The 57,671-nt window shown below is 36.9% G+C and carries 58 protein-coding genes and 3 tRNA genes (2 of these 61 cut by a window edge); 42 read left to right on the top strand and 19 right to left on the bottom strand.

Features of this window, described 5'->3' with window-relative positions; genetic code table 11:
* The 11 genes from ABDJ41_RS15905 to ABDJ41_RS15855 all read left to right on the top strand — a co-directional run.
* A protein-coding gene (locus tag ABDJ41_RS15905; RefSeq protein ID WP_349787059.1) for a phosphoadenylyl-sulfate reductase crosses the window boundary here: on the top strand, positions 1-360 show its 3' portion. Its footprint begins 345 nt before the window's first position; the window shows 360 of its 705 coding nt (coding positions 346-705); its start codon lies off the left edge, out of view; it ends in the stop codon at positions 358-360.
* Positions 361-372: 12 nt separating this feature from the next.
* Positions 373-1,278, top strand: a complete 906-nt coding sequence (gene cysD, locus ABDJ41_RS15900; protein WP_349787058.1) for a sulfate adenylyltransferase subunit CysD — start codon at positions 373-375, stop codon at positions 1,276-1,278.
* Complete coding sequence (locus ABDJ41_RS15895) at positions 1,278-2,528, top strand: sulfate adenylyltransferase subunit 1 (protein WP_349787057.1); 1,251 nt, start codon at positions 1,278-1,280, stop codon at positions 2,526-2,528. The genes cysD and ABDJ41_RS15895 overlap by 1 nt, the downstream gene beginning before the upstream one ends.
* Before the next feature lie 162 nt (positions 2,529-2,690).
* Complete coding sequence (locus ABDJ41_RS15890) at positions 2,691-4,097, top strand: glycogen synthase (RefSeq protein ID WP_349787056.1); 1,407 nt, start codon at positions 2,691-2,693, stop codon at positions 4,095-4,097.
* 11 nt (positions 4,098-4,108) lie between these two features.
* Positions 4,109-5,383 carry a glucose-1-phosphate adenylyltransferase gene (locus ABDJ41_RS15885; RefSeq protein ID WP_349787055.1) on the top strand — a complete coding sequence of 425 codons (1,275 nt, stop codon included), beginning with the start codon at positions 4,109-4,111 and terminating at the stop codon, positions 5,381-5,383.
* A gap of 30 nt (positions 5,384-5,413) precedes the next feature.
* Positions 5,414-6,211 carry an ABC transporter substrate-binding protein gene (locus ABDJ41_RS15880; protein WP_349787054.1) on the top strand — a complete coding sequence of 266 codons (798 nt, stop codon included), beginning with the start codon at positions 5,414-5,416 and terminating at the stop codon, positions 6,209-6,211.
* A 487-nt stretch (positions 6,212-6,698) separates the two neighbouring features.
* Positions 6,699-6,783 (top strand) — tRNA-Leu (locus tag ABDJ41_RS15875).
* Positions 6,784-7,064: 281 nt separating this feature from the next.
* A complete protein-coding gene (gene tig / locus ABDJ41_RS15870; RefSeq protein ID WP_349787053.1) occupies positions 7,065-8,411 on the top strand; it encodes a trigger factor in 1,347 nt (448 codons plus the stop codon).
* Positions 8,412-8,585: 174 nt separating this feature from the next.
* On the top strand, positions 8,586-9,278 hold the full coding sequence (gene clpP, locus ABDJ41_RS15865) for an ATP-dependent Clp endopeptidase proteolytic subunit ClpP (RefSeq protein WP_349787052.1): 693 nt from the start codon (positions 8,586-8,588) through the stop codon (positions 9,276-9,278).
* A 3-nt stretch (positions 9,279-9,281) separates the two neighbouring features.
* On the top strand, positions 9,282-10,523 hold the full coding sequence (gene clpX / locus ABDJ41_RS15860; RefSeq protein WP_349787051.1) for an ATP-dependent Clp protease ATP-binding subunit ClpX: 1,242 nt from the start codon (positions 9,282-9,284) through the stop codon (positions 10,521-10,523).
* A gap of 61 nt (positions 10,524-10,584) precedes the next feature.
* The gene (locus ABDJ41_RS15855; protein ID WP_349787050.1) at positions 10,585-11,448 is read left to right on the top strand and encodes an AMP nucleosidase; all 864 of its coding nucleotides are present in this window, start codon (positions 10,585-10,587) and stop codon (positions 11,446-11,448) included.
* Here the strand turns inward: ABDJ41_RS15855 and ABDJ41_RS15850 are convergent.
* Genes ABDJ41_RS15850 through sppA form a run of 7 tightly spaced genes read right to left on the bottom strand, consistent with a single transcriptional unit; the run spans position 11,445 to position 18,515 of the window.
* Positions 11,445-11,945 (bottom strand): SixA phosphatase family protein, encoded by a 501-nt coding sequence (locus ABDJ41_RS15850; protein WP_349787049.1) that lies wholly within the window; start codon positions 11,943-11,945, stop codon positions 11,445-11,447. The two genes, ABDJ41_RS15855 and ABDJ41_RS15850, sit on opposite strands and share 4 nt — an antisense overlap.
* 13 nt (positions 11,946-11,958) lie before the next feature.
* A complete protein-coding gene (locus ABDJ41_RS15845; RefSeq protein WP_349787048.1) occupies positions 11,959-12,897 on the bottom strand; it encodes a glycosyltransferase family 9 protein in 939 nt (312 codons plus the stop codon).
* 56 nt (positions 12,898-12,953) lie between these two features.
* On the bottom strand, positions 12,954-13,451 hold the full coding sequence (rfaE2, locus tag ABDJ41_RS15840; RefSeq protein ID WP_349787047.1) for a D-glycero-beta-D-manno-heptose 1-phosphate adenylyltransferase: 498 nt from the start codon (positions 13,449-13,451) through the stop codon (positions 12,954-12,956).
* Between the two features lie 2 nt (positions 13,452-13,453).
* Positions 13,454-14,008 carry a D-sedoheptulose 7-phosphate isomerase gene (gmhA, locus tag ABDJ41_RS15835; RefSeq protein ID WP_349787046.1) on the bottom strand — a complete coding sequence of 185 codons (555 nt, stop codon included), beginning with the start codon at positions 14,006-14,008 and terminating at the stop codon, positions 13,454-13,456.
* A gap of 6 nt (positions 14,009-14,014) precedes the next feature.
* Positions 14,015-14,995, bottom strand: coding sequence for a D-glycero-beta-D-manno-heptose-7-phosphate kinase (rfaE1, locus tag ABDJ41_RS15830; RefSeq protein ID WP_349787045.1), 981 nt, complete (start codon positions 14,993-14,995; stop codon positions 14,015-14,017).
* A gap of 46 nt (positions 14,996-15,041) precedes the next feature.
* Entirely contained in the window at positions 15,042-16,727 is a 1,686-nt protein-coding gene (locus ABDJ41_RS15825) for a helix-hairpin-helix domain-containing protein (RefSeq protein ID WP_349787044.1), read from the bottom strand.
* 15 nt (positions 16,728-16,742) lie between these two features.
* On the bottom strand, positions 16,743-18,515 hold the full coding sequence (gene sppA / locus ABDJ41_RS15820; protein WP_349787043.1) for a signal peptide peptidase SppA: 1,773 nt from the start codon (positions 18,513-18,515) through the stop codon (positions 16,743-16,745).
* Between the two features lie 70 nt (positions 18,516-18,585).
* Here sppA and folK point away from each other — a divergent pair, with 70 nt between their 5' ends.
* Together folK and ABDJ41_RS15810 are read left to right on the top strand one after the other, a co-directional pair.
* Positions 18,586-19,080 (top strand): 2-amino-4-hydroxy-6-hydroxymethyldihydropteridine diphosphokinase, encoded by a 495-nt coding sequence (gene folK, locus ABDJ41_RS15815; protein WP_349787042.1) that lies wholly within the window; start codon positions 18,586-18,588, stop codon positions 19,078-19,080.
* A 17-nt stretch (positions 19,081-19,097) separates the two neighbouring features.
* On the top strand, positions 19,098-19,478 hold the full coding sequence (locus ABDJ41_RS15810; protein WP_349787041.1) for an Hpt domain-containing protein: 381 nt from the start codon (positions 19,098-19,100) through the stop codon (positions 19,476-19,478).
* Between the two features lies 1 nt (position 19,479).
* Here ABDJ41_RS15810 and pssA read toward each other — a convergent pair whose 3' ends face one another.
* Together pssA and rho are read right to left on the bottom strand one after the other, a co-directional pair.
* Positions 19,480-20,160, bottom strand: a complete 681-nt coding sequence (pssA, locus tag ABDJ41_RS15805; RefSeq protein WP_349787040.1) for a CDP-diacylglycerol--serine O-phosphatidyltransferase — start codon at positions 20,158-20,160, stop codon at positions 19,480-19,482.
* A 142-nt stretch (positions 20,161-20,302) separates the two neighbouring features.
* The gene (gene rho / locus ABDJ41_RS15800) at positions 20,303-22,156 is read right to left on the bottom strand and encodes a transcription termination factor Rho (RefSeq protein WP_349787039.1); all 1,854 of its coding nucleotides are present in this window, start codon (positions 22,154-22,156) and stop codon (positions 20,303-20,305) included.
* Positions 22,157-22,502: 346 nt separating this feature from the next.
* On the opposite strand from rho, the gene pyrF reads away from it, so the two are divergent.
* The 4 genes from pyrF to ABDJ41_RS15780 are packed head-to-tail and all read left to right on the top strand — an operon-like array spanning position 22,503 to position 25,776.
* Positions 22,503-23,333 (top strand): orotidine-5'-phosphate decarboxylase, encoded by an 831-nt coding sequence (gene pyrF, locus ABDJ41_RS15795; protein ID WP_349787038.1) that lies wholly within the window; start codon positions 22,503-22,505, stop codon positions 23,331-23,333.
* Positions 23,330-24,232 carry a DMT family transporter gene (locus tag ABDJ41_RS15790; protein WP_349787037.1) on the top strand — a complete coding sequence of 301 codons (903 nt, stop codon included), beginning with the start codon at positions 23,330-23,332 and terminating at the stop codon, positions 24,230-24,232. The genes pyrF and ABDJ41_RS15790 overlap by 4 nt, the downstream gene beginning before the upstream one ends.
* Before the next feature lie 40 nt (positions 24,233-24,272).
* Positions 24,273-25,553: a DUF2851 family protein gene (locus ABDJ41_RS15785; RefSeq protein WP_349787036.1), complete on the top strand. Its 1,281-nt coding sequence runs from the start codon at positions 24,273-24,275 to the stop codon at positions 25,551-25,553.
* 1 nt (position 25,554) lies between these two features.
* Positions 25,555-25,776, top strand: a complete 222-nt coding sequence (locus ABDJ41_RS15780; protein WP_349787035.1) for a PspC domain-containing protein — start codon at positions 25,555-25,557, stop codon at positions 25,774-25,776.
* On the opposite strand, the gene ABDJ41_RS15775 is transcribed toward ABDJ41_RS15780, so the two are convergent.
* A complete protein-coding gene (locus ABDJ41_RS15775) occupies positions 25,777-26,421 on the bottom strand; it encodes an ankyrin repeat domain-containing protein (protein WP_349787034.1) in 645 nt (214 codons plus the stop codon).
* A gap of 134 nt (positions 26,422-26,555) precedes the next feature.
* Here ABDJ41_RS15775 and ABDJ41_RS15770 point away from each other — a divergent pair, with 134 nt between their 5' ends.
* The 4 genes from ABDJ41_RS15770 to ABDJ41_RS15755 all read left to right on the top strand — a co-directional run bounded on the left by ABDJ41_RS15770 (position 26,556) and on the right by ABDJ41_RS15755 (position 30,696).
* Complete coding sequence (locus ABDJ41_RS15770; protein ID WP_349787033.1) at positions 26,556-29,114, top strand: FtsK/SpoIIIE family DNA translocase; 2,559 nt, start codon at positions 26,556-26,558, stop codon at positions 29,112-29,114.
* A gap of 14 nt (positions 29,115-29,128) precedes the next feature.
* Complete coding sequence (lolA1, locus tag ABDJ41_RS15765) at positions 29,129-29,782, top strand: outer membrane lipoprotein periplasmic chaperone LolA1 (RefSeq protein WP_349787032.1); 654 nt, start codon at positions 29,129-29,131, stop codon at positions 29,780-29,782.
* 40 nt (positions 29,783-29,822) lie between these two features.
* Positions 29,823-30,587: an MBL fold metallo-hydrolase gene (locus tag ABDJ41_RS15760; protein WP_349787031.1), complete on the top strand. Its 765-nt coding sequence runs from the start codon at positions 29,823-29,825 to the stop codon at positions 30,585-30,587.
* A gap of 25 nt (positions 30,588-30,612) precedes the next feature.
* Positions 30,613-30,696 (top strand) — tRNA-Leu (locus ABDJ41_RS15755).
* Positions 30,697-30,768: 72 nt separating this feature from the next.
* Here the strand turns inward: ABDJ41_RS15755 and pdxR are convergent.
* Positions 30,769-32,190 (bottom strand): MocR-like pyridoxine biosynthesis transcription factor PdxR, encoded by a 1,422-nt coding sequence (gene pdxR / locus ABDJ41_RS15750; RefSeq protein WP_349787030.1) that lies wholly within the window; start codon positions 32,188-32,190, stop codon positions 30,769-30,771.
* A gap of 100 nt (positions 32,191-32,290) precedes the next feature.
* Here pdxR and ABDJ41_RS15745 point away from each other — a divergent pair, with 100 nt between their 5' ends.
* The 6 genes from ABDJ41_RS15745 to ABDJ41_RS15720 all read left to right on the top strand — a co-directional run bounded on the left by ABDJ41_RS15745 (position 32,291) and on the right by ABDJ41_RS15720 (position 36,388).
* Positions 32,291-32,791, top strand: coding sequence for a cupin domain-containing protein (locus ABDJ41_RS15745; RefSeq protein ID WP_349787029.1), 501 nt, complete (start codon positions 32,291-32,293; stop codon positions 32,789-32,791).
* 2 nt (positions 32,792-32,793) lie between these two features.
* A complete protein-coding gene (locus tag ABDJ41_RS15740; RefSeq protein WP_349787028.1) occupies positions 32,794-33,690 on the top strand; it encodes a dihydrodipicolinate synthase family protein in 897 nt (298 codons plus the stop codon).
* A gap of 46 nt (positions 33,691-33,736) precedes the next feature.
* The gene (locus ABDJ41_RS15735) at positions 33,737-33,967 is read left to right on the top strand and encodes a thioredoxin domain-containing protein (RefSeq protein ID WP_349787027.1); all 231 of its coding nucleotides are present in this window, start codon (positions 33,737-33,739) and stop codon (positions 33,965-33,967) included.
* A gap of 75 nt (positions 33,968-34,042) precedes the next feature.
* Positions 34,043-34,372 (top strand): 2Fe-2S iron-sulfur cluster-binding protein, encoded by a 330-nt coding sequence (locus ABDJ41_RS15730; protein ID WP_349787026.1) that lies wholly within the window; start codon positions 34,043-34,045, stop codon positions 34,370-34,372.
* A gap of 136 nt (positions 34,373-34,508) precedes the next feature.
* Positions 34,509-35,246 (top strand): YggS family pyridoxal phosphate-dependent enzyme, encoded by a 738-nt coding sequence (locus tag ABDJ41_RS15725; protein WP_349787025.1) that lies wholly within the window; start codon positions 34,509-34,511, stop codon positions 35,244-35,246.
* 155 nt (positions 35,247-35,401) lie between these two features.
* Positions 35,402-36,388, top strand: a complete 987-nt coding sequence (locus tag ABDJ41_RS15720) for a hypothetical protein (RefSeq protein ID WP_349787024.1) — start codon at positions 35,402-35,404, stop codon at positions 36,386-36,388.
* An 8-nt stretch (positions 36,389-36,396) separates the two neighbouring features.
* Here ABDJ41_RS15720 and ABDJ41_RS15715 read toward each other — a convergent pair whose 3' ends face one another.
* Entirely contained in the window at positions 36,397-36,756 is a 360-nt protein-coding gene (locus ABDJ41_RS15715; RefSeq protein ID WP_349787023.1) for a winged helix-turn-helix transcriptional regulator, read from the bottom strand.
* A gap of 81 nt (positions 36,757-36,837) precedes the next feature.
* Between ABDJ41_RS15715 and ABDJ41_RS15710 the strand changes: the two genes are divergently transcribed.
* Complete coding sequence (locus tag ABDJ41_RS15710; protein WP_349787022.1) at positions 36,838-37,722, top strand: NAD(P)H-binding protein; 885 nt, start codon at positions 36,838-36,840, stop codon at positions 37,720-37,722.
* 19 nt (positions 37,723-37,741) lie between these two features.
* On the opposite strand, the gene ABDJ41_RS15705 is transcribed toward ABDJ41_RS15710, so the two are convergent.
* From ABDJ41_RS15705 to ABDJ41_RS15685, 5 genes are all read right to left on the bottom strand, one after another.
* Positions 37,742-38,449, bottom strand: coding sequence for a Crp/Fnr family transcriptional regulator (locus tag ABDJ41_RS15705; RefSeq protein WP_349787021.1), 708 nt, complete (start codon positions 38,447-38,449; stop codon positions 37,742-37,744).
* Positions 38,450-38,467: 18 nt separating this feature from the next.
* Positions 38,468-38,725, bottom strand: a complete 258-nt coding sequence (locus tag ABDJ41_RS15700) for a hypothetical protein (RefSeq protein ID WP_349787020.1) — start codon at positions 38,723-38,725, stop codon at positions 38,468-38,470.
* Between the two features lie 23 nt (positions 38,726-38,748).
* Positions 38,749-39,345 carry a methyltransferase domain-containing protein gene (locus ABDJ41_RS15695; protein WP_349787019.1) on the bottom strand — a complete coding sequence of 199 codons (597 nt, stop codon included), beginning with the start codon at positions 39,343-39,345 and terminating at the stop codon, positions 38,749-38,751.
* Positions 39,346-39,546: 201 nt separating this feature from the next.
* A complete protein-coding gene (locus tag ABDJ41_RS15690) occupies positions 39,547-40,161 on the bottom strand; it encodes a hypothetical protein (RefSeq protein WP_349787018.1) in 615 nt (204 codons plus the stop codon).
* Between the two features lie 229 nt (positions 40,162-40,390).
* Positions 40,391-41,554, bottom strand: a complete 1,164-nt coding sequence (locus ABDJ41_RS15685; RefSeq protein WP_349787017.1) for an MFS transporter — start codon at positions 41,552-41,554, stop codon at positions 40,391-40,393.
* Between the two features lie 176 nt (positions 41,555-41,730).
* Here ABDJ41_RS15685 and ABDJ41_RS15680 point away from each other — a divergent pair, with 176 nt between their 5' ends.
* The 11 genes from ABDJ41_RS15680 to ABDJ41_RS15630 all read left to right on the top strand — a co-directional run bounded on the left by ABDJ41_RS15680 (position 41,731) and on the right by ABDJ41_RS15630 (position 53,303).
* The gene (locus tag ABDJ41_RS15680) at positions 41,731-43,959 is read left to right on the top strand and encodes a heavy metal translocating P-type ATPase (protein ID WP_349787016.1); all 2,229 of its coding nucleotides are present in this window, start codon (positions 41,731-41,733) and stop codon (positions 43,957-43,959) included.
* 42 nt (positions 43,960-44,001) lie between these two features.
* A complete protein-coding gene (locus tag ABDJ41_RS15675; protein WP_349787015.1) occupies positions 44,002-44,214 on the top strand; it encodes a heavy-metal-associated domain-containing protein in 213 nt (70 codons plus the stop codon).
* A gap of 107 nt (positions 44,215-44,321) precedes the next feature.
* Positions 44,322-44,720, top strand: a complete 399-nt coding sequence (locus ABDJ41_RS15670) for an HYC_CC_PP family protein (RefSeq protein ID WP_349787014.1) — start codon at positions 44,322-44,324, stop codon at positions 44,718-44,720.
* A 117-nt stretch (positions 44,721-44,837) separates the two neighbouring features.
* Positions 44,838-45,188, top strand: coding sequence for a heavy-metal-associated domain-containing protein (locus tag ABDJ41_RS15665; protein ID WP_349787013.1), 351 nt, complete (start codon positions 44,838-44,840; stop codon positions 45,186-45,188).
* 35 nt (positions 45,189-45,223) lie between these two features.
* A complete protein-coding gene (locus tag ABDJ41_RS15660) occupies positions 45,224-46,522 on the top strand; it encodes an efflux RND transporter permease subunit (protein WP_349787012.1) in 1,299 nt (432 codons plus the stop codon).
* Positions 46,523-46,603: 81 nt separating this feature from the next.
* On the top strand, positions 46,604-48,541 hold the full coding sequence (locus ABDJ41_RS15655; protein WP_349787011.1) for an efflux RND transporter permease subunit: 1,938 nt from the start codon (positions 46,604-46,606) through the stop codon (positions 48,539-48,541).
* Complete coding sequence (locus tag ABDJ41_RS15650; RefSeq protein ID WP_349787010.1) at positions 48,525-49,778, top strand: TolC family protein; 1,254 nt, start codon at positions 48,525-48,527, stop codon at positions 49,776-49,778. The genes ABDJ41_RS15655 and ABDJ41_RS15650 overlap by 17 nt, the downstream gene beginning before the upstream one ends.
* Positions 49,756-50,997, top strand: coding sequence for an efflux RND transporter periplasmic adaptor subunit (locus ABDJ41_RS15645; RefSeq protein WP_349787009.1), 1,242 nt, complete (start codon positions 49,756-49,758; stop codon positions 50,995-50,997). Before ABDJ41_RS15650 ends, ABDJ41_RS15645 begins: the two co-directional genes overlap by 23 nt.
* A gap of 4 nt (positions 50,998-51,001) precedes the next feature.
* A complete protein-coding gene (locus tag ABDJ41_RS15640) occupies positions 51,002-52,231 on the top strand; it encodes an efflux RND transporter periplasmic adaptor subunit (protein ID WP_349787008.1) in 1,230 nt (409 codons plus the stop codon).
* Positions 52,232-52,252: 21 nt separating this feature from the next.
* On the top strand, positions 52,253-52,816 hold the full coding sequence (locus ABDJ41_RS15635; protein ID WP_349787007.1) for a DUF3347 domain-containing protein: 564 nt from the start codon (positions 52,253-52,255) through the stop codon (positions 52,814-52,816).
* Between the two features lie 55 nt (positions 52,817-52,871).
* On the top strand, positions 52,872-53,303 hold the full coding sequence (locus tag ABDJ41_RS15630; protein ID WP_349787006.1) for a DUF2147 domain-containing protein: 432 nt from the start codon (positions 52,872-52,874) through the stop codon (positions 53,301-53,303).
* Positions 53,304-53,360: 57 nt separating this feature from the next.
* Here the strand turns inward: ABDJ41_RS15630 and ABDJ41_RS15625 are convergent, their stop codons facing one another.
* A complete protein-coding gene (locus ABDJ41_RS15625) occupies positions 53,361-53,753 on the bottom strand; it encodes a VOC family protein (protein WP_349787005.1) in 393 nt (130 codons plus the stop codon).
* Positions 53,754-53,880: 127 nt separating this feature from the next.
* On the opposite strand from ABDJ41_RS15625, the gene gloA2 reads away from it, so the two are divergent.
* Positions 53,881-54,264: an SMU1112c/YaeR family gloxylase I-like metalloprotein gene (gene gloA2, locus ABDJ41_RS15620; protein ID WP_349787004.1), complete on the top strand. Its 384-nt coding sequence runs from the start codon at positions 53,881-53,883 to the stop codon at positions 54,262-54,264.
* A 222-nt stretch (positions 54,265-54,486) separates the two neighbouring features.
* On the opposite strand, the gene ABDJ41_RS15615 is transcribed toward gloA2, so the two are convergent.
* Positions 54,487-54,560, bottom strand: a tRNA-Cys gene (locus ABDJ41_RS15615).
* A gap of 275 nt (positions 54,561-54,835) precedes the next feature.
* Between ABDJ41_RS15615 and ABDJ41_RS15610 the strand changes: the two genes are divergently transcribed.
* Both ABDJ41_RS15610 and ABDJ41_RS15605 read left to right on the top strand, forming a co-directional pair.
* Complete coding sequence (locus ABDJ41_RS15610) at positions 54,836-55,330, top strand: DinB family protein (protein ID WP_349787003.1); 495 nt, start codon at positions 54,836-54,838, stop codon at positions 55,328-55,330.
* A 49-nt stretch (positions 55,331-55,379) separates the two neighbouring features.
* Positions 55,380-57,671, top strand: the 5' portion of a protein-coding gene (locus ABDJ41_RS15605; RefSeq protein ID WP_349787002.1) for an AsmA family protein. 789 nt of this gene lie beyond the right edge of the window; 2,292 of the gene's 3,081 nt are visible here — the first part of the coding sequence; it begins with the start codon at positions 55,380-55,382; its stop codon lies off the right edge, out of view.

The following is a 57,671-nucleotide window of genomic DNA, read 5'->3' as shown; positions in this document are numbered from 1 at the left end:
GAGTGTTGTGGAATTCGTAAGTTGGAGCCATTAAAGAGAGCATTAAAAGGAAATGATTTATGGGTTACAGGTATCAGGTCTGAACAATCAACAAACAGGCACGATATGGCAAATCTGGAATGGGATGAGCAAAATCAGATGATAAAATTTCATCCTATCTTTTTCTGGTCGTTGGATAAAGTAAAAGAGTACATTAAAATAAATAACATTGTTTACAATACACTGCATGATAAAGGCTTCCCAAGTATAGGCTGTGCACCTTGTACCAGGGCGGTTAGAGAAGGTGAAGACTTCAGAGCTGGTCGCTGGTGGTGGGAAGATCAATCAAAAAAGGAATGTGGTTTACATACCACAACGTAATTGCAACAGAACATGAGTAAGTATAATTTAGATTATTTAGACGAATTAGAGGCCGAGGCGATTCACATATTACGTGAGGTGGCAGGGCAATTTGAAAAACCAGCCTTATTGTTTTCGGGCGGTAAGGATTCTATCACCTTGGTAAGATTGGCAGAAAAAGCATTCAGGCCAGGTAAATTTCCTTTTCCGCTTGTACACATTGATACTGGTCATAATTTTGAAGAGACCATCACTTATCGTGATGAAATGGTAGAAAGGTTAGGTGAAAAACTGATTATTGGAAGTGTACAGGAATCTATAGATCAGGGAAAAGTGGTGGAGCAGACTGGTAAAAATGCGAGTAGAAATGCCTTGCAGACTGTTACCTTGCTCGATACTATCGCTTTGCATGGTTTTGATGCATGTATTGGTGGTGCCAGAAGAGATGAAGAAAAGGCAAGAGCTAAAGAGCGTATCTTCTCTGTAAGAGACGAGTTCGGACAATGGGATCCTAAACGTCAACGTCCGGAGTTATGGAATATCTATAATGGTAAAATTCATAAAGGAGAGAACGTAAGGGTGTTTCCAATCAGCAACTGGACAGAGCTTGATGTTTGGAACTATATCAAAAGAGAAAACATGAGTCTGCCTTCTATTTATTTTGCGCATAACAGAGATGTAATTACACGTAATGGCCAGCTTATGGCAGCTTCTCCATTTTTAAATATGGATGAAGATGATATCGTGGAAAATAAGAGAGTAAGGTTCCGCACAGTGGGAGACATGAGTTGTACTGCAGCTGTTGAATCAGACGCAGATGAATTGGATAATATTATTGCTGAAATCAGCGCGTCAAAAATTAGTGAAAGAGGTGCCCGCATGGACGACAAAGTTTCGGAAGCTGCAATGGAAGACCGTAAGAAAGGAGGATACTTTTAATGAATATACTTAAGTTTTTTACAGCCGGTAGTGTTGATGATGGTAAAAGCACACTGATAGGTAGGTTGTTATATGATACGGATTCTATTCTGGCTGATCAGCTGGAAGCTCTGCAAGCTTCTAACCGCAAAAATGATGATGGAACAATTGATTTAGCTATTTTAACTGATGGTTTAAGAGCGGAACGTGAACAGGGAATAACTATAGATGTGGCTTACAAGTATTTCCAGACAGAAAAACGTAAGTTCATTATTGCAGACACCCCTGGACATATTCAGTATACCCGTAACATGGTTACAGGAGCATCGACAGCTAAATTAGCTATCATTTTAATTGATTCAAGAAACGGTGTGGTTGAACAAACGATTCGTCATTCATATCTGGTATCGTTATTAGGTATTGAGCATGTGGTTGTTTGTTTAAACAAAATGGATATGGTGGGGTATAGTGAAACAGTATTTACTGCTATTACAGATAAGTATAAAACACTTGCAGCTGAATTGAATTTAAAGGATGTAAACTTTATTCCTGTAAGTGCATTGAAAGGCGATAATGTGGTAAATGAGTCTGAAAATATGTCATGGTATAAGGGCCGTAGTTTGTTGCATTTCCTTGAGACTGTAGACGTAGAAACCGGAGCTGAATCTGATTTAGCTCGTATGCCAGTTCAATGTGTGATAAGGCCACAGACAGACGAACTGCATGATTACAGAGGTTATGCTGGTCGTATTTTAAGTGGAGAATTTAATGTAAATGACAAGATAACTGTTTTGCCATCTGGCCATAGCTCAGTTATTGATAGCATAGAAATTTTTGATAAAAAACCTGAAGTAGCTTATGCCGGGCAATCTGTAACAATTCACCTGAAAGATGATATTGATATCAGCAGAGGAGACGTAATCGTCAATTCAGATCACCTTCCTCAAAAATCTCAGTTGATAGAGGCTGATGTTTGCTGGATGGATGCACGTCCTTTAGATGATAGTATTACTTATTTGTTGCAACATAATAGTAAGGTCACCAAATGTAAGGTGAGAGATATCATTTACAAAGTTGATATCAATACTTTAGAAAAGCAGGATGCTTATGAATTTAAGCTAAATGATATTGGTAGAATAATTCTGAAAACTGCTGATGAGCTTGCTTTTGATCTTTATGCAGATAATAAGGCTAATGGTGCAGCAATATTAATTGATAGCAGAACTAATCTGACGGCTGCGGCATTGATGTTCAGAGCTGTAGCAGATTAATATATTAATTTAAGCCTGTTTAAATAAAGGTTTATGATAAAAAACGGATAGACTGTTCTTTGGAATAGGATATCCGTTTTTTTATTTAATATTATTTTTATCTAAATATTTGCTTTACGTTAGTTAATCGCTATTTTGAGATGATTTTTAAACCATCAGATTATGGAGATTATACACCTTAGTGCGGAATGTTATCCTATTGCTAAAGTTGGTGGTTTGGGCGATGTAGTGGGTGCTTTACCTAAGTATCAAAATAAGCTTGGACATGTAGCTAAGGTAGTCATGCCTGCATACCAAACTAAATTTTTACAGGAGAATGAGTTTGAGGTGGTATATGATGGCTGGGCTAAACTTGGATTTCGAACTTTTTCTGTAAGAATATTTCGAGAAAAGACCAATAAATTGGGATTTGATTTATTTCTTGTGCATATACAGGGTTTGCTAGACAGGCCTTTAGTTTATGGTTATGAAGATGATACCGAACGTTTCCTGGCTTATCAGATTGCAGTATTGGATTGGATTGCACAATGGGAGCATTCACCAGATGTAATTCATTGTCATGATCACCATACAGGTCTAGTGCCTTTTATGGCAGCCTATTGTGAGCAATTTAGAAAACTAAACCAGGTTCCAACTATTTTGACAATTCATAATGCCCAGTACCAGGGACAATTTGGTTGGGATAAATTGCATTATATTCCTGCATTTGACTTATGGAAGACCGGTCAATTAGATTGGCGTGGTGCTATTAATCCACTGGCTGCAGCAATTAAATGTGTGTGGCGGGTTACAACAGTTTCACCAAGCTATCTGGACGAGATCAGTCATAGGGCAAATGGACTTGAAGACTTATTGGCACAAGAACGTAGCAAATCGTTCGGTATTTTAAATGGAATAGATAATGAGGTTTGGAATCCTCAGACCGATCCTATGCTTACCAAAAATTATAATGCACGTACTGTGGAATCAGGTAAGAAAGCCAATAAGCAAGCGCTATGTACGATCTTTAACCTTGATCCGGAGAAACCATTATTTACATTTATAGGTCGGTTAGTAGGTGAAAAAGGTGCAGACTTGCTTCCCGAGATATTTTATAATGCTTTAACAACTTATTCTGATCAAATTAATATATTGGTATTGGGGTCCGGAGATCCACAGGTTGAGGGGCGTTTATCTCAATTAAAAGATGTATTCCCAGGGAATTATAATGCTTATATTGGTTATAATGAAGAATTGTCGCATCAGATTTATGCTGCTGCAGATTTTTTACTCATGCCAAGCAGGGTAGAACCTTGCGGCTTAAATCAAATGTATGCTTTAAGATATGGAACTATTCCCATTGTAAGGAGAATAGGAGGGTTAAAAGATACAGTATTGGATATAGGTGATGGAGGTTTTGGGGTTTGTCATGACCAAACCAGTTCCTGGGATGTAGGACATGCAATTGGGCGTGCATTTGATCTGTATACAGATGCAAAGCATGTTAAAGAAATACGTAAGTTAATAATGCAGCTGGATCATTCATGGGATAAAGCAGCGCAAGAATATATAGATCTATACCACATTTAAAATGTAAAACTATGACTGATAATGTATTGGGGGTGATTCTTGGCGGTGGCCAAGGTTCAAGGCTAGCGCCATTAACAGAGACACGCTCTAAACCAGCGGTACCAATTGGTGGGAAATATCGATTGGTAGATATTCCAATTTCTAATTGCCTGAATTCGGGGATACACAGAATGTTTGTTTTAACACAATTTAACTCTGCATCACTAAATAAGCATATTAAAAATACTTATCATTTTAGTCATTTTAGTTCGGCTTTTGTAGATATTCTTGCCGCAGAGCAGACCCCTGATAATCCCACATGGTTTCAGGGAACAGCTGATGCAGTTAGACAAACTATGCATCACTTATTGAATCATGAATTTGAATATGCATTAATCTTATCTGGTGATCAGTTATATCAAATGGATTTCAATAAAATGGTTCAGGAGCATGTGAGTAAAGGTGCGGAAGTAAGTATTGCAACCATTCCTGTAACGGCTAAAGATGCGACGGATTTTGGGATTTTAAAGGTTAATGAAGATAGCTTTATTACCTCTTTTATAGAAAAACCGGCGGCGAAATTACTTCCGGACTGGTCATCAGATACAGGGGCAGAAATGCATGCCGAAGGAAGGGATTATCTGGCCTCGATGGGAATCTATATATTTAACAGGGACTTACTGGTTAGGATTTTACTGGATAATCCTGATGAGAAGGATTTCGGTAAAGAAATTATTCCAAGAGCAATGGCTCATAATAAAGTGTTGAGCTTTCAATATGAGGGCTATTGGACTGATATTGGTAATATATCATCATTTTTTGAAGCAAATTTGGGGCTTACTGATGATATTCCTAAGTTTAATCTATTTGATAGTCGCCAAAGTATATATACAAGGGCAAGGATGTTACCGCCATCAAAAATATTGGGAACAACTTTAAATAAAGCTGTAATAGCTGAGGGATGTATTTTACATGCTAAGGAGATCTCACATGCTGTGGTTGGTATTAGGGCCAGAATTGGAGTGGACACCGTTATCGAGAATGTCTACATTATGGGAAGTGACAGGTATCAGACATTAATTGAGATTGAAGAAGAGGTTGCGAAAGGTAGACCTTTGATTGGAATTGGCGACAGATGTAAAATTGTTAATGCACTGGTAGATAAGAATAGCCGGATTGGTAATGATGTACAGATTATAGGTGGAGATCATTTGCCGGATGGTGATCATCTGTTATATACTGTGAAAGATGGTATTGTTGTGGTAAAAAAAGGAGCTGTTATACCTGACGGAACAGTTATCCGATAGCCTGCGTTAAATTGTGTTTATATTTGTAAAATGAAACGCAGTTTTAAGGATCAGCTTAATAGGGATATTGAAGTCAATTTTCCTCCAAAACGAATAATTTCACTGGTCCCCTCGCAAACAGAGTTGTTATTTGACCTGGGATTGGATACAGAGGTCATTGGTTTAACAAAGTTTTGTATTCATCCCATTAAAAAGTTTGCTGAGCGTACGAAGATAGGGGGGACTAAGAAATTAAACATTGATCAGATCAGAAGCTTAGAGCCTGATCTGATTATTGGGAATAAAGAGGAGAATGAGCAAGCGCAGATCGAGGAATTAATGACAGAGTTTCCGGTTTGGATGAGCGATATTTATACACTTGCTGATGCTAAACAGACCATTACTCAGATAGGAGAGTTGGTAGACAGACAACCTGAAGCTTCATATTTAAATTTTTTGATAAATGCAGGTTTTACAGATCTTCAAGCATTAGCCTTGCAACAGGGAATTGATAAGAGAGTTGCTTATTTAATATGGAGGGAGCCGTATATGTTAGCGGGTAAGGATACTTTTATCGATGATATTTTAACCATTAATGGATTGAGAAATGTGATCACTCAAAGCCGTTATCCTGAAATTGATCTTAGTAAATTAAACGAATTAAAGCCTGACTTTATTTTTCTTTCTTCCGAGCCTTATCCTTTTAAGGAAAAGCATACGGAAGAAATAAAAAAAGCAGTACCAGGAGCTAAGGTAATGTTGGTTGACGGTGAGATGTTCTCCTGGTATGGAAGCAGATTAGTAAAGGCTGTACAGTATTTGTTTCAGTTGCAAAAAGAATTGGTGTAGGGGCTATGTGTTTGTGGGAGAGCAATATTCCAGTAAAAGATTTTTAACTTCATCGTAGAACAATAGCATATCTATTTGCTTATCGCTATCTATTTCTGTGGCGCTGTGTAAAAACCATCCTTTATACATATCCCACAATAATGAATCAATTTCATTCTTATTATAGTTCTTGAATAATTCTCGGTGGTGAGTTAATTTAGTTGTAGGGTTCATGCTGACAAAGGTAAAAAATTAACAAAAAATAAAAGACAAGTATTGTTGAGATTAATTTTTGTAATTGAATATTTGTGCTTGCCATTTGTTGGTTTGTTAATTTATAACAATGTATCTGATGAATTATATAGTTTATTTAGGGAATGTGAAATTAAATAAAAATATTTTTGCTGAAAACCAGTATGTTAACTGAGGGGTGTTAAAATAATTCAAAAACTCTTTTGACTTTTCAGAACAATATCTATCTTTGCAGTCCTCAATACAACCAACATATGCGGAAGTGGCGTAATTGGTAGCCGCACCAGACTTAGGATCTGGCGCTTCACGGCGTGGGGGTTCGAGTCCCTTCTTCCGCACCAAAATCAAAAGCAGCCCAAAAGGCTGCTTTTTTGGTTTAAATCTAAAAAGACATAGGGCTTGTCAACCATGGTATTAAGGACTTTTAGGTGCTTAAATTCAGACATTTTAACGACATAATATTTTAATTTAGAGGCTTTGAAATCAACAAAAAACCATATATTTGCGGCCTCGAATTGGGAAATTTGAGCGGTGGGTTGGATTCAATTCTTCCGCAGTAAACTTCCTCCGCAACACGGGGGATTTTTTATATAAAGAAATTAATAATTATTGATTCAGAAAGATGAACATTACACAGGAAAAAATTAACGATTTAAACGCGATTGTAAAAATTAAGATTGCGCCTGAAGATTATACTGAAAAGGTTGATAAATCTATAAAAGAACAAGCTAAAAAAGCTACCCTTCCGGGCTTCCGTAAAGGAATGGTTCCTGCAGCTCACATTAAAAAGATGTATGGCAGAAGTATCCTGGTTGAAGAGATCAATAATTTGTTAAGTGAAACATTAAATAAACATCTTACAGATAATAAAGTAGAAATCCTTGGTCAGCCACTTCCTGTAATGGATGACTCAAAAGAATTTAAATGGGATTATACTGATGAGTTTGAGTTTGATTACGAATTAGGTCTTGCTCCAGCTATTGATGTAAGTATCACTGCAAAAGATAAATTCACAAAATATATCGTTAAAGCTGATGCAGAAACGCTTGCTGCACGTATCAAAAATATTCGTAGAAGCTACGGAAAAATGACAAACCCTGAAGTTTCTGCTGAAGAGGATGTACTTTATGCAGAGTTGGTACAGCTTGCTGCAGATGGTTCGGTATTTGAAGGCGGAATTACTCAAACTGGTTCTATCCGTTTGGATCAGGTAACTGATAAAAAGATTTTAAAATCTTTAATAGGTCTTAAAAAAGATGATGTTGTAGAGCTTGATGTACAAAAAGCTTTTGATAAAAATGAGGTGATCATCGCCAAATTATTAAACATCAGCGAAGAAGATGCTAAAGATTTACAGTCTAAATTCCAGGTAACGGTTAAAAATGTAAATCGTTTAGAGGAGTCTGATTTAAACCAAGAATTTTTTGATAAATTATTTGGTGCAGGTGTTGTAACTGACGAAGCTGGTTTTACTGCTAAAATCACCGAGGAAGTAGAAAGCATGTTCCAACAGGATGGAGATCGTAAATTACAAAACGATATCTATACTAAACTTATTGAGAGTGTAAAGATTGAATTGCCGGATGAGTTTTTACGTAAATGGTTAAAAGCTACAAACGAGAAACTAACTGACGCTGAGCTGGCTGAAGGTTATGATGATTTTGCTAAAAATCTGAAATGGACTTTGATCGAGAACAAATTGATTAAAGACAATAACATCGAAATTAAATATGAAGATGTTTTCCAGACAGCAAAACAACGTTTAGATGCTCAATTCAGAATGTATAGCCCAAGCCCGATGCCAGAAGATCAATTGGCACAGTATACAGCTACTTTCTTAAAAGAAAAGGACAACGCTAACCGTATTTTTGACGAAGTAAAAGCGATAAAAGTATTTGATTACATTCAATCAGTAGCTACTTTGGATGAAAAAGAGATCGCATACAACAAGTTTATTGAGTTAAAATAATCCTTGTTTTATTACAGCAATAAATTACTTTTATATAAAATAAGAATAAGGCGGCTTTTTTAGAAGGCCGCCTTATTTATATAAAAGGGAAACTAGAATTTTACATTTCCACAATAAATTACCAATTTAGTTTTATTACTATTGATGTAGTACAAAAGATAACAATTAGAAATCATGAAGATAGATAAAGACGAGTTTAGAAAATACGCAGTTAAACATCACCGCATTAATGGTTTAAATGTTGACCGTTTTATAGGAGCTACAAACAATTCTCCAAAGAGCATGACTCCGTACATTATTGAGGAACGTCAGCTTAATGTTGCACAAATGGATGTATTCTCCCGTTTGATGATGGATCGCATTATCTTTTTAGGAGATGCAATTTATGATGGAAATGCTAACATTATCCAGGCCCAGTTGTTGTTCTTACAATCAACGGATAACAATAGAGATATTCAGATATATATAAATTCACCAGGTGGCTCTGTTTATGCAGGTTTAGGTATTTATGATACCATGCAATATATAAGCCCGGATGTAGCGACAATTTGTACTGGTATGGCAGCTTCTATGGGCGCGGTATTATTATGTGCAGGTGCAAAAGGTAAGCGTGCTGCTTTACCACACTCTCGAGTTATGATTCACCAGCCTTCGGGTGGTGCACAAGGTGTAGCTTCAGATATGGAAATCAATTTAAGAGAGATGCTTAAATTAAAAAAGGAATTGTATGATATTATTTCAAACCATTCCGGACAAAGTTATGAGTGGGTAGAGAAAGCTTCAGACCGTGATTACTGGATGAAAGCTGAAGAAGCGAAAAGCTTTGGAATGATTGATGAAGTGCTAGGTGCTAGCAAGAAAGACTAAAAGATGGCAAAGCAAAGTAAAGAATCCCGTTGCTCATTTTGTGGCTCAGGTAAGCAGGATACATTAATGCTTATTGAAGGACTGGATGCATTTATCTGTGATAAATGTGTGGCTCAGGCTAATCAGCTACTTGTGCAGGAATTGGGAACTAAAAAATCGAAACCTTTAGATACTTCGATTACCTTATTAAAACCGCAGGAAATTAAAGCACATATTGATCAGTACGTTATTGGTCAGGATGATGCAAAAAAAGTACTTTCTGTTGCAGTTTACAATCACTATAAGCGATTAAGTCAGAAGGTGGATAAAGGAGATGAAGTTGAGATTGAAAAATCGAACATCATGCTTGTAGGTGAAACCGGTACAGGAAAAACATTATTGGCAAAAACAATAGCGAAAATATTGCATGTTCCTTTTTGTATTTGCGATGCAACAGTATTAACTGAGGCGGGTTACGTAGGGGAGGATGTAGAAAGTATTCTTACGCGGTTGTTACAGGCAGCTGATTATGATGTGACTTCTGCTGAACGCGGGATTGTATATATTGATGAGGTAGATAAAGTTGCGCGTAAAAGTGATAATCCTTCTATCACCCGTGATGTTTCAGGAGAAGGTGTACAACAGGCTTTATTAAAAATTTTAGAAGGAACGGTTGTGAATGTTCCACCTCAGGGCGGACGTAAGCATCCTGACCAAAAAATGATCCCTGTTAATACCAATAATATCCTATTTATTTGCGGGGGAGCCTTTGATGGTATTGAACGTAAAATAGCGAATAGATTACGTACCCAGGCTGTTGGTTATAAAGTGAAAAAGGATGAAGAAGAGCTTGATCTTAAAAACTTATACAAATACATCACTCCTCAGGATCTCAAGTCATTTGGTTTAATCCCAGAGCTGATTGGACGTATACCTGTTTTAACACATCTTAATCCATTAGATAAACAAGCTTTACGTAATATATTGACAGAACCAAAGAACTCTTTGGTACGTCAGTATCAAAAGTTATTTGAATTGGAAAATGTTCAGCTTACATTTGATGATGAGGTTTTGGATTTTATAGTTGATAAAGCTATGGAGTATAAACTGGGGGCAAGGGGACTACGTTCTATTTGTGAAGCTATTATGCTGGATGCGATGTTTGAAATTCCATCTGACATAAGTGTTAAGGATTTGAATGTCACACTCGACTATGCTGTACAGAAATTCGAAAAGGCAGATTTTAAAAAGTTAAAAGCTGCTTAAAATATAAAATCCCCGGTTTACCGGGGATTTTTTTTTATATTGTTATTTAGAAAGGATGAATATGAACGAAGAAAAAGACGTAAAAAAAGAGGAGCAAACTTCTGAAAAAGCAAAAAAGGTAAAGGAGGTAGAAACTCCGATAAAAAAAGGTCTGAAATCGAAAGAAGAAATAGTAAAGAACTGGTTGCCTAGATATACAGGAAGACCTCTTGAGGAATTTGGACAATATATATTGCTTACGAACTTTAGTAAGTATGTACAGATGTTTTCGGAACTGCATGATAATGTACCAATTATGGGAATCGATAAGCCTATGCAAAGTGCAACGGCTAATGGTATTACGATCATCAATTTTGGAATGGGAAGTCCACTGGCTGCAACAATGATGGATTTACTTTCAGCAATCCAACCGAAGGCAGTACTGTTTTTAGGTAAATGCGGAGGTTTAAAAAAGAAAAATCAATTGGGGGACCTTATACTGCCTATAGCAGCAATACGGGGGGAAGGGACGTCTAATGACTATTTGCCAGCAGAAGTGCCTGCTTTACCTGCTTTCGCCTTACAGAAAGCTATTTCAACAACTATACGCGATCATTCAAGAGATTATTGGACAGGGACATGCTATACGACTAACCGCAGGGTATGGGAACATGACAAAAACTTTAAAAAGTACCTTAAAACTCTAAGAGCAATGGCCGTAGATATGGAAACAGCAACTATCTTTACTACTGGATTCGCTAATAAAATTCCAACAGGGGCCTTGTTATTGGTATCAGACCAACCAATGATTCCAGAAGGAGTTAAAACTACAGAGAGTGATAGCAATATAACTTCTAAATATGTAGAAACGCATCTTAAAATAGGAATTGATTCATTGAAACAGTTGATCAATAACGGACTTACTGTTAAACACCTACATTTTTAATCGTCATTCAGACTTTTAGGATAATCAAACTGGATAAGTCTGCCAGTATGGTGACTTACCAGCCCCCAATCATCAATGTCAAATTCTATCAATACTGTCCCGCAGGTAGGAATATTATATATATCTGCATCACTTAGGTAATTCGCCAGATCCGTAAAACCAGGGTTATGTCCAAACATGGCGATATAATTGAAATCGTTGTCAAAGTTGTTGATCACTTTCAATAGTGCAGTTACATTGGCTTCATAAATTGAAGCTTCCTGTTTTATTTGTCCGGCCGATTTTTTCCATGCTTGTACAAAGTGCTGAGCAGTTGTAATAGCTCTTAATGCAGGACTGCTAACAACCAGCTGCGGAACCAGATCTTTTTGAAGTAATCTTGCTGCCATTTCTGGCGCATTTCTATGTCCTCTGGGATTTAATGGCCTGTCAAAGTCTTTAAGATGAGCATTTCCCCATTCCGATTTACCGTGTCTAACCAATAATAGCTGCTTCATATGAGCGAATAGATTAAGAGTTTATAAAACTAACAACGATTTCAGGTTTAATGTTTTTCATACAATTAAAATGACCTAAAGGACATTTTTCCAGGCCAAATTTTGAGCATGGTCTGCATGAAAGATCTTCCCCAACAATTAATGACTCAGAGATTTTATAGGGATGTACACCTAGCAGATCAGGAGTTGTTCCGCCCCAGATAGAGGCTAAAGGTCTGTCAAATGCTTCAGAAATATGTGTGAGACCAGTATCAAAGCCAATCACCTTATGTGCCTTAGACACCAGGAAAACAGATTGATCAAGGTTTGTAGTACCACATGTATTAAATACTTTGTTGCCTATCGCTTGTTGAATAATCAGGGCATTTTCTTTTACGTCATTTCCACCAAGTAAAACAATTGGAAGTTCTATTCCTTTACATATTTCAATAATCTTATCATTTGGTAGTCTCTTGGTAAAATGAGTCGCACCTATAACAAATGCAACAAATTTTTGCTGATGTGTTTCCGGTAAAAAAGCTGATAATTCGTAAGATTTGGATATATAATAATCAATAGGCTTGTTGTCATTTTTTACACCTAGAAACTTTACGGTTTCCAGATATCTGTCTACAAGATGCTTTTTCGAAATAAAATGATTCCATTTGAATTTTAAAGCCAGCCATTTGCTAACCCTATCTTTTTTGTAAGTGGAAGAAGGTATTCTTGTTGCCAGTTTAATAATGGTAGTACGAAGGTTATTATGGAGGTCAATAATTAAATCGAATTTTTCAGATTTGATATCAGCAATAGTCTCTGATAATGTAGGCTTAAGTGTATGTAAAGCTGTTAAATAAGGATTATTCTGATAAATGTATTTAAAGGCAGGTTTAGTAAGAAAATGGATTTCGCTATCCGGTAGTTGTTCTTTCAGGCATCTCACTACAGGAGTAGTGTAAATGATATCGCCCATAGAGCTAAATCTTATAACCAGGATTTTTTTAGGTGTTTCCAAAAGCTCAATCTTCCTTAACTATTTTTAATTTTATCTATAATGCTGGTCGACGAATATCCTGGTAAAAACGTAAGGACTTTAACTTCACCCCCTTTAGCCAGTGTCTCTTTTGCGCCAACAATGTTATCTAAGTTATAATCGCCGCCTTTAACCAAAACATCTGGCTCAATAGCAGTGATCAGATTAAGAGGGGTATCCTCGCTGAAAAGTACGACAGCATCCACAAAGAACATAGATGCGATGAGTTGTGTGCGACTAAATTCATTGTTTATAGGCCTATTTTCACCTTTTAGTTTGCACACAGATTGATCTGTATTTAAGCCGATAATTAGAATGTCTCCTAAATCGGCTGCATCGCCAAGATAAGCGATATGACCTGGGTGAACAATATCAAAACAACCATTAGTAAAAACAATCTTTTTTCCTTCGGCTTTCCAGATTTTGGTTTGAGCTGTAAGATCATCTATAGTAAAGATTTTTTGAGTTAAAGCTTGTTTTATATTTCTGTTCATGATTAATACAGATTATCTACTGAAGTGCAAAGGATGTGACCAATAAGAATATGCATTTCCTGTATTCTTGCCGTATTGTCCTCCGGGATTACAATATTTAAATCACAAAGCTCGTTCATGAGTCCGCCATCACGGCCAGACAAACCAAGAGTTTTGCAGCCCATTTCCTTTGCAGTCTTTAATGCACTTATGATATTGGCGCTGTTTCCACTGGTTGATATAGCGATGAATAAATCAGAAGGACGGGCGTAAGCCTCAATTTGACGTTGAAATACTCTTTCATAACCATAATCATTACTAATTGCAGTTAATGCAGAAGTGTCAACCGTAAGTGCAATTGCAGGCAGTGCTTTACGTTCTTTTACAAATCTCCCGGTTAATTCTGCAGCAATATGTTGCGCATCAGCTGCACTTCCTCCATTTCCAGCTATTAAAACCTTTGCGCCTGATAATATTGTTTCCGTAATCATGGCACAACCTTGTTCAATTTGAGGTACAAGGCTTGAAATGACTTTTTCAATGGTTAGTCTATGGTGATTTAATTCGTCTAATACCATGAATATTTAATCGTTTTTTAAAGATGCAATGATTTCGTCTATGTTTGTAGTTGCACTACCAATATGTTTAATAACAATTGATGCTGCATGATTTGCAATTGTTGCCGACTCTTCCATATTAAAGCCTAAAGCCAGGCAATAAGCAAGTGTTGCAATTACCGTATCTCCGGCACCCGTTACATCATAAACTTCAGTAGCAGCAACAGGTAAAATCGTATAATCGTCTTTTGTGATAATGGCAATTCCGGCTTCTGAAAGTGTTACAATTAAATAGGTAGCTTTGGTTGCCTCTAAAATTACACGAGCTGCCTTAACTAAATCTTCATTGGTACTGATATTTTCCGATTTGGCTGCTTCCGCTAATTCTTTACGATTAGGTTTAATCAGAAAAGCTCCCTCATACTTGCTGTAATCCAGCCCTTTGGGATCCACCAGCGTTTTCTTTCCAATGCTATTGCAATACGTAATGATTTTTAAAGATAGGCTGGGAGTGATTAACCCTTTGTTATAATCAGAAAGGACAACTATATCAGCTTTTTGAATGTAAGGACTCAAAAAGGCAAATAGAGACGATTCCAGATCAGCAGATATGTTGTGTGAATCTTCTTTGTCAATCCTAACGATCTGATGATTTCCTACAATAACACGGGTTTTTACCGTAGTGATTCTACTTTCATCATTTATAATGAGCTGGCTATTTATACCCTTAGCTTCTAAAAGCTTCTTTACATCATCTGCAAACTCATCATTACCAACAACACCTCCTAGATATACCTTTGCCCCCAAATCAATCAGGTTGCTTGCAACATTAGCTGCACCTCCAATAATTTTAGATTCTTTGTTTGCTTTTACAATTGGAACTGGAGCTTCAGGAGATAGTCTTGTTGCAGAACCAAATAGATAATGGTCCAGCATCAGATCGCCTATAACTAATATATTTGGAGTAGGGTTATTATGATGGGCTTGATATAGTTTTTCTGTTAACATGCTCAATTATTAAAGACAAAGGTAAGCATAATGGCTTTTATAACGATTAAATATTCTTGATTCTGCTTTCAAAGAGGGCAGTAATCTCACTTAAGGAATAACTATTTAAACATTGTTTTGGGGTTAAACCGCCCTTTCTTCCAATCAGCACTCCGTAATGCATATCATGGAATCCTTCCTTTCTGTGTGCATCAGGATTTATAGATAGTAAGACTCCCTTTTCTAATGCATAACGATGCCAGCGCCAGTCAAGATCAAGCCTCAACGGGTTTGCATTAATTTCTATAACCACATTATTGGCAGCACAAGCGTCAATAACTTTTTTGTAATCAATAGGGTAACCTTTTCTGCTCAATAATAGTCGACCAGTAGGGTGTCCAAGAATGGTTGTATAAGGGTTTTCAATTGCTGTAATGATTCTGGAAGTAGCTTTCTCTTCATCCATTCTCAAAATGCTATGGACCGAAGCAACTACAAAGTCGAACGTTTTAAGAATGTCATCACTATAATCTAATGATCCATCATATAAAATATCACTTTCAATGCCTTTGAAGATCCGGAAAGGGGAAAGCTTAGCATTTAAAGCATCTATTTCCTGATGTTGAGCATAAATACGTTGTTCATTTAATCCATTTGCATAAAAGGCAGATTTAGAGTGGTCGCACATACCCAGGTATTCTAACTGTAGGTTCTCTTTACAGAAAACAGCCATTTCTTCAAGCGTATGGACACCATCACTCCAGGTAGAGTGGTTGTGTAAAGAACCCTTTAAGTCACCATAGGTAATTAATTGAGGTAGCTTGTTTTCTTTTGCCAGATCGATCTCATTTAATCCTTCCCTTAATTCAGGCTCAATAAAGGCTAATCCTGCTTTTTGATAGATTTCATGTTCAGAGTTGAAAGGACCAGAACCCGCTAGTGCCAAAACCTCATTAACATGCTTTTCATTTCCAGTAAGTTTAAACCAGCTGAGGTAAAAATCACTTTTAGCTACAACTTGAAGTTTTATCTTTAAACCAGACTCACTATGGGCAAGGTAGCTGTTTTCAGTTTGAGGTTCAAAAGTTATCGATTTAAAATCAATAATTTTGGTTTGCAGTTCTTCAAGGCTGTCTACACCAATAATTAGTTCAATTTCTTCAATAATTTCTAAGCAACGACGGTAATCTCCTCCAATGCTTAATAATGGGTTACCGCTAATCGTATTTAGCCAGACAGCAAGATCTGCGTAGAGTTTGTTTACAGGACCTTCCGTTTGAGCATACAGGAATTTACCCTGTGCAGCCATTTTAAACTCAATGATTTTCTTGATTTCCTCCTGAGTTTTTAGCCCAAATCCTTTAGCTTCAATCAACCTGTTCTCATTACAGGCATAATAAAGTTCCCCTAGATTTTCTATACCAAGATCTTTCCATATTACAACAATCTTTTTTGGCCCGATTCCTTTTATGTTAAGCATTTCAACAATACCTTCAGGAGTCTGAGCAAGGATGGTATCCAGTTCAACCATAGATCCTGTTTCTAGAAGCTCCCATACTTTTGCAGAAATACTTTTGCCTAAACCATCAATCTTGCCTATTTCATCAAGACTTTTATCTTTAATTGCAAAAGGTAATTTATCAACCTTAAAAGCGGCATTAGCTACTGATTTAATTTTAAAAGGGTTCTCATTGTGGAGTTCCATCAACTGAGAAAGTAAACGTAAAGTACGGGCGATCGTCTTATTTTCCATTAAGAAAATGTTTTATTATTGTATTTTAATTTCAAATGGCATTCTGGTCTGAATTCCAGATCTAGATATTGCCGATTTTATTTGTTGATAAATGGTATAATTAGCACCAAGTTCCTGTTTAGCATAGTACATCTTAATTTTATCTGTAGTACTTTCCATTAATGACTTAAATGGATCAAGCATTTCAGGGTATTCTACCACACTGTAATCTTTTATCTTTGCTTTTTTAGCAGCGGCGACTATAGCTTGGTTAAAGTTGCCGGTTCTGTCGGCCAGACCAATTTTAACTGCATCAGTACCAACCCATACTCTTCCACCTCCAACGCTGTCAACATAAGCTTTTGTTTTTTTACGTCCATCAGCCACACGTTTAATGAAGCTATCATACACACGGTTTACATCATTTTGAATAATCAAACGTTCGCCAGCAGTCATAGGGCGATCTGTACTCATGATATCTGCATATTTTCCGGTTTTAACACCATCGAAAGTAATACCTAGCTTTTCGTTATATAATTTCTGTAGGTTAGGAATTACACCAAATACACCAATAGATCCTGTTATAGTATTGGGCTGTACAAAAATTGAATCAGCTGCACAAGCGATATAATAACCACCAGAAGCAGCTACATCACCAAATGAAGCAATTACAGGCTTAACCTTTTTGGTTAGCACAATCTCTCTCCAGATTACATCAGAAGCTAATGCACTACCACCTGGAGAATTTACTCTTAGCACAATGGCTTTTACAGTACTGTCTAAACGTGCTTTTCTAACAGCTCTGGAAATCCGTTCAGAACCAATCTGTTCATCAGAACCTTCACCTCCAATGATGTCACCATTTGCATAAATTACTGCGACTTTGTTTTTTGCCGAATTATCCTGCTCATTCGAAAGATTTCTGGCATACTCATTAATGGTGACAGCAGATATGTTTCTTTTTTTATCTTTTCCACTTAAGGTTTTAAGCTCATCAATAATCTCGTCTTTATATCTCAACCCATCTACCATTTTATAAGCAATAGCATCTTCCGGCTGCTGGATCTTATAGTCATCTGCAATCTGATGCAGGATAGAAGCACCGATGTTTCTGCTTTTTGAAATTCCATCAAGATAAGTTTCATATAAACCATTAAGATAAGCTGTTACCTGCTCACGGTTTTTATCACTCATTTTATCTGTAAAGAATGGTTCAACAGCACTTTTATAGTTCCCAACCCTGATGATTTGAGCTTCAATACCCAGTTTGTCCAACGCACCTTTAAAAAACATGGTTTGAGACTTCAGACCTTTAAATTCTAAGGCACCTTCCGGGTTTAGATAGACTTTATCCGCAACCGAAGCCAGGTAATAAGCACCTTGAGTGTACACCTCGCTATATGCTATTATTTTCTTTTTACTGGTTTTAAAGTCTATTAAAGCATCTCTTATTTCACGCATAGTAGCAAAGCCTGCTTGTGGCGAGCTAACACTGAGGTAAATACATTTGATGTTGTCATCAGTTTTAGCCTCACGTAATGAGCGTATTACATCGTTAAAGCCTATGTTTTTGTTTCCTTCAGAGCCAACTACAGGAAGTTTTGAAAACGGATCTTCTGTGGTTCGTTCCGTTATAGTCTGATCCAGATTAAGGAAAAGAACAGAATTGCTGCTAACGTTAACTTTGGTTTCCTTAAGTGAGGATTTTACAATGCCAACAATAAGTACAATGAAAAATACTAAAAACAGAGCGAGTGAAATGACTACTCCAACAACTGTTGCAAAAACATACTTGAAAAATTCTCTCATGTGCCAGGTAAATATTTATTTTGTAAAGATAAGTAAACGATATGAGTTTACTTTTTAAATCGGGCTTTATATGGAATTGGATAATGAAAATGTTTATTTGTTACTGGGTAGTAATTTAGGAGATCGAAAAGAATTGATAGATGCTGGTTTAAAACAGATAGAACTACGTATTGGTCGTCCTTTTGGTATATCTTCTTTTTATGAAACAGCAGCTTGGGGTAAGGAAGATCAACCTTCATTTTTAAATGTTGCAGTAGGAGTAACAACTAGATTAAGCCCTATTGAAGTATTAGACATAGCTTTGGCAATCGAATCAGAATTAGGAAGAGTAAGACATGAGAAATGGGCTGAACGCTTAATTGATATTGATGTGATATTTTATGGCAATGAGATAGTTGATATGGGAGATCGTTTGCAGATACCACATCCACAGATGCAATATCGAAAGTTTGTATTGAAACCCCTTGCAGAAATTGCCTCAAATTATGTGCATCCCGTGCTTCAGCTTAAGGTATCAGAAATATTAGAAAGATTAAATGATAATTTGTCGGTATCAAAAGTATAAAATCAGTATTTTTGTTTATGATGATAAACGTAGAAAAAAATAACGAACCATTAGATCTGTCTTATTTAAGGGATATGTCTGGGGATAGCGCTGAATTTATCATAGAGATGATAGATATGTTTAAAATCCAGACTCCATTATACATCTCTGATCTGGGCAAGGCGATAGAGGACCAGGATTGGCCAAGAGTATCAAATTGTGCCCATAAAATAAAGCCAACATTTGCTTATGTAGGCAGAGAAGATGCAAAAGATCATATGCAAATGATGGAAAACAATGCCAGAGATCTTAAAAACATAGAGGGATTACCAGCAGCATTTCAGGAAATTAGTTCTTTCGTTGAAATTTTATATGCACAGCTTGATGAGGCAAAATCAGATCTGGAAAAACAGCTTTAAACTATGCTTTAAGTTGTCGGAAATGAAGAACTGACAGACCAATATACATTACCAGAATTAAGGGAACAGCTGCAAATTTTAATACCGCAACAAGCAATACAGATAAAATAAGGAAAATGTACTTTATTTTGTTCTGTGCCCAGCTTGTAGAGCTGAATTTAAGAGAGAAGATTTTTATCTCACTTACCAATAGCCAACTCACCAATACAATTAGTCCGACCAGCAAAGGTGCAGAACCGATTATTTCAGGATAATCTTTCTGAATAAAAGGCAATGACACAATGAACAATGTATTCATAGGGGTATTTAGTCCAATGAAATCTTCAGTTTGTCTGGTGTCTATATTGAATTTTGCTAACCTTAAAGCAGAAAATGCAGTAATAACAAAGCCAAAATAAGGTAGGTATGGTGAAGAGAAATCACTTTGACTTAACAATTGAAACATCACTACTCCGGGCAAAAAACCAAAGCTAATTACATCAGCCAAGGAATCCAACTCTTTGCCAATATCAGATTTTACGTGTAGCAATCTTGCAGCAAACCCATCAAAGAAATCGAATATTCCAGAAAGCAAAACAAAATAAGCAGCGGTTTCAAGGGCGCCATTAAAAGCATAAACAATACCGATACAGCCTGAAAATAAGTTTGCGCAGGTAATAGCATTTGGAATGTGTCTTTTCATATGGATTCAGGGGCAAAGATTAAGGAACAAAGATAAAGGAATAAGGAGTAAAGAGAAAGGAATAAAGAAAAAGGAGCAAAGAACAAAGACTATCTTTCTAGTCCTGGTTCCTTGCTCCTTAATCATTTAGTTATTATAACCCTTAGCTATTCATTGAAATCAAGAATTCTTCATTGGATTTAGTGCCTTTTATTTGTGCTTGAACAAACTCCATAGCTTCCTGTGCATTCATATCAGCCAGGTGATTACGTAAAATCCATACACGTTGTAATGTATCTCTGTCATGTAACAGGTCATCTCTACGCGTACTTGAAGCGGTAATGTCGATAGCTGGGAAGATACGTTTGTTTGATAACTTACGATCTAACTGAAGCTCCATATTACCAGTACCTTTAAATTCTTCGAAGATTACCTCATCCATTTTAGAACCTGTATCAGTTAATGCAGTTGCAAGTATGGTTAATGAACCACCTTTTTCAATGTTACGAGCTGCACCAAAGAAACGTTTAGGCTTATGTAAAGCATTTGCATCAACACCACCCGATAGGATTTTTCCTGAAGCAGGGGCTGTAGTATTGTAAGCTCTTGCCAATCTGGTGATCGAATCCAGTAGGATTACTACATCATGACCACATTCAACAAGGCGTTTTGCTTTCTCAAGAACGATGTTTGCAATTTTAACATGGCGTTCAGCCGGTTCGTCAAAAGTAGAAGCGATTACTTCAGCTCTAACACTTCTGGCCATATCTGTTACCTCTTCCGGACGCTCATCGATCAATAAAATAATCAGATAAACCTCAGGGTGGTTTTTAGCAATAGCATTTGCAACTTCTTTCAGTAAGTTGGTTTTACCAGTCTTAGGTTGTGCAACAATTAAACCACGCTGACCTTTACCTATAGGAGTAAATAAGTCGATGATACGTGTAGAGTAGTTATTTGTTTCTGTAAAAAGATTTAATCTTTCAGTAGGAAACAAAGGTGTAAGGTAATCGAATGGTACGCGGTCCCTAACATCGGCAGGTATACGGCCATTGATTGTTTCTACTCTAACCAATGGGAAATATTTCTCTCCCTCTTTTGGCGGGCGGATACTACCTTTAACTGTATCACCTGTTTTTAATCCAAATAGTTTAATCTGCGACTGAGATACATAAATATCATCTGGTGATGAAAGATAGTTGTAGTCTGCAGATCTTAAGAAACCATATCCGTCAGGCATAATTTCAAGTACACCTTCATTTGTGATGGTGTTGTCGAAATCAAGATTAGAATAACTGTTCTCATTTTGTTTATGTGGACCGTTGTTATTCTGATTTTGGTTTTTAGGCCTGTTATCTGGTTGTCTTTGTTTTTTATTATGATCATTATTACCAGGAGCAGCAGTCTTACCTTCTGGTGAAGAAACAACGGCCGTTTCCTTTACAGGAGTTGCAACAGCTTCTTTTTCCTCAACTTCAGCTGGCGATTCAGATAATGCTTCCTGCTTGTTTGCAAAACCTGTAGGTTGTGGATCAAATAGCGAAGCCCTATTGAATGGCCTTTGCATTTTTTCTTCCGTTTCTTTCGGAGCAATGCGTGTTCTTTTTCTTGCAGGTTTATCTCCTTGTGCATCTTTCTCACCGTCATCAGTCGGTAAGGTTGGAGCAACTTGTGTTTTTACATGACGTTCCTTTGCAGTTTGCACTGGTTCTGTTACTTCTTGTACTACTTCTACGTCAGTTCCAGCCTCAACTTCAGCAACAGCCACTTTTTTTGCCGGGCTTACTTTAGCAGGTGTAATTTTTGGAGTAGTTTCTTTCACCGCTTTAGTTTTTGTAGCTTTTACGGGAGGCGCTATAGGAGCTGGCTCTGCCTCGGCTTGTTGTTCTGTTATTTGGGCAATAATTTCAACAAGCTCAGCTTTACGCAATTCATCCGCATTTAGAATGCCTTGAGTTTTTGCTATCTCACGCAATTCTGCCGTGAGTTTTTCATTTAATTCCGTTTTATTAAACATTTATATGGATGTAGAGAAATTTTTTAAAAGGTAATTGTATAATTAACTAAAATCGTATTTATCAATTGTTGAATAATCAGTCGTATTTTTCATATTTATCAACAAAAATTGACCATTTGAACAAAGCAAAAAATGCAATTATAAAAGGCGTTGTAGAACAAAATTTTATGAGATTTTCTGGAATGGTCAGATGAACTTTAGAGAATTATGTTGCAATTGTATGTATTTGAAATCGATTCTCCAAGAAAAATTTGAAATTGTTTGTAATTATTTTGGTGAAAAGTTTTGTAAATGTCCGAAAATCATTTTGAAAATTAACATCTTTGTAGCCATAATTTACCCTCAGATGAATAAAAAACAACTATTTGAACAAATTAAAAGTAAGAAATCGTTTCTATGTGTAGGTCTTGATCCAGTATTGGAAAATATACCTAAACACTTGTTCAAATATGATAATCCTGTACTTGAATTTAATAAGCAGATCATTGATGCAACTAAAGATCTTTGTGTAGCCTATAAGCCAAACACTGCTTTTTTTGAATCAATGGGATTGAAAGGATGGGAGAGCCTAATTAAAACCTGGGAATATATTCCTCAGGATATATTTACAATTGCTGATGCGAAAAGAGGTGATATTGGTAATACTTCTGCTATGTATGCTGATGCTTTTTTCAATCAAGAGAAATCGGGAATGAGTTTCGATGCAATTACTGTTGCTCCTTACATGGGGAAAGATTCGGTAGGACCGTTTTTAAGTTATGCAGATAAATGGGTTATTTTACTGGCTTTAACATCAAATGCAGGACATAGCGATTTTCAACTTCATCAAACATCAGAAGGTAAACTTTATGAAGAAGTAATCAGAATATCTTCTCAATGGGCAAATAGTGATCAGCTGATGTATGTTGTTGGTGCTACCAGGGGTGCAGAGTTTGAAAATATAAGAAGATTAGCTCCTGATAACTTTTTATTGGTGCCTGGTGTTGGTGCACAAGGCGGAAGCATGGCAGATGTTTGTGAGTATGGATTAAACAGTGAGTGTGGATTGTTGATTAATTCTGCCAGATCTATTATTTATGCCAGTAAGGGAGAAGATTTTGCGGAAAAGGCCAGAGAAGAGGCTTTAAAACTACAACAAGAAATGGAGCAGATTCTGATGGCTGCACAATTGGTATGACCAAAAAAATAGATTTAAAGCTGATTCTGGCGCTAACTGGTGTAGCTTTAATATGGGGTACTACCTATTTAGGAATAAGGGTTGCAGTACAAACTATACCACCCTGGTTTGTGGCAGCATTCAGACAATCAATTGCTACAGTTATATTGTTCATCATTCTTTTAAGAAAGAATGAACTGACATGGAAAGGCTGGCCACATGTTAGACGTCAGATGATTTTGTCATCTCTTATGATTGTTGGAGCCAATGGATTAACTACAGTTGCGGAACAAACTGTACCAAGTGGTTTAACTTCCTTATTAACCTCGCTTAGCCCACTATTTGTATTCATCAGTAGCGTTATTCTTGGATTACAGAAACCAAGTTTAAAAGGTTTTGCAGGTGTTCTGATTGGTTTTCTTGGAGTAGTATTTATTTTCAGAGAGGGGATAAGTGAGCTGCTTGATCCCAATTATAAAACAGGAATTATGTTTCTGGGATTTGCCATCTCTGGTTGGACAATCGGTACGATCTATATTAAAAAGTATAACCAAAAAACAGATAATATATTTCTTGATCTGTTTTACCAATTTGCTTTTTCGGCAGTAGTTCAGTTTATTCTGGCTCTGATTTTTTCTAAGGATATTAGTATATCTGATTGGAGTATGAATAGTATGCTTGCTGTTGCTTACCTGGCTATCTTTGGTTCTGTTATTGCCTTTTTCTGTTATCATTATGCTTTGAAAAAGGTGAGTGCTACAGAAGTCTCGATTCTTAATTATTTCAATACCGTAATTGCGTTGTTCCTGGGTTGGCTTATTTTGAATGAAGTTATTACAGTAGATATTCTTATAGCAACCGTACTCATTATCATTGGGGTTTTTATTACTAATTATAAAAGTAAAAAAGAACAACTTTAATTTGTGGAGCAAATGGTCCCTTTAGGTTAAATTCACAGAAATGGATTTTAACGAGGACTTTTTACACTTTATTTGGAAGTATAGGCTGTTTAACTCTGCGAAACTTGTGTGCAAAGGTGGTGAAGAACTACAAGTATTGAATCCGGGGATTTTAAATAGAAATGCTGGACCTGATTTCAGTGATGCAAAATTGATTATTGATCAGACGGTCTGGGTTGGACATGTAGAGATTCATGTTAAATCATCAGACTGGTTGTTGCACGGACATCAGAATAATGCTTTTTACGATGCTGTTATTTTGCATGTGGTTTATGAACATGATAGTCCCATTTATCGTACAGATGGTAGTTTAGTCCCTGTACTTGTAATTGAAGGATTATTTTTGGATCGGGTGTTGGATAACTACAAGAGACTTATTGCCAATGCAAATCATTTCCCTTGCGAACGTCATATCAGTTCTTTAGACCAGATTCATATTTATTCTTTCTTCTCCAGAATTGTCATAGAACGTTTTGAACAGAAAGCAGAAGAAGTATTTGAAAAACTCAACAACAATCGTGGGGATTGGGAACAGTTATTTTATTGTTTTCTTGCCAGAAATTTTGGTTTTAAAGTAAATGCTGTTCCATTTGAATTACTTTCAATAGTTACACCTCTTCATATTCTTTCTAAGCATAAGAATAATGCATTGCAAATAGAAGCACTTTTGTTTGGGCAGGCAGGTTTTTTAGAACAGGAATTTTTTGAAAATTACCCATTGCAGCTACAAAGGGAGTATTTATTTTTAAAGAAGAAATATCGTTTAATTCCAATGAATGCAGCTGTATGGAAGTTCTTGAGGATGCGTCCTCAAAATTTCCCTACAATCAGGATTGCTCAGTTTGCAGCATTAATTGTTAAGTCAAGTCAGCTGTTCTCAAAAATGCTAAAAAAGGATACACTTTCAGATTTGTATACTATTTTTAATGACTTACCTGTAAATGAATATTGGCTAACTCATTATCATTTTAACAAAACTACAAATAGGGTTATTGTTCAACCGGGTAAAGGAAGTGTTGATAATATTATCATTAATACTGTGTGCTTGTTTTTATTTTGTTATGGAAAATATACAGATCAATCCGAATTATCAGATCGTGCATCTGATTTTTTAGAAAGGATTCCATCAGAATGTAATGCTATTGTAAATCAATATAGTAGTGCTGGTATTGATGTTCCGAATGCTTTAACTTCGCAAGCCCTGCTTCAATTAAATAAATATTATTGCAATGAAAAAAAATGCTTAAATTGTACTTTGGGTTTGAAAATCTTAAAAAAATAAAATGTTCCAGCAGATTGTAACCTTTTTTGAAAAGCGGAGTTTTGGGGTATGTACATATCTTGCCGAACGGCTAAACATATCCATCAGTAAAATTAGATTGTTTTTTATTTATGCATCTTTTCTTGCTGTGGGTTTCCCTATTATATTTTATGTACTTGCAGCCCTTGTTTTGGATGTAAGACATTATATAAAAAAAATAAGACTATGGGTTTGGGATGTTTAATTAAACACTCAAGATGTCAGCAATTTCATTAAAACCTTTTTCCCGGGCCAGGTCTGAAGGTAATTTCCCCCCTTCCATTCTTACATCAACCTCTGCATCATGTTCAAGTAATAGAATGATCAACTCAATATTACCCAATTGTGCAGCAGCATGAAGTGGAGTAAAGCCTGCCTGTTGCATTACATTTACATTAGCGCCTGCATTGATCAGCATTTTTGTGATATTGACATTTCCTGAAGCAACCGCAGAATGTATCGGGAAAACATTAAAGCCATTTTGAGCTGGAGTATTTACATTAGAGCCTCTGGAAATTAATAGCTTAACTATTTCTTCATTGCTAAAGTAAGCAGCCAAGCCAAGTGCAGTAAAGCCATCTTTTGAAAAACTATTTACTGAAGTTGGATTACGCTCTGTAAGAAAATCCGTTTCTTCCAATTTGCCTAGGGCAGCAGCTTCAAATAGGTTGATTTGTTTAGCGAAATTAGCTATTAACCCAGCAATCTGTGGTTTTTTAAAATAACAAGCCAATAAAATGGGTGAAATGCCATGACTGGTGTCTTTACTGGCTTCAGCTGGATATTGAGTTAGAAAATCAAAAATATCCTGTCTGTTGCCTGTTTCAATTAATGTTTCAAGATCCGCCATCGCTACTGTTAAATTTCGGCTAAAATTGAGTAAATAATTTAATATAGGCAAATGAGCTTAATTTTTTAAATTGAGTTCATGAATGTTTACGCAATTTATCTAAGTTTGTTAATTATTAAAATCAGTAAATAAAGATGTCGGTAAGGGGAAATCAATTTAAGTCCAATTCATTCAAAAATGAGGCAGGAGACAAGAAAAGCTCTAGGTCAACTGAACCCAGACCATTCAAAGAAAGGATAGATGTTTTGCCTCGTCTTAATTTTCAGGATGGAAGGCTATTTAAGATCATTGGACTTTTATTTCTGATCTTATCACTTTATTTTCTGATTGCTTTTACTTCGTATCTCTTTACATGGCAAGAGGATTATAGTTATGTAATAGATGCTAACGGGGGATGGGACAACCTGTTTAAAACTTACGAAGAACTACAGCAAGTGAACATTCCTCCTGTTGTACAAAACTGGCTTGGTAAAATAGGCGCATTACTATCGCACCAATTTATTTACGAATGGTTCGGACTAGCTTCTTTTCTATTTGTTTTTGTATTTTTTGTAATTGGTTACCGCCTGTTATTTAAGGTGAAAATATTTTCAATTGAAAAAACATTAGGTTATAGTTTGTTTTTCTTATTGTTTCTGTCACTAACATTTGGCTTTGCACACGCATTTTTTACAAATACTCCTCACTATATAGAAGGTGAGTTTGGTTATTGGACAAATAAATTACTAGTTGCACAAATCGGGATAGCAGGAGTAGGTGGATTAATTGCCTTTTTAGCATTAACAGTATTGATCATTGCTTATAACATCGATTTTAAAATTCCAACACGTACAAAAAAAGAAGAAACAGCGGATGATCTTGGTGTAGTACCAGATGTTCCGAAAAATGTTGAGCTAGAAGATGAAGTCAGATCAGAGCCTGTAGAGTTTACATTAAACGATAAGCTAGGTAATCAGCGTAAGCGTGAGCAGAACATAGTAATCACGCCATCCTCAAGGTTTGAAGAAAAGGAAATTGAAGAGATCATTCCTCAATTTACACCTGCTGTAAACGTAATGGCACCTTCTCCGGAGGTAGTAACCCCTCCATTAGAGACGGTTCCACTAAAGGTTGAACCACAATTAACTATTGAAAAGACCGAAGAAGAAAAGAAATCGGATGAATTAGTAGAGCAGTTTGGTACATATGACCCTACTTTAGACCTATCTAGTTATGTATATCCACACCTGGATTTATTAGAAAATTACGGATCTAATAAAATTTCAGTTGATTCTGAAGAACTTGAGGCCAATAAAAATAGAATTGTTGAGACACTTAATCATTACAATATCGAGATTGATAAGATCAAGGCAACTATAGGTCCAACAGTAACCCTTTACGAGATTATACCTGCTCCGGGTGTACGTATATCAAAAATCAAGAATCTTGAAGATGATATTGCGTTAAGTCTTGCAGCATTAGGAATCCGTATTATTGCCCCAATGCCTGGAAAAGGGACTATTGGTATTGAGGTGCCTAATATGCATCCGGAAATGGTTTCAATGAGAAGTATTCTTGCGACAGAGAAATTCCAGCAAACAACCATGGATCTGCCTATTGCAATGGGTAAAACCATTTCAAATGAAGTCTTTATTGGTGATTTATCAAAAATGCCTCACTTGCTGGTTGCGGGAGCTACAGGACAAGGTAAATCAGTTGGTATCAATTCTATCCTGGTTTCTTTACTTTATAAAAAGCACCCATCTCAGCTTAAATTTGTATTGGTTGATCCAAAGAAAGTAGAGTTAACACTATTTAATAAGATTGAGCGTCATTTCTTAGCTAAATTACCAGGGGAGGCAGATGCTATTATTACAGATACGAAAAAGGTAATTAACACTTTGCAATCATTGTGTATCGAGATGGATCAACGTTATGATCTGCTTAAAGATGCGCAGGTGAGGAATTTAAAAGAATACAATGAGAAATTTATCAAGCGAAAGCTGAATCCTAATAATTCACATAGATTCTTGCCTTATATTGTTTTGATCGTGGATGAGTTTGCTGATCTAATGATGACTGCTGGTAAAGAGGTAGAACAGCCCATTGCACGTTTGGCACAGCTGGCCCGTGCAGTAGGTATTCACCTTGTTCTTGCTACTCAACGTCCATCAGTTAATATCATTACAGGTACTATTAAAGCCAACTTCCCTGCCAGGTTAGCATTTAGGGTGTTGTCAAAAATAGACTCAAGAACTATCCTTGATAGTGGGGGGGCAGATCAGCTGATTGGTCGTGGAGATATGCTTTTATCAACAGGGAATGATCTGATCAGGTTGCAATGTGCTTTTGTAGATACGCCAGAGGTAGATCGCATTTCAGAGTTCATCGGAAATCAGAGGGGATATCCTGAGGCTTACCAATTGCCTGAATATATTGATGAAGCAGCAGAAAATGCAAAGATGGATTTTGATGCGTCAGATAGAGATTCTATGTTTGAAGATGCTGCACGTTTAATTGTATTGCATCAGCAAGGTTCAACATCTTTAATTCAGCGTAAATTGAAATTAGGTTATAACAGAGCTGGTCGGATCATTGATCAGTTGGAAGCTGCGGGAGTAGTTGGACCATTCGAAGGCAGTAAGGCCAGGGAAGTATTAATTCCTGACGATTATGCTTTGGAACAGTTCTTGAATGAACTTGGCAACAAATGAAATTAAAAGATAAGATGATGAAGAGATTAATGTTGCTGCTGGTAATAGCTATTGGGTTTATATCAGCCGTAAATGCACAAACTGATGCTAAAGCAAAAACCATATTAAATGAAGTAAGTAAAAAATATCGCTCTTACAATATCGTAAAGGCTGATTTTTCTTTACTAATAGAAAGTAAACAGACTAACTCAAAAGATACTCAGCAAGGGACTTTATATGTAAAGGCCAATGCGAATAAATATAAGGTTAGTATGACTGGTCAGGAAATGACTAGTGATGGCAAAACACTTTGGACTTATCTGAAAGAGGAAAAAGAAGTTCAGGTTACTGATGTTAATACTAGTGATGAGGCGCTGAATCCTGCAAAAATATTCACAATTTATGAAAAGGGATTTAAGTATTTATATACCGGAGATAAAAAGGTAGGTGCTAAAGTTTATCAGATTATTGACCTGACACCTACAGATATCAATAAATCTTATTTTAAAATAAGATTAACGATTGATAAGGCTGCGAAACAAATTGCAAGTGCACTTATATTCGAAAAGAATGGAAATAAGTATACTTATGATGTGAAGTCATTCGTAGCCAATGCTAAGGTGCCTGAATCTATTTTCACATTCGATGCTAAGAAATTTCCTGGAGTAGAGGTTGTAGACTTAAGGTAATTTTTCTAAGTTTGAAATACATGCTTGGAACAGAAATATTTTGAAAGTAACATTTTTAGGAACGGGTACTTCCCAGGGCATTCCTGTTATTACCTGCAAATGTGCAGTTTGTAAATCACCAGATTATCGTGATAAACGATTAAGGGTTTCAATTTTGATAGAAACTGCTGATAAAACAATAGTGATAGACAGTGGGCCTGACTTTAGATATCAGATGCTTCGGGCAGGTGTACAAGATTTGGATGCTATATTGTATACACATGAGCATAAAGATCATGTAGCCGGACTGGATGATATCCGTCCTTTCAATTACCTGTTAAAAAAGAATATAGATATTTATGCAACTGAAAGGGTTCAACATGCGTTAAAGCGTGAATTTTCCTATATCTTTGCTGAGGTTCATTATCCAGGATTACCACAAATCGACATACATACCATTAACGATCAGCCTTTTCATATTGGTAATTCTGAAATTATTCCATTGAATATTATGCACTATAAATTACCAATTCTAGGCTTTAGGATAGGTGATTTTACCTATATCACTGACGCTAAAACTATTTCTCAGGAGACATTGGAGAAAGTCAGAGGGTCGCGTTTTCTGGTAGTAAATGCTTTGCAGCACGAACAGCATATTTCTCATTTCACATTGGATGAAGCGATTGATTTTTCGCAAAAGGTTGGGGCAGAGACTACTTATTTCACACATATCAGCCACAATTTGGGGCTTCATTCAGTTGTGGAAAAAGATTTACCAACAAATATTAAATTAGCATACGATGGGTTGACAATATCATCCGAATAAATATATATTTGCAACACCAAAATATACCCAGGTGGCGAAATTGGTAGACGCACCAGCTTGAGGGGCTGGCGCCGGCAACGGTGTGGGAGTTCGAATCTCCTCTTGGGTACAGCCGGACTTTGAACACTTCAAAGTCCGGTTTTTAATGTTAAATCGATGCTTTTAGCTAGTCTGCACTTACTCAAAGCATTCCTGCCAAAGCAATAATGCCTTCTTCCAACTCTTTTTCATTTAATGAACCATAACCTAACCTTATTCCTTTAATGTTTGTATCAAAGCTATAATTATCAGGGGTGATAATTTTAATGCTTTTTCTTTTCAAAGCTTCAGAAAGTTTTACCCAATCCACTTGCTTGTCAGGCACTATCCAAAGAGCCAGACCGCCATCAGGAATAGTATAAGTTATTTTAGAACTTAGATGTTTTTCCAGCAAGGAGGCGGTAAGATCTCTTTTTGTTTTATAATAGTTTGTTGCCTTTTTGATGTGTCGTTTTATGATGCCGTCTTTGATTAGCTGTAATACTGCCTGTTCCATAATATTATCACCTTGAACATCGATGATTTTCCGTAAATCACCTACCTTTCTAACGAGGAAAGAGTCGTTGCTTGCTAAATATCCGATGCGTAATGCAGGTGCAACAACCTTGCTCATTGTACCAATATAAACGTAACTTTTAAGTTCAGTAAAACTTGATAAAGGCAATATGGGACGATAACCAAAGTGAAATTCATTATCATAATCATCTTCAATAATCGAAAAGACGGATTCATTAGAAAGCCGTATCAACTCTAACCTTCTTTTTAAACTCAATGTAACTGTGGTTGGGTATTGCCGATGGGGTGTAACGTAAATAGCTTTTATTTTTTTGCGGGATTTAAGATGCGCAACAACATCCTCAATCACCAAGCCGTCCTTATCTACGCTAACAGGCAGTAACTTTGCACCTGCATTTTCAAAAGCAGCCCATGCAGGCTTATATCCCGGATTTTCAATCATCACATAATCACCTTTTGAGAATAGGCAATGCGCTATCAGGTACATTGCCATTTGACTTCCACGAGTTATGCAGATACCCTGTTCGCTTGTCTGCATTCCCCTCTGATGATTGAGCATTTGAGCAATTTCTTTCCGAAATACCTCATCGCCTAATTCGCAGCCATACCCCATCATTTTCCATCTTCCTTTTATATTGAAGATTTGACGGTATGCCCTGGCCAGTTCTGCAATTGGTGCTATTTTACTGTCAGGGTGTCCATCATCAAATTCTATGTGATAATGCTTAACTGCTGAATTGTTTATTGCAGTAAGTGTTTTTCTGTCTTTTTGTGTTTCTTTTAAAGATGGCAACGTATCAGCAACAAAAGTGCCTTGTCGTTCTTTAGGAGTTAGCCAGCCCTCAATAATCAACACATTAAGTGCCTCTACAACAGTGTTCCTGTTTATATTTAAAAGCCGGGCAAGGTTTCTGCTGCCTGGCAGCGCATCGCCTGCCTTTAACCTACCTGAATGAATGTCGTTTATTATGGCATCCGCTATTTGCAGATAAATGGCTTTATCCGATTTTTCATCTAACTGTATCTGAAATTCCCAACCTCTAAGCATCTGGACTATCTATTTTTATAAAAACTGTATCATTTTAATAGGCCAAAGGTATGATACTTTTGTATTGCAATAGTGCAATAAATGATAAATTATTAATGCTATGTCAAAGTTAGAAACAGCAACAGAAGTAAAAGAATTAATCAATGCAGAGCAAAAGCAATTTAGCTCTAAAGATTTTCATCAAACATTTGCAAGACCAGCGTTTGTGAAACCATCCCATGTCATTCACAAGAATGTTGAAAATGCAGGGGTACACAATCAATTTTCAGCAGAAAGAAAACACCCTGTTTTCTTCGTGGACTTACCAAGCAAAAATGTAAGTATTACCATTGGTGGTTTATTACCCGGGCAACAAACACATAAACACCGTCATACTTATGAAACTATATTATATGTACTCGAGGGAAAGGGCTGGACACTCGTAGAAGACGAACGTGTAGAATGGGAAGCGGGTGATGCCGTTTATATACCGTCCTGGGCCTGGCATCAGCACCAGAATACAAGTAATAGCGTACCCGCAAAATATATTGCCTGCGAGAATGCTCCGCAGCTTCAGAATTTAGGAGTGGCATTACGTGAAGAAGAAGGGAGGGATTTTTAATAATGAATACAGTTCCATTTAAAGGTGTTATTGCATACCCAATTACACCATTCAACGATAATGAAAAGGTAGATATTCCTTTATTCAAAAAATTAGTAGAACGACTTGTTGTATCAGGCTCTCACGGTATCGCTCCATTAGGAAGCACAGGCGTATTGCCTTATCTCAATGATGAAGAAAAAGAAGCTGTAACTGAGGCTACCATACAACAGGTTGCAGGGCGTGTACCTACGTTGGTGGGCATTTCTAATCTTACCACCGAGAAGACTATTTACCACGCCAAGTTTGCTGAAAAAGCCGGGGCTACGGCAGTAATGATTATACCGATGAGTTATTGGAAACTAACCGACGACGAAATTGTAAAACACTATGATACCATTGCTTCCAAAATTTCCATTCCGATAATGGCGTATAACAATCCGGCAACTAGCGGAGTAGATATGTCGCCTGTGTTGCTGAAACGCTTATTGCAAATTCCCAACGTAACAATGATAAAGGAAAGTACAGGCGACATTCAACGAATGCACTATTTGAGAAAGGAATTAGGAGAAGAAGTAGCGTTTTACAATGGATCTAACCCTTTAGCATTGGCTGCTTTTGCAGCAGGTGCTAAAGGTTGGTGTACTGCGGCTCCAAACTTGATACCCGAATTAAATATTGGTTTGTACAATGCTATCCAAAACAATGATTTTGAAGCAGCCCGAAATATTTTTTATGAACAGGTTGATCTGTTGAAATTCATTGTGGCAAAAGGTTTACCGAGAGCGATCAAGGCTGGACTAAACATCTTGGGTGAAGATGGAGGGTACTTAAGAAGTCCTTTGCAGCCACTTACACCTGAAGAAACTAAAGAGCTTAAGAGCATCCTTTCATCTGTTACCGACAGTCTATCTGTTTAGCATTAACAAAATTTAATTATTAACAGTTTCAAATTTTAAAAGTAAAATGACAAAAGCTATTTTTTATCACGCAGGTTGTCCTGTTTGTATCAGTGCAGAACAGGATATTTTAAATCTTATATCTGAAAATCAGGTTGAAGTAATCCATTTGGGTACGGATAAAGCAAAAGTAAGTGATGCAGAAAGTGCGGGAGTAAAATCTGTACCGGCATTGGTCTTGTCTAATGGCAATGTGTTACACATTAACTTTGGTGCTTCGATAGAAGATTTGAAGTAAAGGGACCAAAATCTAAAAGCCCGGAGGCGGTTAAGACTTTCGGGCTTTTAAAAGCTAGACAAAAAATAATAAAGCATGAATCTGGAAGATAATAACATTTCAGCAGCACAAGACAGGGCATCGGACACAGTGGAAGTAACCCTGATACTGGAGGGGATTACACGCCAAATCCAGTGGAACAAAAATGTACCTTTGCTTGATGCTCTTCTCAACGCCGGCATTGATGCGCCGCATTCTTGTTGCAGAGGAAACTGCGGTACTTGCGTATGCAAATTGGAGAAGGGTGAAGTGCGATTAAGGAGAAACTTCGTTTTATCGGAAGCTCATATAAAGCAAGGTTTGATTTTGGCTTGTGTCGCAGCCCCGGTCAGTGAAAGAATCGAGATAAATTATGATGAATTTTAGTGCGGCATTATTAATATGTGCGACCAGTCACCCCGAAATACAACATTTCATTTGCTGAAGCCAAAGACCATACATTTACTTTGGTAAAAGCTGTATTGATAAAAGAATTGGAAGGAAAACAAAAATATGCAGAAGTATGAAGGAAGAAATTCTACAAAACATTGCCGTCATACAAGAACGGATAAACAATGCTTGTAAAGAAAACGGCAGAAATCTCAACGAAGTAAAATTGCTCCTGGCTACTAAAACTGTTCCTGAAGAACGTATTAAAATAGCTTTACGTGCAGGACAAACATTGATAGCCGAAAATAAAGTCCAGGAACTTAAAGAAAAACATGAAGCATTAAAAGAAGTTCAGCATACCAATCATTTCATCGGGCATTTGCAAACCAATAAAATCAAAGACCTTTTGAAATACGATGTTTCCTGCATCCAGTCGCTTGACCGTTTGGATTTGGCAGAAAAACTGCACCAACGGTTACAGTTTGAAAACAAGACCATAGAGGTTTTGATACAGATAAATACCTCTTTTGAAGAAAGTAAATTTGGTGTAAATCCCAATGATGCTATTGAATTGGTAAAACAGGTTGCACAATTAGAAACACTGAAAATAAAAGGCTTGATGACCATAGGTCTGTTCAGTGCCGAAACCGAAAAAGTGCGTAAATGCTTTCGCTTACTCAAAAACATTCAGGAGCAAATTATTGTTTTAAAAATTCCGAATGTAGATATGCAGGAATTGTCAATGGGAATGAGTGGAGATTTGGAAACAGCGATTGCAGAGGGGGCAACCATTGTGAGAGTAGGTACGGCAATCTTCGGTCAAAGATCTACTTCCGACGGTTATTATTGGAATGAGAAAATAGACATTTAACTGTGGTTATTACCGGAAGAGGAAGTGGTATTACAATGGAAAAAATTGTTGTCCGCATATAAATGCACCTGGTATGAAATGAATATAATGGAGAAAATTATATCTTTATTACCAAACAAAAATAATTTTTTGTAACTGCTAATCTTAATCTGGTAATGATAAAACTTGTTAGAAACCCGCTGGCTCATTTTGTTGTTATGGCATGTCTATTCAGCTCCTGCTCATTAAACAAAAAAGTGCAGGTAAGTGAGTATGCAGGATTGATCAGCTGTCACCAGCAGAGGACTTTTAATGGCGGTGCATTAAAGCCTCGTCCTATTCATGAATTGAAGATTGACACAGCACTTGTAAGTCACTTTGGTTTTGCCAGTTTGAATATTGCTAACGCCTTTGGTTTTCTTGACCTCTTGCAAAAGTTTGTGAAAGCAAAGGAAGATTATCAGGGATCACCTGTTATAGAAAACAGATTGAGGAAAATTGAAGTGGCAATGAAGCTTTCAGAGCGGATTAACCTGGCTTCATTAGAAATTTCTTCTTTTGCTTCTGAATTGGATTGTGAGGAGGAACGAATTACGCAGGTAGCAGATTTTTTAAAAGGAAAGGAAAAACAACGGGAAACACGTTTGACTGTTGCTGCTATTGGAATTGGTGCTATTGGTGGGGTCGCTTCAGGGTTCTTATCATCAAATGATAATGCTGGCCACAGTGGGGATTATGTAGGTATAGGAACTGGTATAGCAGAGGCTATTTTAGGAGTTCTTATTTTAAAGAACAGCAAAATTACGGAATTACAACACCCTCGTAATGCTTTAAAAGATATATGGTATGGGCAAGACAGTTCAGCAATTTTCCCCTCTTCAGTCTGGTATTATATAACTTATAAAAATCCGACTAAACCTGATGAACTTTCATTGAGAGAAAAAATTATTGAAAGGTGGAAAGGCTTTAATCAGGTATCGGTTGATAATGTAGAAGAGATGAATAAATTTAAATTACAGTATCTTCAAGATAAAGGTGTTTATGGTACAGATGATCTCTATAATCGTGCTAAAATGTACGACCAGATTGAATCTTACGTTAAAATGATAAAGCAGGATTTAACGACCCTATCTCTTGAATTAGGAGATCAGAGTGATATCTGATATATAAATCATTTCCTTATTTCCATATCATCCAATCCCCATACAGCCATTGCATTTAGAACAGGTTGTAGCTTAGTACCTGCAAGTGTCAATGAATAAGTTACAAAAGGAGGGACAACAGGTTCTGCAGTTCTAAGCACCAGGTCATCTTCCTGCAATTGTTTTAAGTGTTGGATAAGCATCTTCTCTGTAATATTAGGAATCGATCTTTTTAATTCGCTGTAGCGCTTTGGGCCAATTGAAAGCTGATATAAAATGATAGGCTTCCAATGCCCACCTATTTTGTTCATTACATAGGTGATGGGGCAAAAAGTGGCAGAATTTTTCTTATTAAAATTACGGGTAGAGTTTTCTTTAATTGCTGTCATTGGCACATACTTTGGGGTAAGTACTTGTTTAAAAGTAAGTACAAATATACCTTTGTAATCAACAATTTAAAATATATAATCATGAATTTTACAATAACAGGATCGCTCGGAAATATCAGTAAACCATTGGCTGAGATTTTAATAGCAGCTGGCCATCAGGTGACTATCATTAGCAGTAATGAAGCTAAGAAAAAAGCAATTGAAGAGCTGGGTGCAATAGCTGCAATTGGCTCTGTTGAGGATGTAGCTTTTTTAACTAAAGCTTTTTCAGGTAAAGATGCGATATATACGATGGTTCCTCCAAATTTTGGTGCATCGGATATCAGGGGATTTATTTCAGATACTGGCAAAAAATATGCTGAAGCCATCAAGGCAGCGGGTGTTAAGCATGTAGTTAACTTAAGTAGCATTGGAGCGCATTTAGACGGTGGTACAGGGCCGATTGCGGGCCTGCATGATGTGGAACAAACCTATAGTAAACTTGAAGATGTAGCAATTAAAAACCTTCGTCCGGCATATTTCTATATCAATTTCTTAGGAAATGTTGATATGGTTAAACATGCAGGTATTTTAGGATCAAATTATGGTGCTGATACTCCTTTAGTATTGGTACATCCAAATGATATTGCAGCTGTAGCAGCTGAAGAATTGCAGCAAGCATTTACAGGAAAAAGTGTAAGGTATATCGCAAGTGATGAAAGTACTGCAGGAAATGTAGCTAGTGCATTAGGAGCTGCGATTGATAAACCTGAACTTCCATGGGTAGAATTTACTGATGAAGATGCTTTACAGGGTATGATGCAGGCTGGTCTACCTGAGCCAATGGCTAAAAGTTATGTGGAAATGGGCGATGCAATGAGAACTAGAAAATTATATGAACACTATTTTAACAATAAGCCATCATCCCTGGGAAAAACAAAATTAGAGGATTTTGCAAAGGAATTTGCACAAGTATATCATGCATGATAAGCTATAGATTATAATACTATTTATAATTAGATCTGCTAACTAATTTTGCGATATCTTTTACCCAGATTTTTCGTCCTTCAGTTCTGATAATTCCTTCAGATTTGAATTCCCTTAATAAGCGGATGACATTTTCTTTAGCAAGACCAGCCATATTTGCCAGATCACTACGGGATATATTAATTATTGTTTCTTCTCCTTCGGGGGTTTCAATCTTTGATTTCTCGCGTATAAGGATCAGGGCTATGGCTAGTCTTTCCGCTGCAGTTCCTTGTGAGAATATTGATATGCTGTTTGTAAGCACACTATATTCATGACTGAGGGCTTTTAACAAGCGGTTAGCAAAGGCAGGGGATTGATTTAGAATGCTTAAGAAGTCCTCTTTCGGAATAAATGTGAGCACACTTTCTTCTAAAGTAGCAGCAGAATCTGGATAACGTTCCTGAGATAAAACTGCATGGTAGCCTATCAGTTCATTCTTATTGGCTACATAGATGATTTGTTCTTTACCAGCAAGGCCGATTTTGTATTTTTTTATTTTACCCTTATGGATAAAATATATACCCGATGGGACCATTCCCTCTTTGAAAATGACTTCACCTTTTTGATATTTTTGCACCCCCTGCTTGCTGATTAAAAAGTCGTAATCTTCTTCAGAGAGGGCGTTTAGAATGGATTGTGTATTAAAGTTCCATTGATCAATTGGGAAAATATCAGATAAACTCATCGGGTATATATTGTACTTTTAAAGTACAGACTCTTCTTTTGCTACTGAGCGAAGGCATATAAGCGCATAGCGTATACAGCTCCACTGTGTACTGTTTACAGAAAGAGGGGATAAGTCTTCAAGTTTATCTTGAAGTGCTTTGATGAGCTCATTTTGTGAAAATCCAGAATCAGTCATCGGATTTGTCCAATTTGAAATTGCAGTTTCTACTTGTTCGTAATTTTTCATTTCGCTAATTTTTTCAAGGATAGCGGAAACATGCTTGTCTAAGGTCATGGTATTTCTATTAAAAAATTGTTTTATCGTTTAATCCACATTTTAAGGTGCTGGTCAAAATCTGTTTCTACAAGATTGTAGCAGATTGGGATTTCATTTTCACTTACATGGTAAGTGGTTAGTCGTGTTCCTACAGGTTTTTCTTCCAGTATTTTGTACAAATAGTTTGCATAATAGTTGTAAAGGCTAGGCGAATGTTGAATTGTATTATCAATCCTGCCGAAAGTATAGAGGTTTTCAGCAAAGGAGTTATAGAAATAAATGCCTGTATAACCATCAAGATTTAATTCTGTAAAATCGCCATACATAAAATGAACATTATTAAGACCTGATACTTCTTTTGAATATTCTGCTGCAGTATGTAGGCTCATGCGTTGCTCTATGCCATGAAATTCCGAGTGAGGATAGTAATAAGCTGCAACAAGGCAAAATTTACCTACTCCACTACCTATATCAATAACTTTGCAGCCAGGATTTGGTGCAAGAAAGCTTGCTGCTCTCTTAACCACAGATAGAGGGGTCCAATGCACTTTGGATAATTTTCTTATCCTCGGAGAAAAAAGCTCATCAAATGAATCATCGTTCTGATAGCTTGGAGAGCCTAAAGAATCTATATTCATGATTTCAATACTGACCTGATTTTACAAGTTATTGTTCAGGGACAAAGTTATACTTTTTTCCGTATTGAGGCGTGGTATAGTGTCAACAGAAAAGCTGATATTTATCAGTTTTTACACTATTTAAACACGATTTTGTAAGATGTAATATGTGAAAAGTCTGGCATCCAGATGGAGTATTAATGAACGCCAGGCTAATGAGTGTTATTTTAAAGCACTGGTATTTAGTTCCTTCATGAAGGATTCTAATTCGCTTAAAGTATAGCCGTTGCCATCCAAACTAATAGAATACCTTTCTTTGTAAAGGTACTTAATAGATGAACTAACAGATTCATCACGCTTGGTGTCTTCTGTTAAAGTACGGATTCCATTGATTTCAGTAGTTTTAGTCTTAGTATCCGCATTTTCCGATTCGGTATTCATACTTAACGATAAGGCTAATAAAGAAACCATAGCGCTTCCAGTCTCTCCTGCACCATCAATAATTCCAACCTTAATTGATTTAATATCATCACCATATTCCGCTTCAATAGAACTTAGGCCCCCAACCGCAGATAGGCCTCCTGCATTATAACTTTTTCTTTTCAAACCATTTAGCGTCTCTGGTACAACAGCTTTAAGTTCATCGTTGGTTAAAGGTGTAAGTCCTTTTAATTTCTTAGTGATCTCCTCAACTTTATCTCCGGCGCTGGCAATTTTACTGAGATTGCTGACTTTGTCTAATACACTGCTGGTTTCCGAATTTTGCTCTTCCTTGTTCGAGTTTCCGCAAGAAAGCATGAATAATGCCATACCTGCAATCATTGTTTTTTTAAGCATGAGTTATGATTTTAAGTGTATTCGAAAATAATGAATATATATTATACCTGAGGATATTAATATGTTAAGAATGCATTTTTTTACTATAAATATTACTATAGCCTTACTCCGGCCTTACTAGGGGGTTACTAGGGCCTTTCTAGGGCTATTGGCCCTAATAAAGCCCTTGTAGTACTTAAGTAATGCTGCTATGGTGATTAAATAAGTATTAACACGGATAAATAAGTGCTTATTTTCTTAAACCATATGTAATAGCAACTATCAGCATCAATGCACCTATAAATGCAAAAGCAATATTTAAAGAAAATTGATAGGCTATAAAACCAAGTAATGCAGGTCCTGCCAGTTGTCCGGCATAACCCATTGTGCTGATTGCTGGTATTGCTATTGTTGCCGGAACATTTTTGATTCGCCCGCCTTCACTAAAGAAAACAGGGACAATGTTGGCCGCTCCAATTCCAAGAAGTACAAAGCCAAGAAGTGATGTTGCTATCCATGGAGTAAGTATGGCAAGAAAAATACCTGAAGCGGCAATGATAGAACCACCAATAACTACTGTCTTTCCGCTTAAATGAGATACAATTTTATCACCCAATAAGCGCATTGTTGCCATAGCAATAGAGAAAGCCGCATATCCAATGCCAGCCATTTCAGGGTTAATACCCTTATTTTCATCTAGGAAAACAGCACTCCAGTCTAACATAGCTCCTTCTGAGAGGAAAACGGAGAAACACATGAAGCCTAAAAAGATGATGCTCCCTTTTAACCAGGATATTCCTTTCAGGTTAACTTGTTCAGTTTCACTGGAGAATTTTCTGATCAACTCCTTTTCTGTATGAACATCAAAAAGAAACCGATAGTTCCAGGAAACAATTAAAATTAATAAAAAGGCAATACTTATTGCTGCGGCAATCGGACTCAATCCTAATTTCATTAAAAAGCCAAGTCCTAATGCCCCAAATAGGCCACCAACACTGAACAGGCCGTGAAGTGATGACATTATTGGTTTTTCTGAACTGTTTTGTACCTGAACGCCATGTGCATTCATAGCAACATCTACAGTGCCAACGGTTCCTCCCAATATAAAAAGTGCCAATCCCATCCAGATCGGAGAATTGATTAATAAGAGTAAAGGAAGTGTAAGCGCCATTATTATTGCTGAGTATCTGATTACAATACGAGTTCCATAACGATGTGCAAGTATTCCACTAACAGGCATCATAGCTATAGCGCCCGCACCAAGTAATAAAAGTAGCAGGCCAAGGTCAGCATTATTAAGATTTAAACGATCTTTTGCATAAGGTACCATTGGTGCCCAGCTGGAAATGCCCAGTCCGCACACTAAAAAAATAGCTTTTGTAGCTTTCCTTGCTTTAATTGTTTGTATTAGCATAAGATCTTTAATATTAATTGCTGCAAAAATATGCAATATTTTGCTGTATTTATGCAGAATTCTGCAATTTTATTAAATAAGTGATTACAGCAGAATTCTATAAATTATTCACAGAATCCTATAAAACAAAGGGGGCTTAGCTACTTACCTTTGTTATAGTCAAATAAACAATAATTATGAACAACAATATAGAAACGATATCAATGCCAGTTCTAGGTATGACTTGTGCATCATGTGCGGTAAGTGTTGAATCTATTATAGGGGCACAGCTAGGTGTTGATAAAGCAGAGGTTAACTACGCTACTCAATCAGTAAAGGTAATTTATCACCCAAATGAAATACAGCCAGATGCATTCCAAAAAGCTGTGCAATCAATTGGTTATGATCTAATCCTTGAACAGGAGGGAGCCAAGGAACTTCAGGAAGAAACTCAGAGAAATAATTATAATACTTTAAAAAAACGAATGATCTGGTCTGCGATATTGACCCTTCCAGTCGTGATTATTGGAATGTTCTTTATGCATATGCCTAATGGCAATTATTATATGTTGGCATTAACTACTCCTGTCTTGTTTTTCTTTGGACGGGTGTTTTTTATCAACGCATGGAAACAAGCCAGACATGGTAAAGCAAATATGGATACATTGGTTGCTTTAAGTACTGGTATTGCATATATATTTAGCGTCTTCAATACTTTTTATCCTGATTTTTGGTATAATAAAGGACTTGAACCACATGTTTATTTTGAAGCTGCAGCAGTAATTATTGTTTTTATCATGCTGGGCAAATTGCTGGAAGAAAGAGCGAAATCAAATACTTCCTCTGCCATTAAAAAACTGGTAGGTTTACAACCTAAAACCGTAATTGTAATTACTGCCAATGGCGAAAAAGAGATAGCTGTTGCTGATGTGCAGATTGCTGATCAGATTTTAGTGAGGTCGGGGGAAAAAATTCCTGTTGATGGGGAGGTGTATGAAGGAACTTCATATGTTGACGAGAGTATGATTACAGGAGAGCCTGTCGCCGTAGCAAAGAAAGAGGGCGATAAGGTATTTGCAGGAACAATTAATCAGAAAGGTAGTTTTAAATTTAAAGCTGAGAAAGTAGGTGGAGAAACTATGCTCGCTCAGATTATAAGACTGGTACAGGATGCACAAGGCTCTAAAGCCCCGGTTCAGAAACTGGTGGATAAGGTGGCTGGTATATTTGTACCCATAGTTATTTTAATTGCCATAATCAGTTTAGGGGCGTGGCTATTATTTGGCGGTGAACATGCCTTTACGCAAGGTTTACTTGCCATGGTTACCGTATTGGTGATTGCCTGCCCTTGTGCGTTGGGTTTGGCAACACCAACGGCCATTATGGTAGGTATTGGCAAAGGTGCAGAGAATGGTATCCTTATTAAAGATGCCGAAGCCTTAGAGCTTGGGCATAAGGTAAATGCAGTAATTCTGGATAAAACAGGGACAATTACTGAAGGAAAACCTGAAGTTACGCATATAGAATGGGCAACTGAATTACCAAAAGATAAATCGCAACTAAAGGAAATACTAGTGGCTCTGGAGCAATCTTCAGAGCACCCATTAGCAGAAGCAATTGTTAATAAGCTGAAAAGTGATGGAACAAAGGGCGCATCAGTAAGTGGTTTTGAGAGTTTGACCGGTAAAGGAGTGATGGCCGTATTTGAGGGAGATAAGTACTGGGCAGGAAGTCATAAGATCCTTGCTGATCAAAATGTTCTGGTGGACGCTGCCTTGCAGGAAAAGGTTACTGCATTACAGCAACAGGCACAAACGGTAATTTTCTTTACCAATGCTACACAGGTATTGGCTATTGTGTCTATTGCGGATCAGATTAAAACAGGTTCAGCTAAGGCTGTTGCCGCACTAAAAGCTGATGGTATTGATGTCTATATGCTTACTGGTGATAATCAGCAAACAGCAGCATCAGTTGCCAGACAGGTGGGGATTGATCATTACCAGGCAGAAGTCTTGCCATCAGATAAATCGGAATTTGTGAAAAAACTGCAAGCAGAAGGGAAATTTGTAGCAATGATTGGTGATGGTATAAATGATAGCCAGGCCTTAGCTCAAGCAGATGTTTCTATTGCGATGGGGAAAGGCTCTGATATTGCTATTGATGTAGCAAAAATTACATTGGTGTCGTCAGACTTGAAACAAGTTCCAAAAGCATTGCGCTTATCAAAGCTAACAGTTAAAGCAATACGTCAGAATCTGTTCTGGGCATTTATTTACAACTTAATCGGCATACCAATTGCCGCCGGACTATTATATCCGGTAAATGGATTCTTATTGAACCCAATGATTGCAGGGGCTGCAATGGCACTAAGTTCTGTATCTGTTGTAAGTAACAGTTTAAGACTGAAATTTGCAAAACTGGTGTAGATTTTTTAACTAATTAAATTAATAAACATTAATAATTATATCATGGAAACTTTAAAATTCAAAACAAATATCAAATGCAGTGGATGTATCGCAACTGTAACACCATTTCTAAATGATTTGCCTGAAATTGAAAACTGGGCAGTAGATACAGATAATCCGGAAAAGATACTTACTGTAGAAGCAAGTGATGAATTAACGGCAGAAACTGTTGTTAAAACTCTTGAAAAAGCTGGTTATGTAGCATCAGAGGTTTAAGCAAGTGCTTTAAACATAGGCTGTATAGCTAAAGCAAAAAACGATATGTAAAAAAAGAGCGGAATTATATAAAAATAATTCTGCTCTTTTTTTAATCTTTGTAAATAATGAAAAGAATACTGCTCACCATACTTGCCGTTTTTTATCTGGGAATTTCCAGTGGGGCATCTGTGCATTTTCATTATTGTATGGGAAAGCTGGTGAGCTGGGGTCTGGAAAAACAATCCGATAAGATTTGTGATTTTTGTGGAATGCCCATAAAAGACACTGATAAAAAATCATGTTGCGAGGATGTAGAACAGCAAGTTAAGGTTGAAAAATCACAGAAAGCCGGTCAGACAGTCTACAAATTTGAATCCTTTTCTACTGCAATCCTGTTACCTGAATTTTATATAAATTATAAGGTATCAATACCAGTAAAAATTACCAGGGAAGCATTAAGTAATGCACCACCTGAAGGACAGGGAGTTCCTGTTTACCTGAAAAACTGTACTTACAGAATATAATACCCTCTTTCTTTTTTGCGCTAACGTGCATTATGAGGCAGTATGTGCTCTACACGGGCAATAAATACGCTGCTTTTATCAATTCATTTATTTCAAATTTCTTCAAAATCAATTCAGATGAAATCATTAAGAATTCTTTCGGTGGTCGCGTTGACTTTCCTTAGCAGTGCTGTCTTTGCACAATCAAAAACAGACAAAATTAAAGTTTTAGGTAACTGTGGAACCTGTAAACATAAGATCGAAACTTCACTTAAAGTTCCAGGTGTTACTTCTGCAGAGTGGGATAAAGCAGCAAAGGTGCTGACAGTAAGTTATGATGAGACAAAGATTAGTAACAAGCAGATACAGAAAAAAGTTGCTGCTGTAGGTTATGATACCGAGATGTTTAAAGCCAAAGATAAAGTATATAACAAGCTGCATAATTGCTGTAAATACGACCGTACGGGTAAAACAAGCGAAACGCACTAAAAAAGATAGAGGGTTATTAAAAAAGGAGTTTTTAAATGGTACATAAAATTATAGAATGGTCAATGCGCAATCGCTTTATTGTGTTGGTGCTATCTGCAGGGTTATTTATATGGGGCGTATTTTCCATACAAAAGAACCCGATAGATGCAATACCTGACTTGTCTGAAAACCAGGTGATTGTATTTACTGAATGGATGGGTAGGTCGCCACAGCTGATCGAAGATCAGGTGACTTACCCTTTGGTTACAAACCTGCAGGGGATCCCTAAAATTAAATACGTAAGGGGATCGTCTATGTTTGGGATGAGTTTCATTTATGTCATCTTTGAAGATGATGTAGATGTTTATTGGGCAAGAGAACGGGTATTGGAACGTATCAGTACAATTTCCAGAACCTTACCTGAAGGTGTTGCACCTCAGCTGGGTCCCGACGGTACGGGGGTAGGTCATATCTTATGGTATACGCTCGATGCGCCTGATATGGATTTAGGAGAACAACGTGCTATACAAGACTGGTATGTAAAGTTTGCCTTACAAAATGTGCCGGGTGTGAGTGAAATAGCCTCGTTCGGAGGTTTTCAGAAACAATATCAGATTTCAATAGATCCTAATAAACTATTGTATTATAAGCTGAGTGTACCTCAGGTGATTGCTGCTGTAAGAAGTAATAATAACGAATCAGGAGGGCGTAAGTTCGAAATGAGTGATATGGGGTATATCATCAAAACATCAGGTTACCTTAAATCACTGGACGAGATTGCTAATATTCCGGTAAAAAACCAAAATGGTACGCCAATTAAAATATCAGACCTCGCCACAGTGCAGATGACGGGAGAAACCAGGCTAGGCATATTTGACCAGGATGGCGAGGGTGAGCGTGCAGGAGGTATTGTGGTCATGCGTTACGGAGAAAATGCTGCCGAAGTAATCGAAAGAGTAAAAGCTAAAATGGAAGAGGTTTCTAAAGGCCTGCCTAAAGGAGTGAAGTTTGATATTGTATACGATAGGGGGGAGTTGATTAAAGAATCTATAGCATCTATAAAAACTACGCTGATCGAAGAGATGATCGTAGTATCGTTAATTGTATTGATTTTCCTGTTTCACTGGCGTAGTGCATTGAGTATCATAATTCAGATCCCAATTACCATAGCAGCCAGTTTTATATTGCTCAATGCTTTTGGCATTTCATCAAATATCATGTCGTTAACGGGTATTGCTTTGGCAATCGGCGTTATCGTCGATAATGGAATTATCATGAGTGAAAATGCTTATAAGCACTTGGCTGAACGCTATGAAGTATGGGAAAAGGATCAAAATAAAACAACAACATCATGATCACCATTATGAGTTTACACTCAAATAGCTGCAATCCTAACTCATGATAGCTTGAATACAATTGAAGAAAAATATATACTAATGAAAAACTGGTTTAAAAATATATTTAAGAAATATCCGGATTGGATTACTGAAGAAGATCGTCTTGCAGTAATTACCAAATCCAGTAAACAGGTTTCAAGAGGGGTGTTCTTTGCAACAGTCATAATCATCACCTCATTTTTGCCTGTATTTATGTTAACAGGACAGGAGGGTAAATTGTTCCATCCATTGGCCTTTACCAAAACATTCATCATGATTGTTGATGCTTTGTTGGTTATTACACTTGCCCCGGTTTTAATCTCCTTTTTTATGAAAGGGAAGTTTAAACCAGATAGTGCTAATCCGGTAAACAGAGTATTGGAAAAGGTTTATGAGCCGGTTATCAGAACTGTGTTAAAGTGGAGAAAAACTACAATAGCTGTAAATATTATTGCATTGCTGATTACTATCCCTTTGCTTAAAAATCTGGGTACAGAGTTTATACCTCCATTAGATGAGCAAAGTATTTTATTTATGCCGGTAACATTGCCTGACGTCTCAAATGCTGAGGCGAAAAGACTTTTACAGGTACAGGATAAAATTATTAAGTCGGTGCCAGAGGTAGATAAGGTACTGGGAAAAGCTGGTAGAGCAAGTACTGCAACAGATAATTCACCGATGAGTATGATTGAAACGATCATTACGCTGAAACCGAAAAGTGAATGGCGTGAGGGGGTTACTAAAAAAGATATTGTGAATGAGCTGGATGCAAAGTTGCAAATCCCCGGTGTGGTAAATGGCTGGACACAACCTATTATCAACAGAATAAATATGCTGGCAACAGGAATTCGTACGGATGTAGGTATTAAAGTGTTCGGACAAAATCTGGATACCATTGCATCTGTGTCTGAAAAGGTAAAAGCTACTTTAGAGGGTACTCCAGGGGTGAGTGACTTGTTCGTTGAGCCGATTACCGGAGGTAAATACTTATCTATTGATGTTAAAAGGGAAGAGCTGGCCAGGTATGGTTTGAATGTTGACGATGTGAATCAGGTTGTGGAATCTGCATTAGGAGGTGCCACAGTCGGCAATACAATTGAAGGCAGACAGCGTTTTTCTATCAGTGTCCGGTTGGCTCAGGAATACCGTAACAGTGTGGAACGTATACAAAGAATTCCTATTCAGTCGGCCAGTTTCGGTGAAGTCCCTTTATCAGCAGTAGCTGATGTCAGATTTGAGGATGGACCGCCAATGATCAGTTCTGATAATGCCATTTTACGTGGTGCCGTAATGTTTAATGTAAGAGATAGAGATTTGGGGAGTACAGTGCAGGACGCAATGGAAAAGCTAAATATGGAAAAGGGTATTCTTCCTGAAGGGTACTTTTTGGAGTGGAGCGGACAGTACGAAAACCTGATTCGTGGTAAACAAACATTAATGTGGATTGCTCCTGTAGTACTTGTCATTATTTTCTTCTCTCTTTATTTTGCATTCCACTCTGTAAGAGAAGCTTTTTTAAGCCTGATTACCGTTCCTTTTGCATTAATAGGAGGGGCATATATGATTTATTTCTGGGATGTAAATCTCTCCGTTGGTGTTGCCGTTGGTTTTATTGCCCTGTTTGGTATTGCTGTAGAAACGGGTATTGTAATGGTAATCTACCTGAATGATGCCATGCATCAGCTAATTAAGCTAAGGGGAAATTCAAGTGAAACTATTTCGAAGGAAGAGTTAAGAGAGTTTGTGGTTCATGGAGCAGCTAAAAGATTACGACCAAAACTGATGACAGTTTGTGTGTCATTATTTGGTTTGGTGCCAGTATTATGGGCCACCGGTGTAGGGGTAGACGTGATGCAGCCTATTGTGCTGCCAATGATAGGTGGGGTATTAACCTCCTCAACACACATTTTACTAGTTACCCCATTGATCTTTTTAATGTCTAAAGAGTATGAATTGAGGAAATATGGAAAACTGGAGGTGCATGATGTTCATCATTAAAAGAATAACAGTTTTACTCCTGCTACTACCTTTTTATGGAGTAGCACAGGAGGTTCGGGTATTGTCGCTGGATACTGTTTTGCAAAGAATAGACAAAAATAATTTATTACTGCAGAGCTATGGTCTGAAAGCCGAAGGCTATAAGCATACCGCAAATGCTGCGACTGCCTGGATGGCGCCAATGATCGGCGTTGGTACTTTTATGACTCCTTATCCCGGCCAAATGGTAATGGATGAAGGAGATAAAGGAGCAGTAATGGTACAATTGGAACAAGATATTCCAAATATAGCTAAGCTAAACGCTAACAAACGTTTTATTGAATCAAAAGCTAAGGTAGAAAATGAAACCCGTGGGGTAACATTAAACGAATATAAAGCACAGGCTAAGCGTTTGTATTTCGGTTGGTTGGTTGCACAACAAAAGATTAATGTGTTTAAGCATAATGAGAATATTATGCAGATGATGAAAAAGATTGAAGAAATCAGATATCCTTATAATCAGTCGAAATTAGGTAGTGTTTATAAGACCGCCGCCAAATTGGAGGAAAATAACAATATGATCAGGATGCAGGAGGGAGATATTGCTCGTAGCCGCGCCTGGTTGAATAGTCTGATGAATATGAAGGGGAATAGTAGTTTTATGATAGACACTAATTTCAAGCCCGCCTTTGTACCTGCAGCAAGTATTGATACAGGAAGCCTTGCTCTGGCTAGAAATGATATCAGGAAAATGGATTATAGTATACAATCCATGCAACTGAATATCGAGGCAATGAAGAAACAGAGCAGGCCCGACTTCAAACTAAGGTTTGATCATATGTCGCCTTTAACTAAAATGATGCCCAAGGCTTATAGTGTGATGGGGATGGTGAGTCTTCCTATTGCTCCCTGGTCTTCTAAAATGTATAAATCTGAAGTGAAAGGGATGGAATATGAAATTCAGGCCATGGGTAAAGAGAAAGCAGCCATGTTACAGGAAACTCAGGGTATGTTGTATGGTATGCAGTTCGAAATCCAATCAATGCAGAAAAGGATAGAAGCAATGGAAAATAAGATTATTCCAAGTCTTCAAAAGACGCTTGATGTTAACTTTTTAAGTTACCGGGAGAATAAAATGGAACTGCCTGAAGTAATTGACTCTTGGGAAGCGTTGACTATGATGCAGACGAATGTGTTAGATGAGAAGTTGAAACTTTATTTAATGATTGCTGATTATGAGAAAGAATTATATCGTTAGGCGGATCACGCAAAGTGGTTACAGCTTGGTTGCTGTACTGATGATCGGTATATTATTCATCAGTTCATGCAATAAAAATAAAAGTAATAAAGATGATCATCATGATCCGGGAACTGTAAATATTGATAGTAATCTTGCTCATTTACTGCAACCATCAAACGAACAGGTAGTTTCTACTTTGCCTTTAATTAAGGCAGAGCATGGTACCAGAATATTTATTGAAGAAGCACAAGGGGTTATTAATTATGATACGCGTAATCAGAATAGTATAGCTAGTCGTGTGAGTGGGAGGATTGAACGTTTGTTAATAAAGTACAATTATCAACCGGTTCGGAAAGGTCAGCTCATTATGGAGGTTTATTCTCCTGATCTTGCTGCTGCTCAACAGGAGCTTTTGTTTTTGAGATCTACAGGAAACGATGTTCAGCTATTACAAGCAGCAAAACAGAGATTAATGTTACTCGGAATGAGTGCTGATGCTGTGAACAGGGTATTGAAAACAGGAAAAGTTAATTACCGCATACCCGTATATAGTAATGCTGATGGTTATATTCTGGAACAATCGGCAGTAGCTTCTTCAAGTCCCGCTCCATCAGCACCGCCTGCTGCTACTGGAGGAGATGGAATGAGTGGTATGGGAGCTTCATCATCAACCCCGGCTGCTGCCTCTAACAGTACTGCTGCGGTGAATACACCTGTGTTATTGCGTGAAGGACAGTATGTTAATGCAGGTCAGTCGCTTTTTACAATTTACAACGCAGACCGATTGATTGCTGAATTTTCATTAAAGCCTGCTCTTGCTGCACTATTAAAAAAAGGAGACAAGTTTTTGTTTTATAAAACAGCGGATAAAAATACAATTGTAAGCACTTCAGTGGGTATGATTCAACCTGTTTTTAAAAATGGTGAAAACTTTACCATAGCCAGGGTTTATCTGAATAAACCGGGTTTTAGGGTAGGTGAATTACTTAAAGCTCGTATCCCGGTTTTATTACCTGCATCATTGTGGTTACCTGAAGCAGCAATAGTGTCACTTGGAAATCAATCGATACTGTTTAAAAAAGAAGGTAATGTGGTAGTGCCTAAATCAATTAAGACCGGTGTTACTATTGGAGGAATGGTGCAGGTTAAAGAAGATATCAGCAGTTGGGAAGTTAGTGCAAATGCAGCCTATCTGGTAGATAGTGAGAGTTTTATTAAAGAAGGTTTTAAAAAGTAAAGCTATGGAACGGAAATTATTTATAAAAAATATAGCTTTAATAGCAATAGCACCATCGGTATTTTTTTCTGCCTGCAGTGGGGAGAAAAAAACAGATTCCGGAGTTGCTAAAGAGAAGCAGCAGACCTTTACCTGTCCTATGCATCCGCAGGTAATTAAGAATGAAATGGGAACCTGTCCGATTTGTGGAATGGACTTGGTGCCATTTGAAAAAAATAGTAATGATCTGGCTTTGAAATTAGATGATAAACGTCAGGTTCTTGCGAATATCACAACGATTATCATTGGTGAAAATACATTATCAGGAGCTAAACAATTGAATGGCAGACTTACAGTTAACCCTGAGCAAAGCAGCTATATCTCTAGTCGGATAGCAGGGAGGATTGAACATCTGTACATCAGGGAGACTGGTGTGAGAGTAAATAAAGGACAACCATTATATAAAATATACTCGGAACAGCTGGCAACCTTACAGCAGGAATACCTGATGGCAGTTGCTCAGGAAAAACAGTTTCAGGGAGATAAAGTAGAACGTGAGATTGTAGCTTCTGCAAAACAGAAACTCCTGTTGTATGGACAATCTGAAAGTCAGCTGCAGCAATTGCTTAAAACACAAAAGAGGGATCCTTTTGTAATGTTTTATGCACCAGAAAGTGGTGTGGTAGCAGAGTTATCTGTAACACAAGGGCAGTATGTGAGCGAGGGGAGTCCAATCTTAAGATTAGAAGGCTACGGACAGCTATGGGTAGAAGCGGATGTTTATCCGGCTGAAGCCTCTGGAATAAAAGTTGGACAAAAAGTAAAAGTTATTGTTTCCGGTTGGGAAGATCAGCCTCAGGAAATGGTAATTAGTTTTATTACCCCATCACTGCAATCGGGAACCCAGCTTACTCAGGTTCGTGGGAGTATTCCCAATCCAGGCAATCAGTGGCAACCTGGTTTACAAGCTAATGTTTTTCTTCCCTCAGCAAATAAAGGAAATGTACTGACATTACCTGTAGATGCTGTAATCAGAGATGGAAAAGGAATGCATGTATGGATTAAAACCGGTAAAGAAACTTTTGAACCAAGATTGGTGAAAACAGGGACAGAGAATGAGAGTCAGGTAGAAATAACAGAAGGCTTAAAAAATGGTGATCAGGTGGTTGTAACTGGTGCTTATCTGCTGTATAGCGAATATGTGCTTAAGAAAGGAAAGAACCCGGCTGAAGGTCTGAAATTAACTAAATCATAAATATAAAAATCAAAAAAGAAGATGAAAACAGTAACTAATTTTGCAATTGCTCTAGCTGCAGTAACAATGTTTGCAGCATGTGGAAATACACAAAAACCAGCCGATGCAGATCCTCATGCAGGACACAATCATGCTCCGGGAGAAGGCCATGGTGCTCCTGTTGAACAAAAAACTACATCAGTTAGTCTGAAAGATGATAAACTTAACGCAGTTTATCAGCATTATATCCACCTGACTACAGCACTTGTAAATGGCGATATGGCGGAAGCTAAAATAGCGGCTGCTGCAATTGAACTGGGTGCAAAAGAGTTAAGTAATGGGAGTGTGTTAGCTACACTGGCAAGTAAAATTGCCGCTGCAGCAGATATTGAAGCGCAAAGAATACTCCTTTCTGATTTGAGCAATGACTTCATTACAAGGGTGAAAAGTTCCGGATTAAGTTCAGGTGAGATATATGTAGAGTATTGTCCGATGGCAATGAATGATAAAGGCGCATACTGGTTAAGCAATCAGAAAGATATTAAAAACCCTTATTATGGCGAAAGCATGTTAACTTGCGGAGAAGTAAAAGAAACGATAAAATAATTTTTCAGATACCTCTGCCGTTTAGTATCTTTAAGTAAATACTAACTGGCTATCTATGAAAAAACTAACTTTTTTGTTGCTGCTAACAGCAATTTCCATCGCAGCTTTTCCTCAGAACAAAGATGCTATTCTTGGTAAATGGATCAACTCATCTGGTGAAGCTCATATTGATATTACCAAAAGAGGTGATAAATATTTCGGTAAGATTGTTTGGTTAAAAGAGCCTAAAGATGAAAAAGGAAATAACAAAACTGACGTAAAAAATCCAGATGAAAGCTTAAAGTCGAAACCTATCCTGGGACTTGAAATTCTTAAGAATTTTGTTTTTGAAGATGGGAAATGGACTGACGGTAAAATCTATGATCCTAAGTCGGGCAAAACTTACAGCTGTAATATGACCTTGAAAAGCAATGATGTATTAAATATGCGTGGATATGTTGGTATTTCGTTACTAGGGCGATCCGAAACCTGGAAAAGAGTTAAATGAAAAAATGGGATCATCTCTGGTGATCCCATTTTTTATAAATGTAATTCTGTAAAAATGCTAGCTCATTGAGAATAAACCGAATGGATTACCTTCACTATCCACACATATGGAGATAAAGCCGAATTCACCAATTGAGAATTTTGGTCGGGTAACAATACCACCAGCACTGGCAATACGACTTTCCTCTACACTACAATCCTCACAAGGAAAATAAACCATAGTATTGACACAGGCTCCGTCACCTTCCTTAGTCCCTGCCATCTCAACTAAAGCACCAGATACTCCCTGGTTCTCTGGTGAAGAGAAAAAAGCCATTTTCATGTCGCCAGCATCTTCAGTTGGATCCGACATATCCGTAAAATTTGTGCCTAAAACAGCATTGTAAAATTTCTTTGCTCTATCCATGTTACTCACATAGATTTCAAACCAGCAGACAACGTTTTGATTCATATTATTGGTTTTAAATTTTTGAATGATTACTTAATCAAATTTAAATGGAAAACTCTGATTTTTAATATGCTGAATACGCCATAATATAGGTGTAATCGCGCCAAAAAAAGATTAGTACTTTTATGGTATGATAAATAAAGTTCATCACATTGCAATCATTTGTAGTAATTACGAAGTTTCCAAGTCATTTTACACAGAGATATTAGGCTTTACAATTATCAGAGAAGTTTATAGAGCCGAGCGACAATCTTATAAACTTGATCTGGCTGTAAATGGTGTTTATATGATTGAACTATTTTCTTTTCCTGAACCTGTAAAAAGAGCATCAAGACCCGAGGCTATGGGTTTAAGACATTTAGCTTTTGAAGTGGATAACCTGGAGGAAATAATAGCAGCACTTGAAGAAAAAAAGGTAACAGCTGAACCAATTCGGATTGATGAATTTACCGGTAAGCGATTTACTTTTATTGCTGATCCTGATCTGCTTCCTATAGAGTTTTATGAAAAATAATAAGACGCACACAATAAAACAATTATTTAATCGTCTATACATATGAGAGCGTTAATTTAGATAGCGGGGATACGGTGGATTGCTGTATCTCCGTTTTTTTTTAAAAAATCTTTTAATTCGAATATGCCTGGTAAATTAAAGCCAGGTCATCCAACCTGGCTTCTTTTAAACAAAACTTAGATCTAACCAAACATCTAAATGCAGTCAATGTATAAATTGTACTGGACGTCAAGGGTGGATTCGAACCACCGTTTAAGGTTTTGCAGACCCCCACCTAACCACTCGGCCACATGACTATATATTCATCATTTATTTGATTACTTATGCAAATATATATAAAGTCTATAAAATTACTAGACTTTATTTAAAATATTTTATGACTGAAATTTAATTATTTGATTTTCAGATGTTTTAATTTTTATGGAAGCGATTTTGGTAGTGAGGAATAAGAATTGTTAATTAAAATCTGTCGGTTTTACCCCCTAAAATTGTCGTTTTATAACCATCTGATTCCGCGTTGGAATGTATAGCTTTAATTGACAAAATCATGTTAACCATTAAACTATAAATTATGGAAACTAAAACAGCAAGTACCAGAATTGAAGGTCTGCTTACGTTATTTGATATGCAGACTACATTCTTTGAACGGGCTATAGATGGTATACCTGAAAAGGATATGCACAACCGTTTAAATACAAAAGCAAATCACATGGCTTGGCTTACGGGTTCATTAGTACAACAGCGTTACTGGATGACAACGGAAACTCATCCTGGATTAACACAAACAGGAGAGGAGTTTTTTAAAGACTATAAAGGTATTGAAGATGGAGCAACCTATCCGACAAATGCTGAGTATATCAAGGATTGGAATAGGTTTACACCAATAGCCAGAGAAACTCTCGTAAATATTTCAGATGCAAAGCTGGACAGTGAACTGGATATGGGAGGGATGAAGATGAGTTATTATGAAATGATATCATTCACCATATACAGAGAAGCCAGCATTATTGGACAACTCGCTTTATGGCGCAGATTATTAGGATACCCGGCATTGAAATATGACTAAATAAAAATTTATCTTTGCGACTGCCCCAGGGATTAAATATTTTATCAGTTTGAAGAAGATTTTAAAGATTACAGGAATAAGTGTTGTTTCATTATTCCTTTTACTGTTTATTGGTCCTTATTTATTTCCGGATACAATTAATAGAGAAGTACAAAAATCAATTAATAATAGCATTAAAGGAGAGGTTAAATTTGAAAGTACCAGCCTCTCTTTTTTTAAGCATTTTCCTACATTAACATTAAGTTTAAATAACTTTATGTTGAAAGGTGCTGCACCTTTTGAAAGAGATACGCTCTTGTATTGTAAACAGTTATCATTTGGTGTTAATCTAAGTACTCTGTTTTCTTCACAGATTAAAATCGATAAAGTATTTTTAGATGAATCGGTGATTAACATCAAAGTAGATGAAAAAGGTAATGCAAATTATAATGTTTACCAAAGTGATAATAAGCCAGCTGAAATGACAGATACTGGTTCTACAGCAATAAAGATTGACGGAATATTTATCAATAAAAGTAAGCTGATCTATGAAGATCAGTCGGTACCTATGTTAATTAGTGCCAAAGGATTAAATTATACTGGTAAAGGAGATTTAAGTCAGGCTATTTTTGACTTGAGCAGTAAAGCACAGATAGAATCATTGGACGTTTATTATGATAAAGAACCTTATTTGGTAAATAAAAAGATTGATGCCAGATTGGTTACTAAAATCAATACCAATTCACTGGAGTTAAAGTTCGATGAAAATGATCTGAAAATCAACTCACTTCCTATTCATTTTATAGGCAGGTTTGCTTTCATAGAGGACGGTTACGATATTAATTTCAGGACCAAGGCTAAGGAAACTGATCTGCATAATATTTTTACAGCGATGCCTCCTGCTATTGCTGAACGTATGGAGCGGACTAAAATAAAAGGTTACGCAGAAATTAAAGCATCATTGATAGGGAAATATCTGGCAGGGAAAAAGATTATGCCTACACTTTCATTTAGTTTGAAAATACGTGAAGGTGAGATTGCTAACCCTAAAGCACCAGAGCCCATTAGTAAACTTTATATCAATCTGCAAACCAAATTGCCTTCATTAGATATGGATAGCCTGTACATCAATATGGATAGTTTGTATTTTAATTTAGGTAAAGATTATGTAGGAGCAATGGTGAACTTAAGGGGATTGGTTACACCAGAACTTTATGTGAAAAGCAAGATGAATATTGATCTGGAGAAATGGGCGAAAATTTTCGAAGTAGATCAGCTGAGAGGCCAGTTTTTAATGGACTTTAGTGCACAGGGAACTTATACTAAAAAAGTTGTACGCAGCGGTATTAGAAAAGTTGATACAGTAATTGCAACTATCCCAACTTTCAAACTTAGATCTTCATTGGAAAATGGGTATTTTAAACATCATGCAGTTGCTTCGGCAATAGACAAAATCAATTTTAATATTCAGGGGGATAATACGGATGGTGATTATAAGCATACAACGCTTGAAATGACGAACCTGAATATACAAGCCCTCTCCAACTATATCAGAGGATTTGCTAAATTAAAAACTTCAGGAAGTACACCTATCGATGTGCAATTGAATGGTTTATTGAACCTTGCAGAAATTAAGGAGTTCTATCCGTTAAAAGATCTGGACCTGAATGGTAAGTTAAACCTGAATGTTAAAGTTAAAGGAGACTATAATAAAGCAAAGAAACGATTCCCTGTTTCTGAAGTAAATGTTTTGTTAAATGATGGAAGAATTAAAACAGCACATTTTGATCAGGCGCTGGAACGTATTTCTATAGATGGAGTGCTGACCAATAGAGACGGGACGCTTAAGAGTACGATAATGAACATAAAGCCGATATCATTTGAAATGGGCGGACAACCGTTTCAACTAAAGGCTGCGGTTCAGAATCTGGAGAATGTGAAATATAACATTACTTCTAAGGGGAGTATTGATATTGGCAAAATGTATAAACTTTTTGCTATTAAGGGATATGATGTAAAAGGCTCTGTGTTTACCAATGTTGCTTTTAGCGGATTGCAAAGTGATGCAATGGCTGGTAGAATTGAAAGGCTGAATAACAGAGGAAAGGTAACGATAAAAGAAATGACTTTTAATTCGGATCTGTTCCCAAAATCATTCCTGGTAAATAATGGAGTTTTTTCATTTAAGCAGGATAAAATGAAGTTTGATCAGTTTAAAGGGCGTTATGGTAAATCGGATTTCAGTATGGAAGGTTTCCTTGGGAATGTGGTGAATTACGTGTTGTCCGACAAATCGAAACTGACAGGAAATTTTAATCTGAAAAGCGGGAAGTTATTTGCTGATGAATTTATGGCTTATAAT

It is taken from the genome of Pedobacter sp. ASV1-7 (genome assembly GCF_040203335.1).
GTDB lineage: Bacteria > Bacteroidota > Bacteroidia > Sphingobacteriales > Sphingobacteriaceae > Pedobacter.
Note: the sequence above shows the minus strand (reverse complement) of the source record. Positions and strands in the feature narration are given on the sequence as shown.

Excerpts from the sequence above, each read along its gene's own strand:
- ABDJ41_RS15735 (WP_349787027.1), top strand. The coding sequence starts at position 33,737 with ATGACAAAAGCTATTTTTTATCACGCAGGTTGTCCTGTTTGTATCAGT.
- ABDJ41_RS15685 (WP_349787017.1), bottom strand. The coding sequence starts at position 41,554 with ATGCTAATACAAACAATTAAAGCAAGGAAAGCTACAAAAGCTATTTTT.
- gloA2 (WP_349787004.1), top strand. The coding sequence starts at position 53,881 with ATGATAAATAAAGTTCATCACATTGCAATCATTTGTAGTAATTACGAA.
- ABDJ41_RS15670 (WP_349787014.1), top strand. The coding sequence starts at position 44,322 with ATGAAAAGAATACTGCTCACCATACTTGCCGTTTTTTATCTGGGAATT.
- tig (WP_349787053.1), top strand. The coding sequence starts at position 7,065 with ATGAACATTACACAGGAAAAAATTAACGATTTAAACGCGATTGTAAAA.
- pyrF (WP_349787038.1), top strand. The coding sequence starts at position 22,503 with ATGAATAAAAAACAACTATTTGAACAAATTAAAAGTAAGAAATCGTTT.
- ABDJ41_RS15825 (WP_349787044.1), bottom strand. The coding sequence starts at position 16,727 with ATGGAAAATAAGACGATCGCCCGTACTTTACGTTTACTTTCTCAGTTG.
- ABDJ41_RS15780 (WP_349787035.1), top strand. The coding sequence starts at position 25,555 with ATGTTCCAGCAGATTGTAACCTTTTTTGAAAAGCGGAGTTTTGGGGTA.
- ABDJ41_RS15675 (WP_349787015.1), top strand. The coding sequence starts at position 44,002 with ATGGAAACTTTAAAATTCAAAACAAATATCAAATGCAGTGGATGTATC.
- ABDJ41_RS15885 (WP_349787055.1), top strand. The coding sequence starts at position 4,109 with ATGACTGATAATGTATTGGGGGTGATTCTTGGCGGTGGCCAAGGTTCA.
- rho (WP_349787039.1), bottom strand. The coding sequence starts at position 22,156 with ATGTTTAATAAAACGGAATTAAATGAAAAACTCACGGCAGAATTGCGT.
- ABDJ41_RS15790 (WP_349787037.1), top strand. The coding sequence starts at position 23,330 with ATGACCAAAAAAATAGATTTAAAGCTGATTCTGGCGCTAACTGGTGTA.
- ABDJ41_RS15635 (WP_349787007.1), top strand. The coding sequence starts at position 52,253 with ATGAAAACAGTAACTAATTTTGCAATTGCTCTAGCTGCAGTAACAATG.
- folK (WP_349787042.1), top strand. The coding sequence starts at position 18,586 with ATGGAATTGGATAATGAAAATGTTTATTTGTTACTGGGTAGTAATTTA.
- ABDJ41_RS15660 (WP_349787012.1), top strand. The coding sequence starts at position 45,224 with ATGGTACATAAAATTATAGAATGGTCAATGCGCAATCGCTTTATTGTG.
- ABDJ41_RS15725 (WP_349787025.1), top strand. The coding sequence starts at position 34,509 with ATGAAGGAAGAAATTCTACAAAACATTGCCGTCATACAAGAACGGATA.
- ABDJ41_RS15715 (WP_349787023.1), bottom strand. The coding sequence starts at position 36,756 with ATGACAGCAATTAAAGAAAACTCTACCCGTAATTTTAATAAGAAAAAT.
- pdxR (WP_349787030.1), bottom strand. The coding sequence starts at position 32,190 with ATGCTTAGAGGTTGGGAATTTCAGATACAGTTAGATGAAAAATCGGAT.
- ABDJ41_RS15695 (WP_349787019.1), bottom strand. The coding sequence starts at position 39,345 with ATGAATATAGATTCTTTAGGCTCTCCAAGCTATCAGAACGATGATTCA.
- cysD (WP_349787058.1), top strand. The coding sequence starts at position 373 with ATGAGTAAGTATAATTTAGATTATTTAGACGAATTAGAGGCCGAGGCG.
- rfaE1 (WP_349787045.1), bottom strand. The coding sequence starts at position 14,995 with ATGTTAACAGAAAAACTATATCAAGCCCATCATAATAACCCTACTCCA.
- ABDJ41_RS15700 (WP_349787020.1), bottom strand. The coding sequence starts at position 38,725 with ATGACCTTAGACAAGCATGTTTCCGCTATCCTTGAAAAAATTAGCGAA.
- ABDJ41_RS15810 (WP_349787041.1), top strand. The coding sequence starts at position 19,098 with ATGATGATAAACGTAGAAAAAAATAACGAACCATTAGATCTGTCTTAT.
- lolA1 (WP_349787032.1), top strand. The coding sequence starts at position 29,129 with ATGATGAAGAGATTAATGTTGCTGCTGGTAATAGCTATTGGGTTTATA.
- pssA (WP_349787040.1), bottom strand. The coding sequence starts at position 20,160 with ATGAAAAGACACATTCCAAATGCTATTACCTGCGCAAACTTATTTTCA.
- ABDJ41_RS15745 (WP_349787029.1), top strand. The coding sequence starts at position 32,291 with ATGTCAAAGTTAGAAACAGCAACAGAAGTAAAAGAATTAATCAATGCA.
- ABDJ41_RS15645 (WP_349787009.1), top strand. The coding sequence starts at position 49,756 with ATGAGAAAGAATTATATCGTTAGGCGGATCACGCAAAGTGGTTACAGC.
- ABDJ41_RS15880 (WP_349787054.1), top strand. The coding sequence starts at position 5,414 with ATGAAACGCAGTTTTAAGGATCAGCTTAATAGGGATATTGAAGTCAAT.
- ABDJ41_RS15680 (WP_349787016.1), top strand. The coding sequence starts at position 41,731 with ATGAACAACAATATAGAAACGATATCAATGCCAGTTCTAGGTATGACT.
- ABDJ41_RS15730 (WP_349787026.1), top strand. The coding sequence starts at position 34,043 with ATGAATCTGGAAGATAATAACATTTCAGCAGCACAAGACAGGGCATCG.
- ABDJ41_RS15850 (WP_349787049.1), bottom strand. The coding sequence starts at position 11,945 with ATGAAGCAGCTATTATTGGTTAGACACGGTAAATCGGAATGGGGAAAT.
- gmhA (WP_349787046.1), bottom strand. The coding sequence starts at position 14,008 with ATGGTATTAGACGAATTAAATCACCATAGACTAACCATTGAAAAAGTC.
- ABDJ41_RS15690 (WP_349787018.1), bottom strand. The coding sequence starts at position 40,161 with ATGCTTAAAAAAACAATGATTGCAGGTATGGCATTATTCATGCTTTCT.
- ABDJ41_RS15650 (WP_349787010.1), top strand. The coding sequence starts at position 48,525 with ATGATGTTCATCATTAAAAGAATAACAGTTTTACTCCTGCTACTACCT.
- ABDJ41_RS15845 (WP_349787048.1), bottom strand. The coding sequence starts at position 12,897 with ATGGGCGATATCATTTACACTACTCCTGTAGTGAGATGCCTGAAAGAA.
- ABDJ41_RS15655 (WP_349787011.1), top strand. The coding sequence starts at position 46,604 with ATGAAAAACTGGTTTAAAAATATATTTAAGAAATATCCGGATTGGATT.
- ABDJ41_RS15740 (WP_349787028.1), top strand. The coding sequence starts at position 32,794 with ATGAATACAGTTCCATTTAAAGGTGTTATTGCATACCCAATTACACCA.
- ABDJ41_RS15625 (WP_349787005.1), bottom strand. The coding sequence starts at position 53,753 with ATGAATCAAAACGTTGTCTGCTGGTTTGAAATCTATGTGAGTAACATG.
- sppA (WP_349787043.1), bottom strand. The coding sequence starts at position 18,515 with ATGAGAGAATTTTTCAAGTATGTTTTTGCAACAGTTGTTGGAGTAGTC.
- clpX (WP_349787051.1), top strand. The coding sequence starts at position 9,282 with ATGGCAAAGCAAAGTAAAGAATCCCGTTGCTCATTTTGTGGCTCAGGT.
- ABDJ41_RS15640 (WP_349787008.1), top strand. The coding sequence starts at position 51,002 with ATGGAACGGAAATTATTTATAAAAAATATAGCTTTAATAGCAATAGCA.
- ABDJ41_RS15895 (WP_349787057.1), top strand. The coding sequence starts at position 1,278 with ATGAATATACTTAAGTTTTTTACAGCCGGTAGTGTTGATGATGGTAAA.
- ABDJ41_RS15630 (WP_349787006.1), top strand. The coding sequence starts at position 52,872 with ATGAAAAAACTAACTTTTTTGTTGCTGCTAACAGCAATTTCCATCGCA.
- rfaE2 (WP_349787047.1), bottom strand. The coding sequence starts at position 13,451 with ATGAACAGAAATATAAAACAAGCTTTAACTCAAAAAATCTTTACTATA.
- ABDJ41_RS15610 (WP_349787003.1), top strand. The coding sequence starts at position 54,836 with ATGGAAACTAAAACAGCAAGTACCAGAATTGAAGGTCTGCTTACGTTA.
- ABDJ41_RS15705 (WP_349787021.1), bottom strand. The coding sequence starts at position 38,449 with ATGAGTTTATCTGATATTTTCCCAATTGATCAATGGAACTTTAATACA.
- ABDJ41_RS15665 (WP_349787013.1), top strand. The coding sequence starts at position 44,838 with ATGAAATCATTAAGAATTCTTTCGGTGGTCGCGTTGACTTTCCTTAGC.
- ABDJ41_RS15720 (WP_349787024.1), top strand. The coding sequence starts at position 35,402 with ATGATAAAACTTGTTAGAAACCCGCTGGCTCATTTTGTTGTTATGGCA.
- ABDJ41_RS15770 (WP_349787033.1), top strand. The coding sequence starts at position 26,556 with ATGTCGGTAAGGGGAAATCAATTTAAGTCCAATTCATTCAAAAATGAG.
- ABDJ41_RS15785 (WP_349787036.1), top strand. The coding sequence starts at position 24,273 with ATGGATTTTAACGAGGACTTTTTACACTTTATTTGGAAGTATAGGCTG.
- ABDJ41_RS15890 (WP_349787056.1), top strand. The coding sequence starts at position 2,691 with ATGGAGATTATACACCTTAGTGCGGAATGTTATCCTATTGCTAAAGTT.
- ABDJ41_RS15855 (WP_349787050.1), top strand. The coding sequence starts at position 10,585 with ATGAACGAAGAAAAAGACGTAAAAAAAGAGGAGCAAACTTCTGAAAAA.
- ABDJ41_RS15710 (WP_349787022.1), top strand. The coding sequence starts at position 36,838 with ATGAATTTTACAATAACAGGATCGCTCGGAAATATCAGTAAACCATTG.
- clpP (WP_349787052.1), top strand. The coding sequence starts at position 8,586 with ATGAAGATAGATAAAGACGAGTTTAGAAAATACGCAGTTAAACATCAC.
- ABDJ41_RS15775 (WP_349787034.1), bottom strand. The coding sequence starts at position 26,421 with ATGGCGGATCTTGAAACATTAATTGAAACAGGCAACAGACAGGATATT.